Consider the following 56,544-nt stretch of genomic DNA (forward strand, 5'->3'; position numbering starts at 1 on the left):
CTCGTTGATCGCGACATGGCATCGTCTGGTGTCATAGGCACCGTCGGCCGTGACCGAACCGATCTCAGCATCCTCGGGGATCTGCGCCAGAAGGGCTGGAAATGAGGAGGGTCAGGAAACGATCCGGGGGATCGTTTCCCCGACGAATGGGCTGTCGCCTTGCCGACTGGACGTGAACTCGACGGCCCGGACGTCTCCGGTCTGAGCATCCACGCCGATATGGACCTTGCGCCGCACGTCATGGTTTCTCGAACCAGTGGCGAAACATGGCGCGCCCTGCGGCGCGACGCACCATGCTTGCGTGCCTGCCATTCTCCATCGCCGCGGAACTTGATGCCGGTGCTATCAACAAGCAGGGCCACAGGGCCGTCCGGGCGGCGATAGGGGATCCGCACGGCAAGCCGGGCCTGACGCCGACAAAGCGTAGAATAGTCCGGAACGGGCCAGTCCAGCCCCGCCATGTCGATCAGGCTCGCGACCAAACCGACCGTTTGCCGGAGCGGCAGGCCAAACAACACCTTCAGCGTCAGGCAGGTTTGGATTNAAGCGTAGAATAGTCCGGAACGGGCCAGTCCAGCCCCGCCATGTCGATCAGGCTCGCGACCAAACCGACCGTTTGCCGGAGCGGCAGGCCAAACAACACCTTCAGCGTCAGGCAGGTTTGGATTGCGGCTTCAGAGAAGGTCTCGGGATGACCGCGCTTGCCCGTCTTGACCGCATGCCAAATCATCGTCGGGTCGAACCAGATCGAGAGTGACCCACGGCGGCGCAGAGCAGCATTATAGTCGGACCAGTTCGTCGTGCGATAGCGAGGGGAAGAGGGCTTCGGCATGGCCCGAAGCTAACAGTCAGGATTCACGACGTGAATCCGCCTCACCGATAAGTGCAACAACGCCCATCCGGGGCAAGCATTCTGCGCTGAAGAGCACTCTCCCGCGGGCGCGCTTGTCGATGAGGCCCGTTCCGGCACCGATGACATCGGCGCGGGCACATCACCCGCGTGGCCATCGCTCTCGCGTCGACCTAGTCGACCGTCAAACGAGAAATCAGCTCGAGCGTGGCACGCACGCGGACTTCGTTCGGAAAGTTGCGATTGGCCAGCACGACAACGCCCAGGTCCTCGCTCGGCACCATGGCGACATAGGCCCCGAAGCCATTCGTGGATCCGGTCTTGTTCAGGAACACCTCCCCACCGGCGGGCTGCTCGGAAGCCTCCATTGGCTGGGGCTTCAGGATGAAATCATAGCCGTTCCCCGCGACCAGTCGCTCGGGGTCGGCAGGCCAAGGATAGGCTTCCCAGATCATGCTCTGGGTGAAGAGCCGCGTCTGGAACTGCGGCTCTTGCGTCCTCGACACGGCCTTGGCGACATCGGGGGCGACCGGGGCCTCGCCGAGTTCGACATCGAGAAGGGTCAGCATGTCACGCGCCGTCGACTTCACGCCATAGGCCTCGTCATCGAGCACGCCTGGCGTGACCCGGATCGGCTCATCGGTCTTTCGATCGTGGCCATAGGCATAGCGGTTAGCCGCTGCGGGCGGGACCTCGACCCAGCTGTCCTTCAGGCCGAGCGCCGGAAAAAGAACCCCTTCTGCCGCATCAGCGTAGCTCATGCCCATAACTTGGGCCATGACATGGCCCAGAAGACCGATGCTGATGTTGGAATAGCTGCGCGCCCCGGGCTCGGGCGGCGTCCATGCCTGCAGCCAGTCGACGAGCTGATCGACAGTCTTCGCATCGTCCGGCACCTGAAGCGGCAGCCCGCCCGAATGATGCGTCGCCAGATCCAGCAGGCTCAACTGGCCCGCGGGCACACCCTGCAGGCGGGGCAGCCAGGTCGAGACGGGGGCGTCGAGCGAGAGTTGCCCGCGTTCCTCCGCCAGTGCCGCGAGCGTCACGTTGAAGATCTTGCTGATCGATCCGAGCTCGAAGATCGTGTCTGGCGTGACCGGACGGGTGTCTTCGCGCGACGCGAGGCCGGTCGCGTAGAAGCGGTGCTCGCCACCTTTCGTCACGCCGACGATCAGCCCGGGGATGTTGTGGTCCGCGATGGCCTGGCCGAAGGCGGCCGCCGCATCGGCCTCGAACCGCTCTTGGGCGTCCTCGGCAAACGCAGGCGAGAATGGGGCTGCAAGCAGCAGGATCGAGAGGGGGAGCGCGCGGGTCATGTCTGGTCCTTCGTGGTGTTGGGCAGTGACCTATCCGGTGGTGCTGGCACAGGGCAGACGACAAAGGGTTGGACTTCGCATAAGCTCAGCTCATGCCTGATCGCCCCGACATCCCGCTGAATGCGCTCCGCAGCTTCGAAGTCGCGGCCCGTCAGGGCAGCTTCACCCGCGCCGCGATCGAGCTGCGCGTGACCCAGGCCGCGGTCAGTCACCAGATCGCGCGGCTCGAGGGCCTCTTGGGCCTCACGCTCTTCCACCGCACACCCGCCGGCCTCGTGCTCACCGATGCCGGGCAATCGCTGTTTCCGGTGCTGGAACGCGGGCTGGACGACATCGCACGGATGATCGAGCGCATCTCGGGCGGGCAGCCGACCGAGGTGGTGAACCTCGGCGCCGTGACGACCTTCGCCACCGGCTGGCTCATCCCGCGGCTCGAGGCCTTCGAACGGGCGCATCCGGGCGTCACCGTCCGGCTTTCGACCAACAACAACCGGGTGGAGATCGCGCGCGAAGGGCTCGACGCCGCCATTCGTTTCGGGTCCGGACACTGGCCGGGTCTCGAAGCACACCACATCATGGACGCGCCGATGGCGCCGCTCTGCGCGCCGGGGCTGGAGCTGCGCCGCCCGGGCGACCTGCCCCGGCATCGGCTGTTGCGCAGCTACCGGGCCGAGGAATGGCCGGCCTGGTTCCGCGCTGCGGGCGAGAGCTGTCCACCGCTCGCCGGTCCGGTGCTGGACAGCTCGAATGGCCTCGCGGAGTTGGTGGCAGAGGGCTTCGGCATCGCGCTGCTGCCGCTGCCGATGTTCGATCGCCAGATCCGCTCCGGCAGATTGAGGCGTCCGTTCGAGCCCGTGGTCACGCTGGGAAGCTACTGGCTGACCGTGCCGAAGGATCGCCGGGTGACGGAGCCGACCTGCCGACTGCTGGACTGGATGCGGGAGACGGTTTTCGCAAGCTAGCCGCAGTCCCTGACCCTGCCTTCAGGGCACTAGCCTCGGCGTCACCGCCCCTCTGCCCGGTCAGGTGCCGAATGCTTCTCTCGCGCCACGAAGCCGACCACGAAGCCGAAGGGTTTGCAGATCTTCTCGAGCGTCTCGAGCGTCGGATTGGCCCTGCCGCGCTCCAACGCGATCAGCTGGATCCTTGTCAGGCCGAAACGGTCGGCGAACTCCGCTTGGGTCAGGCCCAGGCAATTACGCATCTGCCGAATGGCCTGCGGCAACCTCAGCTGCCCGCGGCGGGCGAGGTTGGCGAACTCCAGGCGAAGCGCTAGCTTCTCTTCGCGGCTCAACTGGCGCTTTTTCGGCATCTTTGCTCGTCCGTTGTGTGGATCCCGGATCTTGGGCTACGGGCGTCGAGCACGAGCGCGCGCACCGCTCTCTCCCCACGGAGGGAGATGCGAAATGTATCGTCGCAAGGATACATGACATGCCGAACCGGCTAGAATGAGTATCTCTATGAAGATACTTTTGGTGGGTCTCTCGGTGACGAACGCCCTGATCGCAGGGAGACAGGTTGGCCTCGCGGCTGGCGGCACCAGCGGGATGATCAAGATGTCTTCCCCTCTGCGGCGAGCTGACGAAATCGCCTCGCATGCTCCGCCAGCATTGCCTCCAGAACTTCGGGATCCGTGACCGGCCTGTATCCGGGGCAGTCGAAGCGGCGGATGCGGATTGAGCCGAGTTTGACCTGAAGATCTTCTTCCCATGCCGGGTCCCAACGAGCGCCGGACGCCTCGGCGAACGCGCGGATGGTTCCCGAGGCGAGGCGCGGGTCGCGCCTGCGTGCCGCCCGACGGATGATCTTCGTCCAGGGTCGCCGAGGCTCGTCGATCCGCAGCAGAGTGCCGAAGGCGTCGAAAGCCACGACGCGGACGTCTGCAAGCACGTCCCGAGACAGCGGCAGGAGATCTGGCTGCGGTGCCCGGGCAATGAAGCGATCGACAGCCTCGAGATCCGGTTCCGGGTCCCGCATCCGACGGATCGAAAGGATGCAGACGGCGCTGACCGCAATCCCGAAGGCCAGGGCAGCGGTCGAGAGGGCGATTTCAAGAGGGTTCACGCCGGAGCCTTCAGTGCAGAAGCGGCCGCGCGGCCATCATGACCGCGTTGTCCAGGAGGCGCAGCGCGGTCCGCAGGTTGGGTCGTCTCTCCTGCCCGAAGCACCGGGTCATGGCCTCGATGCTCAGCTCGATCATGTCGTCCGAAAGCCCGCGCTTGCGCCCCGCACGGCGCGTGAAGGCCGCGAGTTGGTCGATGGACGGCGGCGGCAGTTCGATGATCCGGCAGCGCGACAGGAACGGCGCGCTCAGCCCCTGCAGGCCGTTGGCGGTCATCACCCAGTTGATCCAACTCATGTCCATCGGCAGTCGGACATAGGGGCAGCTCCACCGCGCCGAAGTCGCGGGTTCGAGGAACGGCAGCATCCCGTCGGTGAGGTTGTAGGTGCCCCCGGAGGTGCCCCGGGCGGGCACGGCCTTCTCGATCTCATCAACGACAATAAGGACGTTGCCCACCTGCTCGCGCAGGACCAGCTCCACGGGCCGACCGGGTCCGGCATTGCCCCAGCCACGCTGACAGCCGGCCACCGAGAACGAAGCGTTCTCGCCCGCGGCATCGATCTCCGTGCTTGGCACGCCGATCAACGTCGCCAGCCGTCGTGCCCAGTGCGACTTGCCGATGCCCGGCGCGCCGACCAGAAGAACCGGCGGCAGGCGCAGTCCGGGCTCGCCGCTGCGCCAGGACTGGCGCATCGCATGCCAGACGAACTCGTTACAGGGGCCGAGACCGGGGTAGTCTGCATGAAGTTCGGCCGCGATCTCGTCGGCGCGCGCCTCGGAGGGCAGCTGGATCAGCCTGACACCGTGCCGGGCGGGCTCGATCACCTCCGCGATCTTCGAGGGCAACTGCGACACCTCGTGTCGGCGCTCATAGCAGGCCATGTAGCGCTTGGCCCGGCGATTGACCCGGCTCAGCGCCGCCCCGGTGACCGACACCTCGTCGAGCAGGCTCAGGTAGGCCTGTTGATCCCGCGTGCCGTCGGGCCGCAACGGCGGCTCGAGCCCTTCGCGCCGGATATGCGCCCTGCACCATGCCTCGCGCAGGCGGTTGCGGATGGAGAACTCCGAGACGGTGGGGTCGGGATAACGGGCGAGGACGAAGGGGTAGCGTGCGGTCATGGCATCCATCAAGGCGCAGAAGGTCAGGCCCGCCTGAGCGAGGCGGGTGCGGCGTGGTTCGGGTTGAGCGTTCGATGTGCCCTTAATGATGCATGATTCGAGCCGGCCTACAAGATGCGCCGTCATATTTTATTGCATAATTACATATGCTTAGATGAATTTTCCGATTTTCGCGAGGGGCGCTAAGCGGCACGCGACCGACCTCGCGTGAACCGTGGTGAAGCTTCTCGCAGGCATGCGTCGCACCTGCGTTTGCGGCAGCCTCAACGGGGATTGCTCGCTCTGGGCCTTGTCCGACGGGCAAGAGGTGCCTCCCCGCGGAGCGGCGCACCTAGTCGGCGGCGATCCCTCCGGCGGGTTTTCGTCTGGCTACAACGCCACCCGCAAACGATGGCTCGGCGCGAGAACGGGCACCCGCGGACATGCTGGAACCTTCCATGCGCCAGTGTCGGCAATGGGGCGCACGCACGATCAGGGTGGGAATGAACAGCTGCTCCCCGCGCTACGATGGGAGACCGGAGGTGCATCCAGGGGTCTGCCGACGCCTGCAACGAGAAGGAGGAGTTGCGGGGATCCCAGGGAGGAGGAGGGGATCCCCGCAGATTTCCGAGGCTCAGGGAGGAGGAGGAGCCTCTGGAAAGTCATCGACGACTTGCGTCGGCGTTGCCCATTTCCTCGCATCTTCGGCCCAGCGTCACCAGTGCGAAGATCGGGATGCCGACATGCCGTCAGTGCATCGAGACGTCAGAGCCGGCGAAGTGCATCGGCCCATCTCCCGTGCGAAAGTCACCGAAGCCAAGGTGCCGCGTGCCCGCCGTTCGAACCGAAACCTCTTCAAGCCAGCTCGTGGCCCGTCGCGCCCAACAGGCCGGCCTTGTCCTTCCTTCTTTCAGTCATGGGGGCGGATGCATTCGGAGCTGGTGCGAACTAGAGGGCGTTTGAACGACAGAAGACAAGGCAGCGGAGGTCCGCTCTTGAGGGGCATCTAGGTGCAGCGACACTTTATTTTTCGGACGTCTGTCTTAGAGTTTGATTCAGGCAAGCCTGCATCGGGGGGGAGCGGGTCATAACCGAACCAGATAGTGTGCTTGACCGAGATGCCCGCGTTGTTCGCGAAAGCCTCAGTTCTCCAGAATGGCAGGCAAGGCTTGAGGCTGCGCGGGCGCAACGGCTGCGGGTGCTGGCCTCCCGCGAAAGACAGGCTCAGTCGCGGAGGGACGAGGCGACCGGCGGCGAACCCGCCGCATCGCCTGTCATCCGCAATCGTCTCTCGATGTCGGCTGCAAGCCTTGGTGTTCTCGCTCTGGTGCTGGGGTCAGGTGTAGAGATCCTGCGGTCGCCGCCGGAGCCGCCGACCCCGCAACCACGTCCCATCACCGCCCAAATCGAAGCGCCGCAGTTTGTTTCCGGCGTAGATCTGCCCGCTTCTCCGAGATCAGTCGGGGCGGTCGAGACACCGGTGATTTCGGGCGCTCCAGCACCCCGCTTCGCGTTGCAGCCCGCCGACCCGGCACCGCGCATAGATCAGACGCCTTTCTCGTTGGCCGGTATTCGGGAGGCCAAATTGATGCGACTTGCGGCTGCGGTGCCCCCGGGAACCCGCGTGAGTGTTCCATCTGGGCCCGACTGGGTCTTCAATATTCCGGGGCTGCGGATCGCGGCCTCGATCCTTGCTGAACCGGAGGAGGTCGTCCGCTACTTCCATCCGGAGGATCGGGCGCTGGCCGAGGCGGCTGCGCAAACGATCAATGCCCGAGTCGACGACTTCACCTTTTACGCCCCAGCACCGCCAGAGGGCACCGTGCAGGTTTGGCTCTCGGACGCGGACTGAGGCTTGGCGTCAGCGCAATGCGTCTTCGCCCGGCAATTTCAGCAGCAGTTGACCAGGTCGCGAGGGAGTCGCGTCTTCTATGGCTGCAAATGCATCGACCGTGCCCGGCAAGAAGCTCGCGATCCTTTCGGCAGTCGCTCGGTCCTCGTGGAAGCGATAGGTCAGGCGGGCCTCGCTGATCCCCTGCGTCGAAGGTTGCAGGTCGGACCGGATTCCCGCCCGCCCGAGGATGGCGGCTAGGTGCCGCGCGAAAGTTTCCCCCCTGTCGCTGCCAGCTGAATATTCGATCGACACCTGGATGTCGGGGGCATCGGATCTCTGGCCGTCCATTCCCTGCCAGGGAGTTGCAGCGTAATGGGTGCCACCGGCATCCATGCGGCTGACGCGCCAGATCGGGTCGCCCGTGCCTTCGGGGATCGGCGCGATGGCTGCGGACGCTTCCGTCTCGGCGACATAGACCGCTTCGGCCCTGTCTTCCCCGGCAGGGGCGCGCGCCAGCTCGACCAAAAACCGGCTCCCCTCGGGGCCTGTCGAAGCCGCCCAGGCCAGTTCCGCCGTGCGACTGTCTATGACGATTGCCCCGAGAGCCGCTGGGGGCGTCAGGGCTGGCTGAGCATCGGTAGTAGGGACCTGATCGCCGTCCATCCTGTCCAGTCGTTCCTGCGCCGCCGAAAGGTCTTCCGCCGCTGCGGTGAGCCAGTAGCGGGCCAGTTGATCGTTCCGCGGGATGCCGGCCCCCTCCGCGTAAATCAGGCCGAGATTGTAACGTGCCCGCGCATGACCCTTCACCGCGGCCAGCGCATACCACTTCGCGGCCAAGACGGGACGGCGCACGGTGCCGATCCCGGCATCGTAAAGGACGCCGACATTGAACTGGGCATCGGTCAGGCCAAGTTCCGCCGCCTGCAGATACCATTCAAGCGCGGTGTCCGGGTTTCGGGGCTGGCCGAGGCCAAGGTCGGAGAGCAGGCCGAGCCCGAACATCGCGGCTGCGGAGCCCTCGCGGGCCTCGGCGCTCCAGATCCCGGCCGCAGCGGCGTAGTCACGCCGCTGGAAGGCGTCTTCGCCGGGCCCGGCTGTCGCCGCCTCTCCGGTCATCAGAACGATCAGACTGCATCCTGCGGCCAGTCCCCGCCAGCCTTTCATGGCAGGGTCACCGCCAGGAAATCTCGACCACGCGGTTCTGCGCGTTGTCGACATTGGTGTCCGTCGTCACCGCCAGATCGCTTTGCCCGCGCCCGAGAACCTGCAGGCGTTCCACCGGAATGCCCCGCGCAACCAGACCGTCGGCCACCTTCTGCGCGCGGCGTATCGACAGCTCAAGATTGCTGCGCGGATCTCCGATCGTGTCGGCCCCGCCCGCGACGATCATGACGATCGGATCCCCGGCGCGGAACAGGCGCGCGGCTTCGTCGAGCACCAACGTGCCTTCGGTCGAGATGCTGCTGCTTCCGGTCCCGAAATAGATCGACAGCGGTTCGACCTCCTGCGCCTCCGCAGGGGCGGGCGTGGCGGGCAACGGGGCCTGCTGCGCACCGGCCGTCAGCGACGCTGACACGACCAGAAGTCCTGCGAACATGATCGGGGTGATGGACGGTTTCATGGACTCTCCTCGTCAATGAAAATTCAATCTTGGCTTTCGAAGTCGCGCACGAGAGCACCGGACGGGTGCCGCGCATAGTCATTGATTGTGGGCCAGCCTCAGGGACGAGCCGTGGGGGGCGTCACCCCGGTTGCTGGCCGGTCCCGACCCCGATGATCGGCCCAGTCGGGCGTCCTGTAGGCGATCCTCCCCGTTGTTCGAGCGTGACCTCGTAAAGTTGGCCTTCGATCGGGGCCGGAAGGTCCGTGTCGAGCGACACCGATCCGGTCGCGTCGAGAACCCCCAGCGAAACCGGCCCGACCTCTTCGCTCCATTTCGTCCAGACCTGCAGGCTGGCCGTCTGGGGAAGGTCGGGTGGGGCAAGGCTGGTCAGGTCGACCCGGTTGCCACCGAAATCCTCGACGATGAACCGCACGGTGCCTTCCGGATCGGCAAGGAGCGCGATCATGTCGGGAGTAGGCGCGGGCCTGAGGACGAGTGCCAGACCGGCGAGCGCGGCGGCGACAGCCAGAAGCGCGGCGAAGACCATCGGTTTGCCGCTGCGCCGCAGGGCGGGCGCTGCGTCGAGGGCGGTTTCGGTGCGCTGCGCCTGCAGACTGCTCTGCAAGCTCGCCTCGATCCGCGACCAAAGGGCCGGGTCCGTCGCCGCAGGATCGCTCGTTCGATCTATCGCCGCGAACTGCTCTCGCAACGCGGCCACTCTGCGGCAAAGGGCTTCGTCCTCCCGAATGGCGTCCTCTAGCCGCAGGACCTCCTCAGGATCGAGAAGGCCAAGGACATATTCCTGCAGGCTGGCATCAAGCTCGGACGGGATCATGACATGCACCCCCGCAGAGTTTCCAGGCTGCGGCGGATCCACGCCTTCGCTGTGCCCAAAGGCACGCGCATTCGACCGGCGATCTCGCCGTGTGAAAGCCCGAGGACATAAGAGGCGAGCACGGCCCGGCGACGGTCCTCCGGGAGACTGGCGAGGCAGCTTTTCAGCATTGTCCCTTCCTCCAGCCGCTCCCAAGCCTGACTGACCAGCAGCCGCTCCTCGTCAGCCGCCTCCTCCGCATCCATTGGGACCGCGCCATCGCTTTCCTCACGCTGTCGCAGCAAAGAAAGGCTCCGATCACGCAAAGCCGCGATCATCCAGCTTTCGGCCCGGTCGATCGCAGGATTGAACTGGTCGGCAGTCTGCCAAATCCGCACGAAGGTGTCGTGGAGCGCATCCTCGGCAAGATCGTGTTTGCGTAGCAGGCGCAGGGCGATGCCCATCAACTGGTCTGCGTGCCGCTCATACAGCCGTCGAACCGCGTCGCGGTTCCCCGCCGCGCAGGCCAGCAACAAGGTCGCGTCGTCCTGCATCCCACCTTCCGAAAGCCGATAAGCCATTGTTCGATATGCGCCGAGACGGCGCATATCTGTCTTACGCGTCAGGCTTGGTCATGGATCAGATCCTCAGTCCAAGTGACGTGAGGTTCGATTCTGCGCCTGCCATCAAGCGAGGCTCTTGCGGCGACGTGCGAAAAAGCCAGCGCCCGCGAGCGCAGACCCGAGCAACACCACGCCGGCCGGGAGCGGGACAGGGGCTGGCGACGCCACGGCGAAGCCGTCCAGTGCGCCGAATTCTGCCCCGGCATAGCCGATAAGCGACGCGTTCACGTAGCCCATGCCGTTCGCGAAGAGATCGAGTTCATAGAGGCCGGTGCTGAATCCGGTCGACAGAAGGGCCAGCGCCTGGTTCGAGCCTTCCATGATGGAAAGAATGTCGAAGCCGCCGACCTCGGTGAAGTCGAGCACGGAACCGTTGAACCAGATCTGACCGATCGTAGTCAGCAGACCGGTGTTGTTTGCCAACGTGGCCAGAGTGTCGAGTTCGCTATCCAAGACGAACTGAATATTGGTGGTCGGATTGGCGACCGCATTCGTATAGGCATTTGCAAAGATCGACGGATCCGCGCCGAAATTCACGTCACCCTCGGCATAAGCCAACGGCATGATCATATTCGCTTCGCCCGCAATTGTCGGGGGCGAATTGTTCGGGAAGAAGACCCTGTTTTCGTCGGCGGTCGTGACGATGCGTGCCGCATCCAGCACGTTGTTGAAATCGAACCCAAGCGCCTCGACGCTGGTGCGGTTTTCTGCTGCGGCGGTCACTACAGCCGTAGCGATGCCGGTCATGGGGTTCACGAGGTAGACGGTGTCGGTGCTGTCACTGTAGCCGTAGAGTTCGCGAGTTTTCGGGCGAAACGCCAGCGAACTCATCTTCATCGTCACGCCGGCATCGCTTTTGATTGTCATGCCGCTGGCAGAGCCGGGCATGTTCAGATTTGTCATGGTGACCAGAGTCTGGCCGTTGTTACCGAGAGCGTAACCGGTCGCGCCCATCGGGACCGCCGGGACGGTTGCGGCGCTGATCGCACCGGCGCTAACCAGCAGCGCGACAGCTGATCCGATCACGGGAAATGTCATTGGCATCATATTTCTCGTCTCCCACATTGAACATGTGCCGATGCGAAACCTCGGCCGAAGACGAGACTATGGCAATTGAAAGGCATGGGAACGCCGCGAGCCTCAAGTATATTTTTTTCTTCGATGCATCCAAATTGGATGACTGATTTTAATGGGTAAATTCATTCATCGCGAGAACGTGATGGTTTCGAGGATTATGGGTGCATCCAAAGCCAGTGACCCGCGAAAATTCGACTGCTCAACCCGTGCCCGCCAGCCTTGCCGACACCTGCCAGAGACGTTCTGCTGCCGCCTGATCCAATGCCATGTCTGGTATCTTTGCCTGCCCAGGCGTTCCACAGGTCTCGAAAAATCCCGATGGCCCGAAGTATCGATCGGACGTCGCCATCGGCGCTGTGGCGGCAAACAGAAGTGGAAGCGCGGCCTGTTCCACGGGCTGAAACAGGAACCACAGCACCGAACGCACCAGCGATGTGGGGCTGCGGCGGCCGGGGGCGCTGTGGAACAGGTCGGTCCGCGCGATCCCGGGGTGGGCGCAGAAGCTCGCGATGCCCCAGCCTTCCGCATCGCTCCGCCGTTGCAGCTCGAGCGCGAACATCAGGCAGGCAAGCTTCGACTGCGCATAGGCGCCAAAGGCGCTGTAGCGCGACTCCGCATTCAGATCGGCGAAGTCCAATCTCCCCCTCCGAGCGGCGAGGCTCGACAGGCTGACGACCCGTGGCGCTGACGCTAGGCGGAGCATCGGAAGCAGCCGCATCGTCAGGGCGAAATGGCCGAGGTAGTTCGTGGCGAACTGCAGTTCGAATCCATCGGCGCTCAGCTGCCGCACCGGCGGGGTCATGACGGCGGCGTTGTTGATCAGAATGTCGACGGATTTTCTGTGAGCCTGAATCCGTTCTGCGAAAGCGGCAACGGAAGCAAGGCTTGCGAGATCCAGCATCTCGAACGTTACGCTGGCTTGCGGATGCGCGGCGCGGATCAGGCGCAACGCCTCTGCTCCCTTCGCCGCGTTGCGCCCGGCAATCGTCACCTCGGCGCCAGCCCCGGCCAGCGCCTTTGCAGCTTCCAACCCGATGCCACCCGTGCCGGTGACGATCGCGCCGCGTTCGTGCAGCGCCGGCATGTCTTCAGCGGCCCATCCCGTCATCGGGTCGAATTCCGCGTGATCGTCTGGGCCAGGGTTCGTCCGATCACGGCTGATCCCGCGGCCGACGGATGGGTATTGTCTGGGCCAAGGAGATTTTGGTCGCCGGGATCGAAGAAATCCTCGGCATCCACGAAGAAGACGCTATCGCGGGCGCCCGCATATGTCGCGATGCGGCGCTCGATCTCAACAAGTCCGGGACGGCAGCCCTTGAACGAGGTCGAGTGCGGAGCCTGATAATACCCCATCCAAAGAACCTTCGCCCCTCCGGCGCGGGCGTTTTCGATGAGCCGGGGAATGTCGCCCCCCGTGCCGTCCGGAGAGATCAGGGCGTCGATCTCGCCGTCACATTGCGTGCAGCCGCAGGAAAACCCGAGATCATTCGCCCCGCCGTTCATCACGACCCAGTTCCAGCGCCCTGACGACAGCTGATCGGGGATGTTCAGCCCGACAAGAGACCCGAGAGGCCCAACGCGGACTTGCGCCCCTAGGGCGGCGCGACTGACGACTCGTCGGTGCGTTACCTTTGCGATGATGTGTCCCACATCGGCCTGGTCAGAGCGGTTCCAGGCCATGACCGAGTCGCCTATGACCAGAATGTCGCCGTCCTGCTGCTTCGGCACCAGACCGCAGGCTGCGACGAGGAGCGAAAGGACCAAAGCGGCTGCGAGCTTCATAGGGGCGAACACCCTTCAAGGTTCAGAGGAAGGATTACATAGGCTGGACACTTCCGTCGCCCAACTGGCGGGCTCGACGCGCCCGAGTCTGCCGACTTCATCGAACGTCCGGTCGCGCCATGAGCGTGATCCATCGGCAGCCGAAGCCTTCTAGGCATCCGGCCCGTCAGATCACGGCCATCGCAACAGCCGCCGCGATCATGGCGCCAAGCAGCACGATCAGGAAGGCCGCCAAAAGTGGCGAGCGATCGGTGTCGGTCGTCGCCAAGGCCTCAACCCGTGTCGCGGCTCGCCGTCCCGATCTGGATATGCCGCAGCCGAGGCCGTCCGAAGTCTTCCGCATCGGAGCCTCTTTCGTATCTCTCATGGGCGGTGTTGCTCATCGGACAGTGGCATTCGCAATCCAAGTGATTTCATCAACGTCGCTAACGAAGGGCGCACCGGATCGTTTCGGATATCCGCCAGAATCTTCGCTTGCTGATGGGATACGAGGGCTGGCCGCTTCGCGTTGCAGAAGGCTGCAAATAAATCAGAGATCCGCGATGGACGCGGTGGCCAGAACCGGTCCTGTCGGCAGTCCGGTCGGAGAACCGCCCGAAGGTTCAAGACTGACGGCCAGCACATCACCCCGCTCAAGGCGCTGGGTGACCGTCGTCTCCGCCCCTGTCAGCAGCCCGAGCGAGTGGGGTTGCCCGGCCCGTATGACCCAGAGCTGATAGGACTGCGCATTCGGCGCCGGACCAGAGGTGCTGCTGAACGTCAGGCCCTCGGCATCCGCCAGGACCGAGATGGCGAGGTCAGGGGCCGACAGTTCGGCAATGGGGCGCAAATCCTGTCCGGGCCAGAACCACACCGCCGTCAGGACCGCCAGCGCAGCAGCCGTCAGGCCCGCACCAAAACTCCAGCGCTGCCACCAAACGCCTCCGGTCCGCGGTGCCGGCCCGAAGATCCGCTCCTCCGTGCGCCCTAGCAGATGTGCAGGCGGCTCGACAGCGACGAATTCCGCGTCCAATCCCGAAAGGCGCTGCTGCCAAACTTGGACCTGCCGCGCGAAATCCCCGTTGCGCTGCAGCAGATCCTCGGCGCGCGCCCGGTCCTCGGCCGAGGCAAGGCCCAGCACATAGTCCGCTGCCAAATCATGCTCGTCGGCGCCCGTCACTTCTTCACGCACTCCCTCAAGCTGCGCAACCCGCGGTGCAGCCAGCTGCGCAGCGTGTTGAGCGGAATTCAGATGGCTTCGGCGATGCCCTCACAGGTCTCGCCATCCAGATAAGCGCTGCGGACCGCCCGCGCCCGATCGGGATCGAGCGTGGCGAGGCAGTCGAGGATGTGCCGCGCCTCCCCCTGACGGATCAGCACCGTCTCTGCGTCGGGTCGCTTGTCCACGCCCGTCGCGGCCAGATCCCCATCCTCCGTCACCCGCGTGGGTCGTGCCCGCAGCCGGTCGAGGCAATGGTGCGGGCGATGACGATCGACCAGCTCATCGCCAGACCCCGAGAGGGGTCGAACCGGTGGGACTGTGTCCAGAGGCGGGTCATCATCTCCTGCAGCGCATCCTCGGCCTCGCTCCGATCCCTGAGCATACGGAGGCGGACCCCGAAAAGTTTCGGACACGCTTCGGTATATAGTGATCGCAGCGCGGCCCGCTCTCCGCGCGCCATGCGGGCGAATGTCTCCGCCAGCAGATCGTCTGTCATGCCTTCCCCCAAGGTCGACGACAGGACGCCCGCAACCCGAGCCGGTATCGAGCGAAAGCGCCGGAGACGCCTTCGATGCGGCTGCGGGGAAAAAATCCACCTTCTGCGCAACTTCTCTGAAGCGCGGTCCGTATCGCCTTTGTCCGGGTCGACGTGACCCAGCATCTCAGGAGGAACCGGTATGAAGACGCTCAATCTGTTGCTTGTCTCTGCAGCCCTCAGCTTCGGGGCAACCGCCACCTTTGCGGCCAACCCGATGGTTGGCGGCGCCCCGATGTATGAAAACAAGAACATCGTCGAAAACGCGGTCAATTCCGCCGACCACACGACGCTGGTCGCGGCGGTGAAGGCGGCGGGACTGGTCGACACGCTGGCCGGTCCGGGGCCGTTCACCGTCTTCGCGCCGACCAACGCCGCCTTCGAGATGCTGCCCGCAGGCACCGTCGACACGCTGCTGAAGCCCGAAAACAAGGCGATGCTCACCAAGGTTCTGACCGCACATGTGCTGGCGGGTGACTGGACCGCCGAAAAGATCATGGCCGAGATCAAGAAGAGCAAGAACCGCATGGCGAACTTCACCACGGTGTCCGGCGATGCCCTGTCGGCGCGGATGAAGAACGGTGCGCTCTGGATCTATGACGAAAGCGGCGATGTGGCGAAGGTCACGATTGCCGATGTCGACCAGTCGAACGGCGTGATCCATGTCGTCGATCATGTGCTGGTGCCGAAGTAAGGGCGCGACCGCCGAACTGCCGATGTGATGGAGCCACGGCGGCGCCCAAAGGGTGCCGCCGATGCTGTTTGTCGGCTCCAATCGCGCGACGCGGTGCTTCGGGTCATTTTCGGGCCGCGTTGACAAGGACGAGTTGCACCCGACGGCGAAGGGCGCCTTCATCGCGACTTTGTTTGAACGTTGCGGGATGACGATGCAGGGTGAGGCTGGCTCAACCTTGTGGCGCCCGATCGCACCGCCTGGCAAGCCCGCCTGAAAGCCTTCCCAAAGCCAGCACAATCGGGTGACCGATCCGGCTTCATCGCGACGTCGTGTCGCGCGTGGCGTCGGACCCTGACGGACGGAAAGAAGAAGACAGAACCCGGTGTTGGTCGAGACGCATCCTCGCCGCCCTGACCTTGTTCAGCCACCGTTCCGGCGCCGCCTGATCTGGCGTCGCATGCGCAAGTTCCGAGATGTCCATGATCCCCCCAGATCGCCGGTGGCCCGGTCGACAGGCACCCTACCGTGGATGCTGCCGAGCGAACCCGCCGGGACGCGGTTGGTTCCTGACCACCTGTCCGAGGCATGTTCGGATCAAGACCGCGCCGCGACCTCTCGGGCCTGTTCCTCCTCCAGGGCGAGCATGTCGCGCCCGCTCGTCAGAAGGGCCGAACCCGACGCGTCCCGGTAACGGATCGCAAAGGTTCCGCCCTGGACGTCGCCGTCGATCTCGACCTGCTCGGGTCGGGCATGGCCAACATAGCGGAATTGCTTTCCGTAGAAGCCTGTCCAGAAGAACGGCGCCGCCCGGAATGGAGTCGCAGTCCCGGCAAGGAAGTCTTGCGCGAGATGTTCGCCCATGCGCTGCGCATGAACCCAGTGCTCGATCCGTTGCCGCTTCCCGGACAGGGGGGCGGGCACGGCGGCGATGTCGCCGATTGCCCAGATCGCCGGATCCGAACTCTGCAGCGTCGCGTCGACCGCGACGCCGCCCTCGGCCATATCCAGCCCGGCCGCCTCTGCCAGACCGATCCGCGGCGCGACACCGGTGCCCAGCACCAGAAGATCCGTGGGGATCCGCGCACCTGCGTCGGTGACGACCGTGCCGTCTTCGAAGGAGGCGACCGTCTCGCCCATCCGGAAGCGGACGCCCTTGTCGATGTGCAGGTTCATGATGTGGCGCCCCGCCTCATCGCCGAGGATCCGGGCCAATGGCAGCGTGCCCTGTGCGACCACTGTCACCTCGATGCCGCAGGCACGCAGCGCAGCGGCCACCTCGAGCCCGATGAAACTTGCCCCAAGGACGAGCGCCGTGCGCGCGGTCTTCGCAGCGTCGATGAGGGCATCCGCATCGGCAAGGCTGCGCAGAAGGTGACCCTGTTCCGCGCCCGGGAAGTCGGGTCGTTTCGGCGAGGCGCCGGTGGCCAGCACCAGCCGGTCATAGCCGATGCGCTCCCCCTGCGCGGTCTCGAGCTCACGGCTTTGAACATCGACTCCCGTGATCTCGGTGCCGGTCCGGATTTTCACCTGGTCCAGCCCTTCCGCGGGCAGGAAACATTCGTCGCGGCTCTTACCGCCTTGAAGATATTGCTTCGAGCAGAAGGTCCGGTCATAGGGGGCGTCCGGTTCTGCACCGATGAGCGTCACGTCGGCGCCGCGGCCAGCGCGGCCGAGTGCAGCGGCAAGTGCATGTCCGCCGGCTCCGGTGCCCACGATGACGATCCGTTCTGCGTTGGCTTTGGACTTTGGCGAAGGCGCGGCCTTCTTGCCAAGCACGCGGATCAGACCATCGGTCTCCTCGACCCGGAAACACGACAGCGACTGGATTGCAGGTCCACCTTCGGCAGTCCCGTCCGCCAGCGAAAAGCGCGCATGGTGCCATGGGCACCTGACCTGCCCTTCCACGACGAGCCCCTTGTCGAGGGAGGCTCCGAGATGGGTGCACTTCGCGGAGAGTGCCGAGAGCTCTCGCCCGTGACGGACCAGGATCACCTCCTGCCCTTCATAAAGCCCAATCATCGGGCTTGCCTCACGCAGATCTTCGGCCTTCACACCTTTTGCCAGATCGGGCTTGTCATCGGGCATGGCTGGGCTCCTTCGATGGGGATCGGTCGCGCCTTTCTCAACAAAGGCTCCGCGCTGCGCTTCCGTAGACAGCGCAGAGCGTGCTGGCGCAGTTCCGTCGAGTTCTCGTGATCAGGGCGACGGCCGTCGAGGACCCGCTTCCGGCTTGCGGCGCGGGATGCCAGATCGCCGCCATGACCGATGAATTCGTGGTTCTCCTCGCGCCTTCGGGTCTCGGCTACGGCCTCGGCAGCAACGGCGGCTCGAGCCCTTCGCGCCGGATATGCGCCCTGCACCATGCCTCGCACATGCGGTTGCGGATGGCGAACTCAGAGACGGTGGTGCCGCGTGCCCGCGGTTCGAACCGAAACCTCTTCAAACCGGCGCATGGCGCCGTCGCGCCCAGCAGGCCGGCCTTGTCCTTTATCCTTCCAGTCATTGAGGGCGAATGCATTCGGAGCAGGTGCGAACTAAAGGGGTGCCACCTCGAGATGTCCGGCAGCATGGAGCCCTTAGCGGACCTTCCGGAAAGGAGCTTGGCGGCAGGACGATCAGCGCCGTTCCTCATGGGTAGTCAATCCACGCGACTGGCTGCCATGACAATTGCGCGGGGTTCTCCTTTCATCCGGCAGGGCTCCTGCCCGCCGGCTCAGCCACCGCCCACCGCGGCGCGATGGACCAGCGCCGCCATCATGTCCGTCCGTGTCACGATGCCGATGATCCTGCCGCGCTCGAGCACCGGCACGGCGTCGACCTCTTGCTCTGCCATCAGCCCCAAGAGGACGCTGGCAGGTGTTCCCGCCACCGCGCGCGGACCGGCGACCGACATCAGATCGGCCGCGGTCGCACCCGCGCCCGTGGATGGGCTTAGAAGCCTACGGAAGGCGGCAAGCAGGCTCCGCTCGAGGCGCAAGGCGTCCTCGCGCGCGCGCTCGATGAGATGGATCTGGAAGATCACCCCGTAGAAGCGCGCTCCGGGCCCGACCACGGGCAGCGAGGTGAACCGGTGGCGGCGGAAGAGGTCGGCGACGTCGGCCATGCCCGTTTCCGGCCCTACCGTGATCAGGTCGCTCGACATGATGCCCCCGGCTGTCAGGGGGCCGGACTGCTTGTCCAGCACCTGCCGTTCGGCAGCACCGATCAGGCGCGCCAGATCGGCAGCCCCGATATTGAACGACTGCCGATACCTCTCGAGGATCGCGGTCAACTCCGGCTCGGACAGGCTCAGGCGGGCTTCGGACGCCGCCGCGCGATCGGGCAGAGCCTGAGGAGGCACCTGCCGCGCAGGGTAATGACGTCCGGTCAACCGCGCATAGAGCGATGCCAGCGCGACGAGGGCAAGGGTGCCACTGGCGATCGGGGTCAGGGCGAACCAGAAGCCCAGACGGTCGATCGCCTCGGGCGACATGGCTGCGGTCATCGCGACGGCCCCCGCGGGCGGGTGAACCGCGCGGCAGAGCATCGTGGCGGTGATCGCCAGCCCCACCGCCAGCGCGATGCGCAGGACGGGATCGGCAACGCAGAGGCAGACCGCGACCGCGACCAGTGCCGCGACCGTATTGCCGACGACGGCGGACCAGGGCTGGGCCAGCGGGCTGTTCGGCACGGCGAAGAGCAGCACCGAGGTCGCCCCGAAGGGCGCGACGAGGTAGAGGCCGGTCGCCAGGTCGACGCCGGGCGATAGCAGCAAGAGCCCGACCAGCCCGAGGCCGCAGAGTGCCCCAGCGCCGGCCCGTGCCGCCTCGGCCAGCGGCGCACGAGCGACCACGGGGCCGAGGGACCGCATTAACGGTTTCAGCATGACGGCATCACTCCCTGGCGGCCGGCGCGGCGGCCAGCATCCGGCGCAGCGCGTCGAGCGGGCGCGACGCCTGCGCCTTTCGCCAGACCAGATGGGTCCGCACCCGCCCGATCTCGGCGGGAAGTTCCAGAACCTGAACCTGCGCCTCTGCCCCGAGAGCCGTCAGCACCGCGCGCGGCAGGATCCCGACCCCGGAACCGGCCACAACGCAGGCGAAGATCGCGTGATAGGAGGCAAGCTCCATCACCCCGTCCGGCACCACGGAGGCGGTGGCAAGCCAGGTCTCGAAGATCCGCCGGTAGGAACAGCCGGTCTCGAAGGCGATCATCGTGCGCCCGCGCAGGTCGTCCGGGCCCTGGATTGCCGGCAGCGAGAGCGGCGCGATGAGGGCAAGCTGCTCGGTGAAGACCGGCAGGGTTTCAAGCTCGTGCGGATCGAAGGGCTCGGAGACGAAGGCCGCCTCGATCTCGAACTGCCGGACGCGGCGCAAAAGGCTTGCGGTGTCGCCGGTGGACAGGTCGATCCGCACCTCGGGCTGGGCGGCATGGAAGGCGGACAGCACCGGCGGCAGCCGGGCGGCGGTCGTGCTTTCCAGCGCGCCGAGCCGAAGCGTGCCGCGAAGCGTGTCAGGGCTCAGCGCAAGCTCGGCCTCGTCGGCAAGCTGCAGCAGCCGCTCGGCATAGGTCAGCAGGCGGGCGCCATCCTCGGACAGGATCAGCCGGTTGCGCTCGCGCCGGAAGAGCTTCGTTCCCAGCCGCTCTTCAAGGGTCTTGATCCGCGTCGTGACATTCGACTGGACCCGACCCAGCCGCTGGGCGGCGCCGGTGATCCCGTCCGCCTCGACGACGGCCCGGAAGATCCGCAGGGTTTCCAGATCAAGTCTTCTCATCTTGAGAACGTCCATTCTCAATTATTCATTTTTCAGAATGATCGCGGATACGTATAGGCGGTGTCAAGCAACCACGGATCATCCGATGCACCGCAAACCGCTGCTCATTCAGACAGGCACACCGCCGGACCCGATCCGGTCGGCGCTTGGCGATCTGCCGGACTGGTTCGCCGCGGCGCTCGGCCTGCCCATGGACGGGCTGGAGGTCGTGCGTGCCTTCGAGGGCGAGATGCCGCCGGAACCAGCGCAGGGAAGACCCGCCATCCTCACCGGTTCGTGGTCCATGGTCACGGATCGCGCGCCGTGGAGCGAAAGCCTCGCGGCCTGGATCCGCGCCGCGATGGCGGTGGAGATGCCGCTGTTCGGGGTCTGCTACGGGCATCAGCTGATTGCCCACGCGCTTGGCGGCACGGTCGGCTATCACCCGGACGGTCGCGAAATCGGCAGTCAGGCGATCCGCCTGACCCCGGCGGGCCTAGACGATCCGGCGCTGGAGCCGGCAGGCACAGAGTTCACCGCGCAGCTCACGCATCTGCAGACGGTGCTGACCCCGCCCCCGGGGGCAGCGGTTCTCGCCGGGTCGGATCACGATCCGCACCAGGTCCTGCGCTATGGGCCGAACGCCCTGTCGACGCAGTTTCACCCGGAGTTCACACCCGCGATCATGGCCGGCATCATCGACGCCCGGGCCGAGGCGCTGGCGCAAGAGGGGCGCGACCCTGGCGCCCTGCGCGATGCGGTCTCTCCGGCTCCCTTCCCCCAGAACATGCTGCGCGATTTCGTCGCCCGGCACAGCCAGAGGTCCTGACAAATGCGCAAGATCGGCCTGATCGGCGGCATGAGCTTCGAAGGCTCGGCCATCTACTACCGCCAGATCAACGAAGCGGTGCGGGCGCGGCTGGGCGAGCTGCACTCGGCCGAGATGATGCTCTGGTCCGTCGATTTCCAGAAGATCGTCGACATGCAGAAGGCGAGCGATTGGCAGGGCGCCGGGGATTATCTTGCCGATGTGGGCCGGCGGCTGGAGGTGGCCGGGGCCGAGGCGGTGCTGATCTGCGCCGTCACCATGCATCTGGTCGCCCCGCAGGTCGAGACGGCGCTGAGCGTGCCCTTCCTGCACATCGTCGATGCCACGGCGGCGCGGCTGAAGGCGGCAGGTCACCGCCGCCCGCTGCTGCTGGCCACGCGCTACACGATGGAGAACGGCTTCTACCCGGCCCGGATGGCGCAGCACGGGATCGAGGTGATGGTGCCGGATGTAGAGGGGCGGACGCTCACGCATGACATCATCTTCAACGAGCTTTGCGCGGGCAAGGTGCTGGAGACATCGCGCGCGGCCCTGATCGCGCTGGTCGATCAGGCCCGGCAGCAGGGGGCCGACAGCGTGATCTTCGGCTGCACCGAGATCTGCCTAATCCTCGAGGTGGACAAGCTGCCCCTGCCCGGCTTCGACTCGACGGCAATCCATGTCGACGCGGCGGTGGATTTCCTGCTGGAAGGTTGACCTGCTGGCGTGCTGCAAGCGAGCGGCCGGATGTTTCGACGTGAACGGGCGGCTTGCCGGAATTGGAAACTGCAAGCGGCAGCTTGGTCCGCAATGCTGCCCGTTGCAGCCGAGGCGATGCTGCTCACCGGGGCGGGCGGCAGTGTCCGGGCTGCGGCTGCGCAGAGACGGCCACTTCCAGTCGGGAGCTTTGAGCCGCCCCTCCTTTTGCGGCCTGTGCGTCTGGCACGGAGGGCTGCATAGACTGGCAGAAGCGCCAGATCGGTATGGCCTGCGCCTCTCCGCCCGGTTTGCTGGGGTGACGTGAAGGGCAGGCTCCATTATCTCACAGAAGGCCATCAAGGCCCTGACCCGCCACGCGGGATGGCGCATCGTCGGCGTCAGACAGCACGAAGGTTCTCTATGGCCGTTCCACCCAAGCTGCATCCCCGCAATCAGCACCAGCAAGGGTATGACTTCGAGCGCCTGCTGACCGGATCCCCGGAGCTGGCCGCCTTCACGACTCGAAACCCGCGCGGTCGGGTCACGATCGATTTCTCGGACCCGGAGGCGGTCCGCGTGCTGAACCGTGCGCTTTTGCGGACGCATTACGACGTGGGTTTCTGGGACCTTCCGGACGGTCACCTGTGCCCTCCGATCCCCGGCCGCGTCGATTACATCCACCACCTTGCGGATCTGCTGGCCGAGGCGGATGAGGGGCGCGTCCCGCATGGCCCCCAGATCAAGGCGCTGGACATCGGGACCGGCGCCAGCCTCGTCTACCCGCTGACCGGGCGGCACGAATACGACTGGGATTTCACCGGTGTCGACATCGACCCGGTGTCGATCCGGTCGGGACGGCGCATCGTCGAGGAGAACGGGCTCGACATCACGCTCAGGCGCCAGAGCGATCCGAAGGACATCTTCCACGGCGTGATCGGGCGCGATGACCTCTTCCATGTCACCCTCTGCAACCCGCCGTTCCATGCCTCGCCCGAGAAGGCGGATGCGGGTAGCCGGCGCAAGTGGCGCAACCTCGGGAAAGGCGACTCGGGCCTGCTGAATTTCGGCGGCCGGAATGCCGAGCTGTGGTGCCCGGGCGGCGAGATCGGCTTCATCGCCCGGATGATCGAGCAGAGCGTCGACTTCGCGGACCAGTGCCTCTGGTTCACCTCCCTGGTGTCCAGGAAAGACAGCCTCAGGCCCCTCACGCGGATGTTGAGCAGGGCGCGGGCCGCAGAATTCCGGGTCGTGGAAATGGCCCAGGGTCAGAAGGAAAGTCGGTTCCTGGCGTGGACCTATTACGCCAAGGAAGAGCGCTCCCTGTAGCCGGGTGTCGTTTGGCCGCGCGAGGACGCGTTGCGCGGCCGAACGGGAGATCCGGTGGGATCCCGGTCAGAAGCTTTCCAGCACGATCTTGCCCTTCGCCCGATTGCTTTCGATCAGCGCATGGGCCCGGCGCAGGTTGGCCGCGTTGATCGGCGAAAGCGTCTCGGTCAGCGTCGTGCGGATCCGGCCTTCGTCGACCAGCCGCGCGACCTCGGCCAGCAGCTTGCCCTGCTCGGCCAGATCCGGCGTGCCGAAGATCGGGCGGGTGAACATCAGCTCCCAATGGATCGAGACCGCCTTGCGCTTGAAGCCCAGGACGTCGAGCGTCGCCGGATCGTCGATCAGCCCGAACCGTCCCTGCGGCGCGATCAGCTGCTGAACCTCGGCCAGGTGGCTGTCGGTATGGGTGGTGGAGAAGACGAAGCCCGGCGCGCCGATCTTCAGCGCCGCCACCTGCTCGGCGAGCGGCTTCGAATGATCGAGCACATGATGGGCGCCAAGCTCTCTCACCCAGGCTTGCGTCTCGGGGCGCGAGGCGGTGGCGATCACCATCAGGTCGGTCAGGGCCCGGACAAGCTGGATCGCGATCGAGCCCACGCCGCCCGCGCCGCCGATGATCAGGATGGCCGGGGCCGCGCCGGGGACGGGGCGGCGGATGTCCAGTCGGTCGAAGAGCATCTCCCAGGCGGTGATCGCGGTCAGCGGCAGCGCTGCGGCTTCGGCAGTGCCGAGCGTCGCGGGCTTCTTCGCGGCGATGCGCGCATCGACGAGGTGATACTCGCTGTTGGCGCCGTCGCGGGTGATCGAGCCTGCATAGTAGACCTCGTCGCCGGGGGCGAAGCCCTGCACCTCGGGGCCGGTCTCGATCACGCGCCCGACGGCGTCCCAGCCGAGCACCTTCCATCCGCCCTCTGGCGCGGCCGCGCTCTTGCGGACCTTTGTGTCGACTGGGTTGACCGAGACCGCGGCAACCTCGACCAGCAGGTCGTGGCCGGTCGCGACGGGGCGGGGCAGCTCGATGTCCTCGAGCGCATCCGGGCGATCGATCGGGCCGGGGATGCGGTAGCCGATGGCTTTCATGGGGTGTCTCCTTCGTCAGTCCCGCGCGGCGTCGCGCAGCGTCGTTGATCGGACCTGAAACTGGGGGTAGCCTCGATGAACGGCAATACGCACAACCGATGCACATAGTGTCGAAAAGGATACTGTCATGGCCAAGGCCCGCCACTCGCGGTTCGACTGCACGCCGGGTTGCTCGGTCGAAGCGGCGATCGCGCTGATCGACGGCAAGTGGAAGTCGATCATCCTGTGGCATCTGCTGTCGGGCACGCTGCGCTTCAACGAGATCCGCCGACATGTCGAGAACTGCACCCCCAGGATGCTCACCAACCAGCTGCGCGAGATGGAGGAGGACGGGCTGATCACCCGCAAGGTCTATGCGCAGGTGCCGCCGAAGGTGGAATATGCGCTGTCCGACCTCGGGCGCACGATGGAGCCGATCCTGCGGGCGCTGAAGGACTGGGGCGATGCCAACATCGGTCTCTACGGCAAGCCGAACGGCCACGATCCGCGTGACGCTGCCTGAGGGCGCACCTGAACGTCAGATATTCAATGGTCACCGGGCGCGCGGTCGCAGCGTCCGGCATGGTGCCGACAGCCCTTGCCTATGCGAAATGCAAAGCCTGATCTCGTTCCTCATCCCGCCAGCCGGACGCTGGAGTGACCACGGGCGGTGCGTCGTCCGCTTGTCGAGTGCTTGGCGTTGACGAAGAGCATGCGCTTCCAGGCCCTGTCTGCATTGATCCTCATGAAGGTGGTCGCGTGGTTGCACGCCGAAACATGGCCACGATGCAGCTTTGCGAAAAATCATCCCCGTGACTGATGCTCTGCTGCCAACAGCCGTGCGAAAATATAACTGAGCTATTTCAGTGGCTTGCGTGAGTTCGTCGACTTGCGTCACTCGCCCGCATGTGGTGAACCTCTAGCCTCGTTGCCACGGTGATCTCTCAACGATTCGATACCCTTGAACCCATAATCGGCCGGGCGCTGGCGTCCCGGTAGCGGACGAACTGCACCTATCGATATGACGCCTTCCCTTCGTTCTGGCCCCCTTCCAAGGTCGCTGACATGACAGCCGGGTCACCGAAAGCCGGGCGCTGTGCCGACCGCGTCCTCATCTGGCGACAAACGTCTGCTCGGGACCCTCCGGACGGAAAGTCGGCAAGAACTACGACGGGCTCGGCGAGCTTTTCGGCCCGGGGGGCGCGTCGCTTCAGGGGCCGGGCGGCGTCGGTAACTGATTGTTCCATATGGTTTTTCGCAGACTCGACTCGGCAGGATGTCGATCCAGAGAATCTTTGCGGACCGCGGAAATTTCCGGGTTTCGATTTTCGGGTCGCGGCAGAATCATTCGGGGCATCGAGCAGCCATCCGGAGAAACTTCCGAAGAGATCATCCCTGAGCAAGAAAAAGCCCGGCACGAGGCCGGGCGCAAGGTGTCGGGCGAACCCGTAGAATCGACCTGAAAGGTAAGCTCTCGACAGAAGAGCGCAAGCGGTTCTCCCGACTTTCGACAGCAAGGCCTGCGCCGGCACCGCCGCGCAGGAACGGCATCGCTTTGCCGAACGGAGACCTATCGAATGAAGCATCTCGCTTCGGTCAACTTCCTGCCTGACCCGGCCAAGAGCCGCGCCAAGCGCCCGATCCCCAAGGCCTCGCAGGGCCACTTCGTCGGAGAGTTCGTCTTCGGCTTCGACAAGCCGCAGCGCGTCGGCTTCGCGAGCCTCCTCGAATACAACGCGGCTCTCTGCGCGGTTTACCGTCCGGGCTTCGTGGATCTGGAGGAGCAGCTCGAGCGGGTGGTGTTCCGCAAGCTGAATGGCAAGCCCGGCGACCACTACCTCGACTACCGCGTTACCTACCACAATGGTCTGCGCATCGGCATGGCGGTGAAGCCCGCGGCGATCGCTGCGAAGCCCGAGTTCCAGGCGACGATGCGTGCCGTCGCACGCGCAGCAGTATCACGCGTCGTCGATAAGGTCGTCGTCGTCACAGAGCGCCACATCCATCCGGTCGAGCTGCACAATGCGGAGCTCTTCCACGCCGCGCGTCGACCGGTCGCGGATGAAGACAGGGTGATCGGCGAGCTCTGCGCCCGGCTACGCACACCGAACACGGTGGAGGCTATGCTGGACCAGGGCCGCCACGACGGTGTGACGCTGTTTGGCGTGGCGCGCGCCATTCACGGCCGTGGTCTGCGCCTCGTGCGCAACGAGCGGATCGACCACTCTGCTCTCGTCGCGGCGAATGACGTGAGGCAGGCGGCATGATCGGGGCAAACCGCAAGCTCGCGCTCTCGGTGCAGAGCCCCCTCGAGGAGGGGGCCGCCTTCGAACTGAACAAGCGGCGTGGAACGGTTGTCCAGCTGCGCCCGACGTCCTGCCTTGTCTTGTGGGACGAGTTCGTCGATGCGGAGACCGGCGAGATCTTCCCGCCGGTCTCCGAAGTCATCCCGCACGAGGAGATCAGCCGAAACGACATGAACGGTCGCCTGCGGATCCTCTCGCGGCCGTCCGTGCTTGCGGCCGCGGAGGTGCGCGGGCGTGTCGATCGCAACAAGAAGGAGATCGCGCGCATGAACTGGCGCCTCTGCTTCGTCAAGGCGGCGCAGACGATGATCGACGAGGGCCGACTGCAGGAAAGCCGGGCGTCCTTCGTGGAACAGGATGTGCATCTGCTCAGCCTCGGCTCGGTCTACTACAATCGTTACCTCCTCGATCAGGCCGGCGCATCGCGCAAGCGTGGCGGCGCGCAGGTGAACCTCGGCCCGCAGTCGAAACCGTCGACCTCCCCGGCGCAGATCTTCAAGTGGTTCCTGAAGCACCAGAGGGGCGGTGAAAACGCGCTCTTCGACAGTTACGGAGCGTCGGGAAACCGTCGCGGACGCTACAGCGAAGCCGAACAGGAGCTGATGCGGTCGGTCATCGACAGTCGGCTTGACGGGGAGCGCTGCTCCATCGCATCGCTCCACTCCAGCGTCGATGCGGTTTTCAGGGCCTACAACGAGCAGGCGGCGCGTCAGCAGCCTCCGGGGCCCGTGTTCAACATTCCCGGCTACGATTACGTTCGCTCCGTGATCGACGACATGGCTCCACTGGATCACATGATCCGGACGCGGGGCCTGAAGCATGCCCATCAGAGCCTTCACCCGCTCGGCGTCGGCGTGAAGACGAGCCGCGCGCTCGAGCGTGTGGAGGTCGACGAATACACGACCGACCTGATGGTCATCCTGAGAGACCTCGGGATCTGGGATTGGCTGCAGCCCGAAGAGAGGCTGATGATCGGGCTCGACGGGGCGACGCGTCGCGTCGCACTGTCGATCGCCATCGATGTCCATACCCGTTGCATCGTCGGCATGCAGATCTCGGCCAGCGAGACCACCTCGCTCTTCCGTGAGACGCTCGAGATGATCTTCATGGACAAGACGCCGAACTCGGATGCCGTCGGCGCGCACGAACCGTGGAAAATGCACGGCCGCCCCGAGAGGATCGTCCTCGACCGCGGGCCGAACTACGTCCCGGATACCGTCTATGACCTGATCGCGAGCCTCGGCTTCACCAACATGGGGGCACCGGCGAAGAAGCCGTGGCTGCGGCCCTATGTCGAGAGGTTCTTCCGGACCCTGCACAACGGGCTTCTTCAGCGCTTTACCGGTCGGACGTTCAGCAATGTCGTCCAGCGTGGCGAGAACGACGCCGCCGAGCGGGCCTCGATGTCGATCGACGAGTTCCTGCACTGGCTGGTGCGGTGGATCGTCGAGATCTACCACCTGACCCCGCAGGAAGGCCTGAATGGCCTGACGCCGGCAGAGGCTTGGGATCATTCCCAGACCGTCTCGCGTCTGCAGGCCGTGTCACGCTCGGAGCTGCGCAAGGTCTTCGGGATCCGCCGCATTCGCAAACTCGGCCCTGCCGGCATCGACATGATGCACATCAACTACCAGACGAAGGATCTGGCGAGGATCTTCCTCGGGCCGGGTGGCAAGCGAAAGACCTTCGAGGTTGCCTGGTGGCCCCATGACATCGGCGCGATCGAGGTCAAGGTCGCCCCGGATCACTGGATGACCGTGACCGCGACAGATCCGATGTGGATCGGCAAGTCGTTCGATGATCTTGCTGCGATCCGCCGCCGGCTCGCCGCTGAGCGCGATCGGTCCGACGCGGTCAAGGCGCGTGCGCTGGCGGACCTGGACGCCGCAGCTTACCGGGCCAAGGCACTGCGCGGCATTCTCCCCACCACCCTCACGGATGCGACCTACGATCGGACGGAGGACGAATACCTGCGCTTCATGAAGACGGCAGAGACCGAGTTCGATGCGCCGGATTTCGAGGGCCTCTTCGACGGTGTCGTCGATCTGTCGGCAGACCTGCAGGAGGGCGAGGTCGCTGCCGATGACGCACCCGGGCATCCCGCACCTGCACAACCCGTTCCCAAGACGTCCTTCGAGGACGATGACGACCTGATGGAGTGACGCTGATGACCGCCCATGCTTCCGAGACCACGACCGTCAGCGCCGTGCCCTCCGTCTCCGAACCGCCGCCGGCAACGGACCTGCCGGGGCGTGCAGACTGGCTGACGGCGCGTTACCTGAAGAACGCCCGCGACGACGACTTTCTGGACTACCTGCGCGAGATCCTGCAGGTCGGCGCAGGCGGCGAGCTGCTGCCTGCGGCGGTGCGCGACCCGCTGAATGGAGAAACCCTCGGGCTGCAGGTCATTGGCGAGTCCGGCGACGGAAAGTCCGTGATGATCGAACGCAATCTCGCGGCGATCCCGGGGCTCGAGCGGATGAAGGACGGCAACCCCGGCCACTACATCCGTATCACCGTCGCACCGGAGGCGACGATCAAGAGCCTCGCCTCCGACATCCTTCATGAAACCGGATATGCGCGCCTCGCCCCGCGTGCCAAGGCACATGAGGCCTGGGCGGTCGTGCGCCACCGGCTGAAGGCGCTCGGGGTCGCGATGCTCTGGATCGACGAGGGCCACCACCTCTTGCGCGGCGGCGCGGGGCGCGACGTCGCAGGCGCGCTCCAGACCCTGAAGAACCTCCTGCAGGGGGAGGGGGCCGTCGCGGTGATCCTCTCCGGCGTGCCGCAGCTCGAGGATCGGATCTCGTCCGACCCCGAGACCTTCCGCCGCTATCGCCTGCGCCAGCGTCTGCAGCCGCTCACCGCCGGCAGTAGCGACATGCAACGCTTCCGGCGTTTCCTCGAGGCTTGCTGTCGGAAACTGGACCTCCAGGTGCCGGACGATCCCACCTTTGCGGAGCGGATCGCTTTTTCGCAGAGGGGCGGACTGGGCCGGTCGATCGCCTTCGCCAAGGCCACGATCCGTCGCGCGCTGATCAACCGCTCGACCGCCATCACCTTCGCAGATGCGCGCAGGTCATGGGTGCTTTCCGGTGGTGTCGACGGCGAAGCCTCGCCCTTCGACGCCGGCGACTGGTCCGATCTGCGCAAGCTTCTGGAAAGCCGGGGGTGGTGAAGCCGATGCTGTCGCCCTTCGTCCCCTACGATCCGATCGAGACGGTCCAGTCCTACGCGGGCCGCCTTTCGCTGCTCCACACCGGCCAGCGCGCGGCACGGCTTCTCGAGGATTGCGGGGTGAAACTGCAGCGCTTCGCCTCGGGCCATTCCGAGGACGTGTCCCGCTTCGCCGAGGCTGTTGGCGAGGATTCTGCGCGTCTGCTGGCCGGCACGATCCGCTCGCTCAGCCGCTACAACCAGTTCCGGGGCGAGGACTTCTCGCGACAGGTGCTGACACCGCGGATCCGGCAATTCTGCCCGCATTGTCTGCGCGAGGATGGGGCGCCCGTCGAATGGCGGCATCGGCTTGAATGGTGCTTCTGGCCTGTGACCGTCTGTCCGGTGCACCGATCGGCATTGGTCGAGGTCGACGTCGAAGGCATTGATGACATCCGCGATGCCGTAGAGGCGGCAGGTGGTCTCGAAGCCGCGGAGGCCGCAACGCCCCATGCCGAGGGCGGTCGCTGCCTCGCCTGGCTAAGCGACCGGCTCGTTGTGAAGGACGGCACGGATTGGCTGGCGGACCAGACCATCGAGCAGATCCTGAATGCCTCCGAAATGCTGGGCACGGTTCTCGAGCATGGTCAGGACGTCCGCCCGGCGCGCCTCTCGCGGCGCGAGCGCGGTGCTGCACTGGAAGCGGGATTTCGCATCTACGAGCAGGGGGCGGAGGCTGTCTATGCGGCGCTGGGCGATATCCGCGGGCGGGCGGCGGCCACAGCCGTCCATGCCGGACCGCTCGCCATGTATGGGCCGCTCTACGACTGGCTGGACCGTCGCTCGCAGCTGATCGCGCCCGGCCCGATCCGGACCATCTTGCGCGAGCACATCCTCGATCACGACGCCTACATGCGCGGCGAGAAGCTCCTCGGCGAGGTGGTCACCGAGCGCCGCCTTCACTCCGTGAAAAGCTTGGCACTCACCCTGAAGGTTGACCGACGCCGCATGTCCCGCCTTCTCCAGAAGCTCGGCCTGGTGCCCGAAGGCGCCAGCGATGCCGAAAGCGGACGCCTTGTCTGGCCTGTGCAGGAGGTCGAACAGCTGGTCACGGATTACGAGGCCGCGATCCCGCTCGCGGAAGTCCCCGAATATATCGGCGGCACCCAGAACCAGACGCTGGCGCTATATCGTTCAGGGATCCTCCCCGCGGTCATCCCGGCAGACGCGCCGGGGGCGGTGCGCGGGGTGATTTTCGCAAGGCGCGTCCTCGACGAGTTGCTGGCGCGGATCGAGGCCATGCCCTTGCTGGAAGACGACGGTCGTGCCGCAGTCCTGTCGGTGGGCGACGCCTGCCAGCGCCACTGGGGAAAGACGGATGATCTGTTCCGAAACGTGTTTTCCGGCGAAGTCACCGCTGTCCGTATGGCTGGAGAGCCGCGACTCCATGCGATCCGGGTCATGGTTGCCGACCTGGCTTCGGCCCGGACGAAGAAGGCCGTCACGTCGCAGCGTCGATCCGGCAGCCTATCCAAGGGGACTGCCGGCCAAGGGTGCTGAGCGAGCGGCGGATTCTTGGGGGCGACCGTGGCGCTCGGTTGGGATTGACGCCTGCGACGGAGCCGCACGTTGTGTTGGCGCGACCCCTGCACGGGTCACCGCTGCGGTCTCGAAACCACGGGCACGAACGTGTTCGGGCAGCAGCGGGGCGACGGTCACACTCTCTATTTCGGCGTGGTCTGTGAGCTTCTACAACTAGCGTGCAAGCGTGCCACGCTGGCCGTTAGAGATCCCGAGTTTCGGAATAGGTTGTTGCAGGCGGGGAGGGTCGCCTGCGATTCCCTGCACGGCGCGACCCCGTCAGAATTCGCTCCGATCAGCAAGGCGCCCACCGCGTTCCGTGTGACAAGACCAAACCGCCCGGCCCCCTTTGAGGGGCCGGGCGAACGGAGCCGCGCCACTGCCACTGGCCCTAGGCTGCGACGGGCACCCGAAGGCCGGGAATTTCAAGCGCGTGGATCTCGGTCAGCCGCTTCTGGACATCTTCGTCGGAGATCGGCAGTCGCGGCGGACGGAGGTGCCCGCCGTCCAGATCCATAGCATTAAGGATCGGTTTGACCGAGCGCACTGCCTTGCCGCCGTTGCGCTGAAGAATTTCGGCGAGGCGCATCAGCTTACCATAGGACAGCCGCAGGCCTTCGTAATCCTTGGCCTGCCAGGCGTCTATGACCGACCGCACCAGTTCCGGGGCGACATTCCCCTCGGTGCCCATGAAGCCGTTTCCGCCAAGGGCGAGCGTGTTCACCGCAATTGCGGGTCCGGCGTTGTGGATTTCTAGTCGATCACCAAGCCGCGCGATCAGTTCTGCAAGATAGCTCATGTCGAGGCCGCCGTAGGCGATGCCGGTGATTTGCGCATAGCGGTCGCAGAGCCGTTCGATCATCGGGATCGGCAGCGCGAATCCGATCGAGCGGGGGTGACAGGACAGGTGGATCTTGAGCGGGGTCTGGTCGATGATCGTGCGGTAGTAGAGCTCCATTTCGGCCTCGCTTGGGCGAGTGCCGTGGCCGATGTCGAGGGAGAAGATCTGCGCGGTGCCGATCCGCGCCCGCTCCACGTGCTTCATGAAGGTCACAAGCTCCGAAGCCTGCCGCGGCTCGAACCCCATGGCGCGGTAGGTGGTCTTTCCGTCCAGCTCCTCGCGCGAGATCTGCAGAACGAGATCCAGATCCTCAGGCGTGAGCGTGAAGGCCTCGCTGCTGGAGCTGCCAGCGACGTAGACTGAGCAGCGTGCCTTCACGAGCCTGCGCAGGTGGCGCCGATAGGCGGCTTCGTCAACCTGTCCCTGTGCATCGAAGGGAATGATGCTGATGACGACGACGCTGAGTTCCTTGGTCATATCTCACCTTGAGGTTGGGGGCCGGTCGGGCTGTCTGGGACAAAGATGTCACCCGAAAATATCTTGCGGGCGGTCCGGATCGTTGCTGCCGTGGTGACGGCACCATCTTCTGCTGCCACCTCGATCAGCATCGTCCCCGATGGGTGCTCGATGCGGCAGATGGCCTGGCCCCGCGCAGCGATCTCATACGCTACAGTTCCGGCCGTTACGCAGGCCGTGGCGAGGCAGATGCCGCCGGTCACGGCAAAGGAGCGGTGGCAGGCATGGGGCATGAAATAGCGCCCCGTCACGGTGCCGCCATTGCGCGGCGAGGACACCATGATCACTTTTGGCAGCACACTGCCGCTGACGTCGCCAAGTCCCATCCGCCGCCCTGCTTCCAGCCGCAGCGTCTCGATCCGGGCAAAGAACGCGCGATCGGGGTCGAGTTCTTCGGCACCCTCGAGACCCGTCCTCCCGAGGCTTTCGGCGTTCAGCATCATCACCGGAACGCTCATGTCGATCAGCGTGACCGGCACGCCATCGATAACTTCCTGCGTCTTGCTGGTAGGAAACAGGCTGCCGGTCTTCGATCCCTGTCCGCCGCGGAACACGATCTTCACCGGCGCGGATTCGCCCGGCACGCCGTCGATGGCGGTGGTGCCCGCGTAGTTCACCTGCCCGCCAGGCGTCTGGACGACGGCATCGACTAGGGTGTTGGTGTTGATGTTGCGGATGCGGACCGTGGTTTCGGGGTCGCTCGCTTGCACCAGACCAGCTTCGATCGCGAAGGGTCCGACCGCGACCAGCATGTTGCCGCAATTCGGACCGGTATCGACGAAGCGCTCGCGCACGCCGACCTGTGCGAACAGATAGTCGACATCTGCGCCTCCGCTCTCGGATCGGTCCACCATCGCCACCTTGCTCGACAATGGATGACCGCCGCCGACTCCGTCGATTTCCAGATCATGGCCCGACCCGACGATAGCCAGCAGGACGCGGTCGCGGTCCTCCGGTGCCGAGGGCAGATCACGTGTGCGCAGGAACGGTCCTTTCGATGTGCCGCCGCGCATCAGCATGCAGGGAATGGATCGCATCAACTCCTCCTCGAGTCCGATGCCCATGGCCTGACATTGACCGTTGCATATGTTAAATGCATTTGTCGGATGAACTATTGCGTCACATGCATGGAGTTGCGTGGTGGATATTTCGACGGCCGATTTGCGAAGCTTCATCACCGTTGTGGATATGGGCAGTTTCAGCGAGGCCGCCTTTGCCTTGAACATCTCGCAGCCCGCGCTCACACGGCGGATCCAGAAACTCGAAGAACAGCTCGGCGTTCACCTGCTGGACCGCAACACACGACAGGTGTCCCTGTCGGTGGTGGGTCGCGACTTCATTCCCCGCGCACGCTACCTGATCGAAGAGCTGGACAGCTCGCTCCTGTCAGTGCGTGAAATCGCCGAACGCATCTCGGGGCAGGTCACGATCGCCTGCATTCCGACGGCGGCTTTCTTCTTCCTGCCCGAGGTGATCCGGGAGTTCGCGAGTGAGTTTCCCCGCATCAGAGTGCGCATCATCGATGAAGGTGCCAATCTGGTGCTCCGTAGCGTGCTGCAGGGCGAGGCGGATCTGGGCATCAACCTGATCGGTCACGAAGAACCTGAGATCGAGTTCGAACCATTGCTGCGCGAGCCTTTTGTGCTGGCCTGCCTGCCTGACCATCCGCTGGCCGAAAAGCGTCAAGTGCGGTGGGAGGAGTTGCGACCCTATCGACTGATCACTGCCGCCAGGACCAGCGGTAACCGGCTGCTGATCGACCAGAAGCTCGCCGGCTTGGCCGAACGACCACGCAGCGTCTATGAGGTTCAGCACCTGACCACTTCGCTCGGCATGGTGCAGTCCGGCCTTGGCGTGGCGGCGCTGCCGTCGATGGCCCTGCCTCGGGCGCGGTCCTCGCCGCTGACCAGCCGTCCGCTGATTGATCCTGTCATTGAACGCACGGTCGGCATCACACGTCGGCGCAACGGCACGCTGTCACCTGCCGCGGCCGAGTTTCATCGCATCCTGAAATCGCGCTGGCGCACCGTCTCCGACTGACCTGATGATTTATAACCATTGTGCATTTCTGAATGAAACATTGTCATTGGACGCATGTCGTGCTCGGCGAGTAGGCAAGACGCATCTTGCTGTGGTCGCCAACATATTTCGCCTATCTCGTGGCGCGCTCGCTCTGCTTCCTCGGGATGCAGACCATGCTACTCGTGCTGGCGCTGACGCTCTACGATCTCACCGAGAACGCGTTCTATCTCGGGGCAGCGGGACTGATGATCTTTGTGCCGGCTCTGGCACTTATCGCGGTCAGTGGGCTTGCTGCAGATCGTCTGAGTCGTCGTTTGATCGTCATCACCTGTTTTGCCATCATGGCGCTCGACATGGGGGCAATCTGTCTGCTGGCCCTGCACGGCAAGCTTACGGTGTTAACGATCTTTCTGGCGCTTGGGGTGATCGGCATTGCCCGAGCCTTCGTCAATCCGACGCTGAAGGCCTTGCTGATCAATATTGTGCCCCGCGGAGCCGTTCCTCGGGCAATCGCGCTGAACACGCTGACCAGCAAGGCGATGACCATCATCGGCCCGGTGATGGGCGGGCTAATTTATGCTGCCGCGCCGATCTACGCCTATGCCTTCTGCGCCGCTGCGCTGACGATCGGCACCCTCGCGGCCCTTGGCATCCGGCGGGTGGCTCAGGAGCGCACCTCACGACCAGCTCGGCTGAGCGACCTGTCGCAGGGTTTCCACACCATTCTCGGTGATCGGGTTCTGTTCGCCGCAATGACGCTAGACCTGACGGCGGTGCTGCTGGGCGGTGCTACGGCGCTGTTGCCGGTTTATGCCGCGACGATCCTGTTCGTGGGACCTGCCGAGGTCGGCATGCTGCGTGCGGCGCCTGCGGCCGGGACGTTGCTTTCTGCGGCGTTGCTCGTCTGGCGCCCGCTGGAACGGCGCAGCGGAGCGATCATGCTGCTCAGCATCGCAGGCTATGGCGCGGCAATCACAACCTTCGGGCTGTCGCATCTGTTCTGGCTCTCGCTCGTGGCCCTCGCTGTCGCCGGGGCCTTCGATATGGTCAGCATTTATGTTCGCGAAAACCTGATCCAACTCCGCACCCCAGATGCGATGCGCGGTCGGGTCAGCGCGATCAATAACGTCTTCAACAGTGGCGCCAACGAGTTGGGCGACTTCCGTGCCGGAACCTGGGCGGTGCTGATCGGGGCGATGCCCGCCGTGGTCTTCGGCGGCCTGTGTTCGATTGCGGTTGCCGCGATCTGGAGTGGTCGCTACCGCGAATTGATGCGCCTCGACCGTTACTGACATCGCAGCTTTTTGTTGCGGCTGGGTCAATTATTCTGCCTCATCCCAAGATCAGCCAGCGCCTGGGGAGGAGCGATGCGGATCAGGTTCGAGCTTTCGGACATGGAAGCCTTTCGGGTGCTTTCCGAGCACCTGAGCTACGTTAAAGCCGCCGATGAATTGGGCATGTCCGCCTCTGCGCTCACCCGGCGCATCCAGCGGCTGGAAGAGTCACTGGGCAGCGAGCTGCTGCGCCGCTCCACCCGCAAGGTTCAGCTGACTCTGTCTGGGGAACGGGTCCGCGACCGGGCAGTCAACCTTCTGGGCGACATGGAAGAGCTGTTCCTCGCAGTCCGGGGCGAAGAGCTGCGCGCGCCGCCGGTGGTGACCATCGCCAGCGTTCTCTCTGCAACCCGGCGCTTACTCCCACCGGGATTGAGCGCCTTCCGGCAGCGCCACCCCAACACGATCGTCCGGGTGATGGATTGCACGGCGAGCGAGATCATCGACGCGGTCCGCTCGGGCGAGGCCGATTTCGGGGTGCATTACCTAGGGACCGACGACCCGGAGCTGGAGTTCCATCCGGTCATCACCGATCATTTCGTCCTGGCCTGCCCACTAGATCACGTTCTGGCGCAGCGCGGTTCCATCACCTGGCGGGAGCTTGCAGATGAGCCGCTCATCACCGTCTGGAAGGGATCGGGCATCCGGATGATGATGGATTTTGAGCTGGCGAAGTTCGATCTGAGCATCCGCACCGGGTTCGAGGTTCGTCACGCTCAGACTGCGGCGGAGCTTGCGGCGGCGGGCCTTGGCGTTGCTGCGCTGCCCGGCCTCACGGCGGCGCTTTATCCGAACCTCAGAATGGTGCCGCTGAATGAACCGCGCATTACCCGTGTGCTCGGAACCTTGCGCCATGCTCGGCGCAAGCTCAGCCGCGGCGCGGCAGAATTGCTGAGCCTCATCGACCAGACCAATCTCTGATTGCTGCGTCTGGTGCAGTAATCGACCCAAGCTTCGTGCTAACGCGCTCGGTCGTGCTGCCGCTACAACAGCGGAGCAGGCTGATCACATCCGAGGTCCCTGCGGGCGAGTGGGAGCTCGCCGTGAGGAGAGGATCTACAAAATGACCATGACCGCAGAGAGTGCGGTCCCGCTGACGCTTGAGAGCTTTGTCGCGCCGAAGACGACCGCTCTGGTGATGTGGGACATGCAGAATGGCCTCGCTGGCCGCGCGAACAATATCGAGACAGTCAAACCCGCGGCGCGTCGCCTGCTGGAAGCTGCGGACCGAGCTGGCGTCCTGGTGATCTGGAGCCGCCATATCCTTCCGCCGCTCGACCTGCTGAGCGGGCCCATGCAGCTTTTCATGATGCGCAAGCAGAAAGTCGACCACCCGTCCAAGCTGAAGCCGTTCATGAACCGCGGCATGCCGGAGACCGACTTTATCGACGGGTTCGAACCCGCGCCGCATCATGTTGTTCTGGAAAAGGGCGTCCCCTCGCTCTTCGTTGATACACCGCTCGACTCACGGCTGAAGGTGCGCGGTATCAGGACGCTGGTCCTTGCCGGTGTCGCGACCGAGATTGGGATTGAGTTTACGGCCCGCCACGCCTCCGCGCTCGGCTATTTCTCGGTCGCGGTCGAGGATGCGACCGGCTCCTACGCGACCGAACCGCACCTGCAGAGCCTCGACTACCTCCGGAAATGGGCCAATGTCGCCAATTCCGAAGAGATAGCGGCTATTTGGTCGGAGGCGGGCCGGTGACCTTGCTAAAGGGACAGCAGATGAAGAAGACCTGCAGCGTCAAGGTGATCAGCATCACCCCCTTCACGAAAACGGGCGATCTGGACGAACAGGCCTACCGCCTGCACCTGCGCCGCCTCGCCGACGCCGGCGTGACGGTCTGGGTTGCAGGCAGCGGCACCAGCGAAGGCTACACGCTGAGCGCCGAGGAGCGCGATCGCGTTCTGGCGATCTCGGTTGAGGAGCTGAAGGGCAAAGTCCCGGTTCATGCAATGGGATGCGAGCCGCGGCTGACCTCTGAAATGGTCGATTTCCTGGCGGCGGCGGAGCGGTCCGGCGTCGATGCCGCTCAAATCTTCTCGCTGCAGATCGGGCATACGACGAAGGTCACCCCGCGGGAGATGCGGCTTTACTATGAAACTGCGCTGTCCGCGACCGACATGCCGCTTTACCTGTCTAGCCATTCGGCTTCCGGCTACTTCATCCCGATCGACATGATCGAGGCGCTGGCGGACAAATATCCGAACCTCGCCGGGGTGGCCTATGGCGGCAGCGACATCCAGCATTTCGCCGAACTCATCGGCCGCCTGAAGGACCGGATGGAAGTCCATTGCGCAGGCCCGGCCAACGCGCTGACTTGTCTTGGACTTGGCGGGCACGGTTTCATGGGCGGCGAGGGCAATTTTTCGCCGCGGATGGTGCAGAACGTCATCGATGCTTGGCATGCCGAAGATCGTGGCGCGCTACGCGATGCCTTCGCAACGCTGATGGCCTTCGCGTCGGTCTATGCACGTATCGGCGGCGGTTCGGCCGCGCGCGGCCTGAAGCCACTGATGAACGCTTATGGCCTGCCGGGGGGTGAGCTGCGCCTGCCACGTCTGCCGATCGAGGAGACAGAGCTGCAGCAACTGATCGCGCTCGTCCGTCGCATCCCGATCCCGGGAGTCCCAGAACCTCAAGAGCTGGCCAAGACGGCCTAATATTTTTCATAATTGCTTTGGGAGGAGCATGAAAATGAAAGCAAGATTGACCCTCACCTGTGCCGTCCTCGCCCTCGCTGTTCCTGCTTGGGCACAGGATGTCGCCCCCGAACATGCCGACGCTTGGGCCTTCATGCAGGAAGCGATGCCCGGCGTGCCCTATGACCTTCTGGCTGCGGCCTGCAAGGAGGGAACGGTGATGATCTACAACGGCACTTGGGGAGACGCGCAGAAAAACCAGATCGCGGCCTTCTCCAAGCGGTTCCCATGCGTGAATGTCACCAATTTCGAGCTGCCGACCAGTGAGAGGCGCGAGCGCTTCGTGATCGAGTCCAAGGCAGGTCGTCATACCGCCGATATTGTGCAGGACACCGATCCAGGCGTGCTCGACGCCCAGTCGGACGAAGGGCTAATCCTTGAATACAAGATCAGCTCCGACGCGCAGTTCGCGGACAGCCTCAAGAAATCGGGCTACTGGTATCCCGTGCGTATCGCTCTGGCGGCCAATGCATGGAACCTCGACAACGTCACGGATGAAGAGATCGAGCTGCTCTCGACCTGGCAAGGGATGACTGATCCGCGCTTCAAGGGGCGTGTCGGCATCGCCATGAGCCCGAGCGGCGGTGGCGGGGTGACGCTCTATCCCTACTACGCGCTCTACAAGACCTACGGCGAGGACTTCATGAAAGCCTTCGCTGCGCTGGAGCCTCGCAACTTCAGCGGCGCGAACACCCTGGCTGGGGCGCTCGCGTCCGGGGATATCGATGTGGCGCTTGCGGTCAGCGAGACGGGGATCATTCCTTTGCAGGGGCAAGGCGCACCGATCGAATGGAGCCTGCCGGAGCCCGGGATGGGGCTGGCAACCGGACAGGGCATCAGCGCCAACGCGCCGCATCCGAACGCTGCCCGACTCTATCAGGAATACGCCTTCTCGGATGAAGGTTACGCTGCCTTTAACCTTTATGGCGGCGCGCCGGCGAAGACTGGCTTCGCGGACACTCGACCGGTCGCGAAGGAGGAATGGTATGAGTATCCCAAGACCTTCTCCGACGTCGATCCCCGTCTGATGATCACCGAGAAGACGGAATTTCTCGCGCTGAACAACGCTTGGTTCGGGCTGAAATAAGCCGAACGACACTAGCGGTGGATCGGTCCGGGCCAACGTGCCCGGACCAGGGAGGATAAGAAATGGTCATGCAAACTGCGATGCCCCTTAAGGCAGAGGCACGCGAACCGGGTCAGCCCCGGATCACGCCGCTGCGTATGACGACCTGGGCGATGTTTGGTTCGACCCTGCTCATGGTCGCGCTGCCAATGTTTTACCTGCTCTACGGCTCTTTCGTGCAGGATGGCGGCGAACACGCGTTCACACTTGGCAATTACGCCGAAGTCTATGGTGGCGAGGTTTTCCTAAGCCGGTTCTGGAACACGGTCGTCCTGTCGGCCACTGTGGCAGTGCTCGCGATTCTGCTCGGCTCTCTTCTGGCTTGGGTCGTCGCGCGCACCAACGCGCCGGGGGTGCGCAAAGCCGCACCGCTGCTGATTGTGCCGATCATGATGTCGAACCTGGTCACCTGTCTGGCTTGGATCGCACTTGCCGCCCCGAATGCAGGTCTGCTGAACGTGTTGATCTTCAACCTGACCGGAATTCGGCGGGTGCTCGATATCTACAGCTTCACGGGCATGGTGTGGGTGCTCGTTCTGAATTACGCGGCATTCGCCTTCGTGTCCGTCCTTGGCGCTTTGCGCTCGATCGACGCGGATCTGGAGGAAGCGTCCTATCTGCTCGGCGTAAACCCTGTGAAGACCGCGTTCAGCATGACCCTGCCGCTGGTCTTCCCCACGCTCGCCTCGACCTTCCTTCTCGTTTTCGTCTTCGTCGCCGAGAATTTCGCGGTGCCGCTCGTTCTGGGCACGCCCAGCGGATACGAGACGCTGATGTCGCAGATCTACTACGCGGTTGCCGACACGCCCGCGAAGCCGGGTCTCGCGGCGGCGGCGGGCACCATGCTCCTACTCATCGCTCTGGTAGGCACGCTCTGGCAGCGGCGCATCATGGCCAATGCCAAGCGCTATGTAACGATGGGCGGCAAAGGTGGGCGTCGGAAGACGACGGATCTGGGACGGTGGCGCTATCTCGCTTCGGCGGTGGTCTTCGGCTACCTCTTCTTCTCAGTGGTCCTGCCTTACTGCGCGCTGGTCACCGCCTCTCTGATGCGTTTTGTCACCTCGCGCCTGACATGGGAGCTTTGGACGCTCGACAACTACCGCAAGCTCTCCGACGGCACCTTCCTGCACCTCTTGACCAATTCGTTCCTCGTGGCTGTGGTCGGCGGGGTCGTCGCGGTCGCCTTCTACTTCGTGCTGTCGTATCTGCTCAGCACCTCGCAGACTCGGTTCGCAAGGCTCACTGAATACGCGGCGATCATGCCGACGGTGACCCCTTCAATTCTGCTCGCCATCGGCTTCCTCTGGGCGTTTGTTGCCCTGCCGCTGCCACTTTACGGCACGCTGGGCCTGATCTTCATCGCGCTCGTGGTCCGCTCGCTTGGGCTGGGCGTCCGGCAATCGCGTTCGGCTCTATTGCAGGTCTCCACCGACCTTGTCGATGCGGCGCGGATCGGCGGGGCCGGGCCGCTCAAGGCCTTCCGCGACATCGTCGCCCCGGCGCTCAAGGCCCCACTTATGTCGATCTGGACGCTGATCTTCGTGCAGTTCTTCCTCGATGTCGGCCTGAGCGTCGTCCTCTATTCGCCGAACAGCATGACGATCCCGGTCTATCTCTGGACGAAGATGAACGGCGGCGAGGTGACCGGGGCCTTCGCGATCGCGGTTCTCGAATGCACCATCATCTTCGCGGTTCTTTTTGTCGCGGAGCGTCTTTTCGGCACCGTCCGTGCCTCTCTTAATCGCTGAAAGGGCCAGCACCATGAGCGAGATCCTTGTCAGAAACCTGGTCAAGACCTTCGGTGAGACCAATGTGATCGACGATGTGACCTTCACCGTGCCGCGGGGCGAGATCCTTGTGATCCTCGGCGCCAGCGGCTGCGGTAAGACCACGACGTTGCGCTGCCTGGCCGGGCTGGAGAAACCGACGAGCGGCGAGATCGTGATCGACGGGAAGCCGATGTTCGGACGCAATATCGACGTGCCGCCGGAAAACCGCGGTCTGGGGATGGTGTTCCAGTCTTACGCGCTTTGGCCGCACAAGACCGTCTTCGGCAATGTCAGCTACGGCCTGGGCAACCTTTCGACCGAAGAGAAGCGCAGCAAGGTCCGCGACGCGCTTGCGCTGGTTGGGCTTTCAGGGACCGAGGACCGCTTCCCCTCGACGCTCAGTGGCGGTCAGCAACAGCGCATCGCTCTGGCACGCAGTGCAGCGGCACGTCCGAAGGTTATGCTGCTAGATGAGCCGCTCAGCAACCTCGACGCCAAGCTGCGCGAGACGATGCGAAGTGAACTGCGCACGCTGATCAACGAGCTGGGGATGACCGCGATCTACATCACCCACGATCAATCCGAGGCGATGGCGCTGGCTGATCAGGTCATCTTCATGCGCAACGGTAAGATTGAGCAGAAGGCGTCGCCGCGCGAGATCTACAACCGCCCCCGCACTCGTGCCGTCGCGGAGTTCATCGGCAGCGCGACCTTCCTCGACGGGCGACTTTTGTCCTCGAACGGCGTGGGGTCTGAAGTCGATCTGGGCGGCTTCACCCTGCGTTCTACCTCGACTTTGGAACGCGCCGCAGAACGTGCGGTTGTCGCGATCCGACCCGAGCGGGTGAAACTGTCGCAGGATGCCTCGGGCGGCGGGATCATCGGCAAGGTGCGCAGCCAAGTCTTTTTGGGCGAGGCCACGGAATACGAGATCGAGGTGCATGGCATTCAGCTGGTTTCCAAGTCCCGGGTCGAGCTTTCTGCGGGCCAACCCGTCGGTGTCTCGATTGCGCCCGATGACGTCATCCTGCTGCCCGCGTGACCGGAGGCCCTTACCCATGCTCAAGCTGAGAATGGCGCTCCACGCCAATGACCACCATCGGAACGTGTTGTCGCAGGACTGGCAGATCCCCGGTGCCGCGATCACTCCGGTGCCCCTAGCGCCCGGAGAGATGTATTCGCGCGTGTTCGACGCCGAGGACCTCGACATCGTCGAGATGTCCATCGCCCGTTATGCTCGGCTGCGGAGCGAGGGTAAGGGGCGGCTGATTGCGGCACCCTACTATTTCTCTCGGGTCTTTCCGCACAAATATTTCTACGTGCGAACGGACTTTCCTGGCCGTGACCTGTCGGCAATCAAGGGCATGCGGGTTGGCCTCTCGGAGTATGACCACACGGGTCACACTTGGGCGCGGATCCTCCTCGAAGACGGATACGCGATCTCGCCGGCTGATGTGAGTTGGATCTGCGCACGGAGGGAAACGAGCAAACCGCCGCTGAAACATGACTTTGTTCCGCCGGCCGGCGTCTCGCTCACCTACGCCCCGGCGGAGAAGACGTTGTCACAAATGTTGCTCGACGGCGAGATCGACGTTCTCTTGAACCCGAATTCGCCATCTTGCTTCGCTGAGCAGCCCGAGCGCGTCCGCCGGCTCCTTGATGATCCGCGGCAAAGCGAGGTCGCGTATCTCAGAGCCGGGGGCCTTTGCCCGATCCAGCACGTGCTCGGGATACGTCGGGAACTCGCTAGCGCCCATCCTAATCTGATTGCCGACATCATCGCGCTGCTCGAGGCACAGGTCGGTCGGTCGCGCTCGCTTTGGGCGGGGGCGGCGAACGAGGACAACGCGAAAGTCGCGCTGAGCGGCCTTGCGGCTGGAGAGCGGCGACCCCTTCAAGAGTTTCTTACGCAGCATCATCGGCAAGGCATGTCGAAAAAATTACTGAGCCTTGAAGATTTTTTTGGGGAACGCGTCTGAGCTCAAACCGTCGGGCGCACTGAAGCGTTAAGGTATAGAGGCGACACACCGTTGCGACCGCGATCGTTCCACGCGGAAAGCTGTCCCCCCTGTCGATGCCCAATTTTGATAGGTTAATGACCCCGGCACCACTCGCGGGATCGTGAAGTATGCCCTTTCTTGCAGATGGCGGGCGCGCAGACAGTCCCTTCCGTGTTCGACGCCTGCCAGGGCTACGCTGGGAAGGCGGATGACTCGTTCCGAAGGGTGTTTTCTGGCGAAGTCACTGCCGTCTGGATGGCTGGATAGCCACGACGTCATGCGATCCGGGTCATTGCCGCGGACTGGGTTTCAGCCCGGGCGAGGAAGACCGTCGACGTGCCGTAGGTAGCGATCGTTGGGCGTATGGATGGCTTAATGGCATGAGGTCCACGAGAGCGGGCCCTTGTTTCTTTTTCGCAGCTTTCACGGCGGGGGGCAGAACTTTTCCCCCAGGTGGCGAGAACTATGGTCCGAGGTTGGAAATGACTATTGTTTTTATTTGATAAAATTTGGATTCCGGCACTAACTTTGCCCCGAGTTTCAAGGCTGTAGTTCGGGGCAGGGCGGCTGCCGGTTGGCGCGTCGCTTTGCCCGGTGGGACAGGGTCCAAGAAAGCCGGTGATGGTCTGATGGCAGCCTTCGGGCTGCCTTTTCATTTGCCGCATCGGGTTGTTGCCGCGACGAACGGGGCTTGATTGGGGGATGCGGCTGCGTCGCTTTCGAATGCCTCTCTCCGCTGCCGGGGCCGTCGGTCCTGCGGGACTCTGGCCGGCGCCCCGCGGACGACCGCGAAGCGCGGTCGCGCGACGTCTGGCCAAAACGCCCGCATAATCGGACATCGGGATGGTGCGGACCGTCCTCGAAGGCCGGTCGTTTGCCCATGTTTCGATCACTTGGCGGCCCCAGCGGGGCCGTTGCGGGCCCCGACCGCCGTGCCGGACAGAAAAATATTGACTGCTTGGTAAAAATCTACGGTCCTGAGGGGGAGAAACCGGGAGTGCGCCATGTCCGTCGACCTCGCTACCAGATTCACCGGCCTTGATTTCGTGAATCCGTTCGTGCTGGCCTCGGCGCCGCCGACCGAGAGCAAGCGCAAGATCCTGAAGGCCTTCGAGGCCGGCTGGGGCGGCGTCGTCACCAAGACCATCGGCCTGCACCCGGTCGAGAACGTCGCCGGGCCGAAGACCATCTTCCAGCGCGCCAGCGAGCAGAAGCCCTATGTCTCGCGCAACAAGCGCCCCGACACCGTCTCGCATTCCTCGTGGAACTGGGAGCTGATCTCGGACCAGCCGCTGGCGCAGTGGCTTCCCGATCTGGAAGAGATCAAGACCACCTATCCCGACCGCATGCTGATCGGCTCGATCATGGCTGGCGCGGGCGGCGAGGCCGAGATGGAGAACTGGCGCAAGCTGGCGCGGGCCTGCGTCGGTGCAGGCTGCGATGCGCTCGAGCTGAACATGTCCTGCCCGCACATGGACCGCAAGGACATGGGCGCGCATATCGCCAATGACGAGGCGATCATCGCGTCTGTGCTGAAAGCGGTCAAAAGCGCGGTCGACGTGCCGATCTGGGTCAAGCTGACGCCCTCGTCCTCGTCGCTGGTGGACGGGGCGCGGGCGGCCTATGCGGCGGGGGCGGCCTCGATCTCGCTGTGCAACACCTTCCCCTCGCTGCCGCTCATGGACCCCGAGACGCTGAAGTTCGAGGTTGAGGTCGACGGCTACGTCACCTCGGGCGGGCTTGGCGGGCTGGCGATCCTGCATCAGGCGCTGCAGCGCGTTTCGGACATCTCGCGCGCCTTCCCGGACAAGGCGATCTCGGGCATCGGCGGCATCCGCGGCTTCCGCGAGGCCTTCAACTTCATCGCCCACGGCGCCGGCAACCTGCAGATCTGCACGGCGGCGATGGAAGAGAAGGGCAGCGGCGGGATCGGCGTCAACCTGATCCAGGAGCTGACCGGAGACCTTGCCGATTACCTCGAGCGCACGGGCCATCGCTCGATCGAGGCGTTCCGCGGAATCGCCCGCGACCGGATCGTCGAGCATTCGAGGATCCGCCGGAAGAGCGAGGATTACAACGGCGGCTACGCGCAAAGCGCCTGAGGCCGCCGCAAATCCGGATGGCGCGTGCAGAGCGGGCGGTTCAGTCGTCGCTGTCGCCGAGGATCCGCCGCACCAGCCGCGCGCCCAGCGTCGCGGTGCCGGTGCCGATGCCCTGACCCGCGCGGCTGACCTCGGCCCGCAGGTCGCGCCGCGCCGCCTGCAGGCGCACGCGGTTGCGCTGCACCATCAGCGCCTCTCCCAGCCGGGCTGAAAGCTGCTGGCGCAGCGCGTCGAGGTTCCACTCCGGCGCGGCGGCCGAGACCGCGACCGGCGGCGCCGGCAGCCCGAGGTCGCCCGCCACCGCGCGCACCGCCGCGGCGACACGGTCCAGCGCGGGGCGGGGCAGGCGGTTCTCGGGGAAGGGCCAGCCGGGCAGAAGCTGGTCGGCCCCGGTCGCCACGGCCAGCACCTGCGGGATCCGGCGGTCGGGCAGCGCCGCGAAGCGGGCGGCGAAGGCCGCAAGCGCGCGGCGGTCGATCTCGCGCGCCGGGCGCGTCAGCCGCGACACCCACAGGATCAGGTCCGCGGCCTCCATCTCGGCAAGGGTCGCGGCATCGGCCGGGGCGCTGCCGTCGAGGCCCGGCAGGTCGATCAGCACGCAGTCGATCCCGTCCAGCACCAGCGCATGGGCCGTGGCGCGGTCGGTGGTGGGCGGCTGGTCGGTCTCGGCCGCGTCATGGCCGATCAGCGCGTTGACGAGGCTGGATTTCCCGGCGCTGACCTGACCCGCGACGACGATGCGCAGCGGCGCGTCGGGGCGCGCGGCCCGGGCGCGGTCGCGGTCCGAGGCGGCCAGCTCCAGCTCGAGCAGTTCCGCATCCGAGAACCGAAGGCGGCCGGAATAAAGGTCGATCGCCGCCTTCGCGGCCTCTTCCAGCAGCAGGCCCTGCAGCACCGCCACCGCCTGCGCGCTGAGATAGCCGGAATTGCCGCCGGCGATCGCACCCTCGATCTCGCGCAGGATGCCGGCGGGCGGGTTCTTCAGGATCCGGATCACGCGCCAGGCCTTCTGGCCCGCATCGAGCGTGGTCGCGGCCCAGCCCTTCTGCCGCCACAGCCAGAGGAGCGTGCCGACGGTCACGGTGTCGGCGAAGGGCACCATCCGGCGCAGGTCGCCGCGGAAGCGCACGAGCACGTTGTCGGCCAGCAGCAGCGCCTCTGGCACCGTGAAGTCGAGAAGGTCGCGCCCCTGCGCGCCGCTGCCGGCCGCCACGCTGCGGATCACCTCTTCGAACAGGGCGGGCAGGGCCGCGACCGGCACCGGCTCGGCGGTGCGGCTTCGGATCAGCCGGCGCGCGGCCTCGAAGGCGGCGGCCTCGCGCGGGGTCCATTCGGGATCGGCGCCGGCTTCCAGCACGAGGTCGGGCGCGGCGGCGGGGTGCCGGCTGCGCCACCAGCGCAGCCCGAGCCGCAGCGCCGCCGCCAGCGCGCCAAGGCCCAGCGAGGCGACGATGTAGCCCATCAGCAGGCCCTGCTCGGCCAGCCAGATCCAGCCCAGCGGGATCGCGATCAGGAAGGGCAGGGCCAGCAGCAGCGCCAGCGCGATCCGGTCCAGCCGCAGGAAGACCGCGAAGAAGCGGCGCGGGTCAATCATCGCCACGCTCCCCGGGCGCCGGGGCGGGGGACGGACGGGCCGGGCCCTTGCCGCCGGCGTCGCCCCCGCCATCCGCGGCGCGCGCGAAGGCGCGGCGGAAGGTCTCGCGCAGTTCGGCCTCGTCGGCGGGCTTTCCCTGCGACTGGCGGTACAGGAAATAGCTCGCCGCGCGGCCCAGCGCGTAGGTCGCGCCGAAGCTGATGCTGCCCGACACGGCGGCGCCGAGGGTCTGCCCGTAGACCGGGATCAACTTCGCCGCCTGCCGCAGCCCGAAGCTCGCACTGTAGCGCAGCAGGATGCCGGCCCCGAGCGCGCCGAGGAAGGCGCGCACCGTCTCGGTCGTCCAGCCGACGCCGTGCTCGGCGGCAAGGTCGCGCAGCATCGCGGCCTGCAGGCCGGGGACCGAGACCGCGCCCACCACCGGCAGCGCATCCGACGAACCCGCCAGCCCCGCGTAGAACAGCACGCGGTTGCGCAGCCGGTCGAAGGCCGCCTGTTCGCCCTCGCCGGTCGCCCGCCGCTCGAGCAGCAGCGCGGCGGAGGGCAGCAGCTCGACAAGCAGGTCGATCACCGCCTGTCGTGCGGCCGCTCCGGGCGGGGCACTTTCGGGCAGGTCGGTTTCTGGCAGGGCGACCTCGACCGCGGGCAGGTCGCGGCCGATGGCGCGCTTGAGCTGGGCGGCGATGGCGCTGCGGGCGCGGCGGCGGGCCTCGGGGTCGGGGATCAGGTCGGCGCCGGTATAGACGATGCCGGCGGCATGGCTGCCCTGCCGCAGCACCGCGCCCGCCGCCGCGGCCAGTTCGCCCTGCACCGGGTCGTCGAGCCGGCAGACCAGCAGCAGCGCGTGGCTGTGCCCGGCGCAGCTGGCCAGATCCTCGGCCGGGTCATAGCGCGCCTCGCCAAGGCCGCGGGTGTCGAGAAAGCGCAGCAGCGGCGCGCCGGGCGGGAAGTCGAAACGCCGGGCGCTGCGGGTGCAGGGGGTGAAGCCGTTGCCGATCTCGACCGCGTCGAGTGCGGTCAGCAGCCGGATCAGCGAGCTTTTCCCCGCCGCGGTCTTGCCGAGCATCCACAGGATCGGCAGCGCCTGTTCGGCCTGTTCGACCGGGGGTTCGTCGCCGGATTTCGGCGCGGACGAGAAGTAATCGAGAAGCGATCCGAACATGCCCTTGCCCGGGTTTGGGGACTTCGGGGCAGGCTATCCGTCGGGCGCGTCTGGGTAAATGCCGAACCGTCCGCCGCGCCGCCCCCGGGGGGAGGGGACGGCGCGGCGGGGTGGCGCTCAGCTCTTCGCAAAGGCCAGCAGGTCGGCGTTCAGCACATCGGCATTGATCGTCAGCATGCCGTGGCCATAGCCCGGGTAGGTCTTCAGCTTGCCGTTCCGCAGCAGCCCGATCGCCTTCAGCGCCGCATCGGCGATGGGCACGATCTGATCGTCCTCGCCATGCAGCACCAGCGTGGGCACGCTGATCGCCTTCAGATCCTCGGTCTGGTCGGTTTCGGAGAAGGCCTTGATGCCGTCGTGATGGGCCTTGGCAGAGCCCATCATCCCCTGCCGCCACCAGTTCTGGATCACGCCCTCCTGCACCGTCGCGCCGGGGCGGTTGAAGCCGTAGAACGGGCCTGCCGGCACGTCGCGGAAGAATTGCGCCCGGTTCGCGGCCAGCGCTGCGCGGAAGCCGTCGAAGACCTCGATCGGCAGGCCCTCGGGGTTGGAGGCGGTCTTCACCATCAGCGGCGGCACCGCTGCGACCAGCACCGCCTTGGCGACGCGCCCCTCGGGCTCGCCGAAGCGGGCGACATAGCGCGCGACCTCGCCGCCGCCGGTGGAATGGCCGATGTGAATCGCGTCGCGCAGATCCAGCGCCCGGGCCAGCGTCGCGACATCGGCGGCGTAATGGTCCATGTCGTGGCCCTCGTACACCTGGGCCGACCGGCCGTGGCCGCGCCGGTCATGGGCGATGACCCGGTAGCCCTGCGACAGGAAGGCCAGCATCTGCCCGTCCCAGTCGTCCGAGGACAGCGGCCAGCCGTGGTGGAAGACCACGGGCTGTGCGTCGCGCGGGCCCCAGTCCTTGTAGAAGATCTCGACGCCGTCGTCGGTGGTGATCGTGGACATGATGATGTCTCCTTGCGGTTCGGTTGACGTGGCGAGGGCGGGGCGGGGCAGGGGGCCGATCACGGCGGCGGCGGCCGCTGTCGTCAGCATCGCGCGCCGGGTCAGGTCGGGGTGCATCGCGTGGCCTCTCGGTTTCGGTATGGACAAAGCTAGCGATCCGGCGTCCCTGAGAGGCGTGGCGGAACTGACAAGGATCGAGGCAGAACCGACAATGAACCGCACCGAAGCACCAAGTGCGCCCTTCGGCGCGGCCGGGACCGCCCCGGTGGCCGAGATCGGGCTGGTGATCTATCCCGATTGCCAGCTGTCGGCGGTCCATGGGCTGACCGACCTGTTCCGGATCGCGGGCGAATGGTCCGGTCGGCCCGCGCGGGAGATCCGCGTCTCGCACTGGCGGGTCGCGGGGGACGGTCTGCAGCCCGAGTGGGACAGCCACACCGGCGCCGGTGCCCATCGTCTGAGTCACGTCATCCTGCCGCCCAGCCTGGTGATGCCCGGGCGGATGGCGGCGCAGCCCGGCACCGCGCAATGGCTGCGCGACCGCCATGCCGAGGGGGCGACGCTCTGTTCGGTCTGCGCGGGAGCCTTCGTGCTGGCCGAGACCGGGCTGATGGAGGGCCGGCGCGCGACCACGCACTGGGCCTTCGCGGAGGCGCTGGCCCGCCGCCATCCCGGCATCCGGCTGGCCGAAGAGCACATGGTGCTGGACGATGGCGACATCGTCACCGCGGGGGGCATCCTCGCCTGGACCGATCTGGGGCTGACGCTGGTCGAGCGGCTGCTGGGCCCCTCGACGATGCTGGCGACCGCGCGATTCCTGCTGATCGAGCCACCGCGGTCAAGCCAGCGCCCCTTCGCGCCCTTCGTGCCGCGCTTCGATCACGGCGACGAGCCGGTCCGGCGCGCGCAGCACCACCTGCACGCCCGCTCGGCCGAGCCGCTGTCGGTGGGCGAGCTGCAGGCGGTCGCGGGGCTGACCGAGCGCACCTTCCTGCGCCGCTTCACCGCGGCGACGGGGCACCGGCCGAACGACTACCTGCAGCAGGTGCGCATCGCCCGCGCCCGCGAGGCGCTGGAAAGCAGCCACAGCCCGGTCGACCGGATCGCGTGGGACGTGGGCTATGGCGATGTCGCGGCGTTCCGAAAGAGCTTCCAGAAGCTGACCGGGATGGCGCCGGGGCTGTACCGCCAGACCTTCGGGATCGGTCCGACCCGACGCGCCGAAGACGTCTGACGCGGCGCCGCGGGCGCGGATGGGCGGGGCGGCGGGCAGCCGTGCAAACGAAAAGACCCCGACCGTGCGGCGGGGTGCGTCATCGTCTTGATCTTCTGGAAAATCAGGTGATTGGTGGAGGTTTGGGGAGCCAGATCGAACACTTTGCTCGAAGAATTCGAAGGCTTTTGCGCTATGGTTTCGAACATTAAGCTGAGCAACTAGGTCTTGGTCAAGCGCAGCGGCTTACACGCTTAGTCTTCGTTTGCCAGAGGTGCCCTATGAGGCATCATGCTTGAGTCAGGTAATGGCTTTCGGCAGGAGGCGACGCCTCATTGTTCTGCCAAGTCAAGTAACCGTGTGTCCAATCGGGGTCGCTCGCGCGGCCACGTCAATGAGCGCTGCGGGGTCGAGGCCAAGGGCCCGCGCCACAACAACGAGTTCGATTGGGTCTAGCCGGCGTTCGCCGCATTCAACCTTTGATACCCACGAACGGACACACTGGAGCCGCGCTGCTAGATCACGCTGAGTCCATCCATGAGCCTTGCGAGCTTGGATCAGCGCCTCGAGCAGCGCCACGTAACCTGGACTTCGTAGTGTCTGCGACAAATGGAATACTCGGCTGCTTGACAGCCGATATCTGATCTGCGATCTGCACCCAAATTGGGTGCAGGCTCTGTTCCGTAGGGATCTCATAGACATGGTTGCCGCAACCGATCTGCGAAAAATAGATGGCTTGGCTTTGGTGATGAAACGACAGTTGGCGCTGGAGTGTGAGTGAAGTGGCGAAAATGGCCCCAATCCGCCCAGAGATCTTCCTCGACGCGTGGCTACCTGTGCATTTGATCGGGTCCAGCCTAGTGCGGTTGGTTGGCTTGACGTCTGATAGCACCGGCCGAAGCAGACCCTTCATCTCTAGGCGTCTTTCCCGGTTCGACCCGATAGCAGGCCATGCGGCTTCTGGGAGAGAGGAGATCAAACTGCTACGCGACCTGGCGACATATCATCGAGAAGCACCAATCTCGGCGGAACTTGTTCGAAAATTGAAATGCTATGTTGAGTTGGACGTTGATATTGCTAAAGAAATGGTCCGCAAGCGCCATGCGGCTATCATGAGATTCATCGAGAAAAGAGAATCGGAATGAGCAGAGAGTGTTCTGCCAGCGCTGCGAAGAACAACGCTAACGCCGGGCGTGGACGTGATCTGGATCTCAATGAGGCCTACGCTCACGAGCTCGATCAAGGCATGCCAACGGGGACTGGATTCCGGCTGCTACGTGCGGCCGCAGAGATCTACATCAACGAAATCTCGTCGATTCCTGATGCCGATCTCCTGCTTGAGTATGAATTGGCTGACGTCGAGACAATTCATCTGCAGTTGGGCGAAGTGAGGTTCTCTGCGTCTGCTCTGAAGCCTCGTCTATCGCTCCAGCTCTACGTCGAGACAGTCATGCAAGACTTCGCGGGCAACCTTTGGCTGGAGCACCTTGTGCGAAAAACGCTCGGATACCTCGCTTGCGATCGCGGGGAAGGTTGCTACGCCACGGAAGGCACGCTTCGCTACGTCTGCGAAAATCACGACATTGAACTTCTGCGTCTTCTTGTCGATCCGCGCACACGGCGAGCTTATTTCGACTTAAGCGGCCCTGACCTGAATACGGTTGAAGCCGAACTTCTCAGAATTTCTTTGACCTCTGGGGCGCGCCAACGCGGGGCTAGGTCACTTGTCCCCTGGGATAGGTTTCCGCATCGTCATAGATTCCCGGTCGTGCGAGTTCGTCCGGCGGAGGAGGCGAACTCGTCGCTGCTGACACAGGCTGAGCGATGGGCGCGGCGGCTCGAGGACAAGTTTCCGGGTATGCACCCCTATCTTCCCCGCCACATTGATAACTACCTGAGAGAAATCTGCGGAATTCCACGTGATGACAGCCGGATTCCGTGGGGCAATCCTGCGCAAGAAAGATTGCCGCTCTACGCAGATGGCAAGGTTAGAGGTTAATATGGCCGATGATCTTATGGATGATAATCACCTAGCACGTTGGAAATTGGTTTGACCCGCGTTCCTTTTGTGCTCGCGCGCTTTCCTGATCCCCAGCTTACAAAGCTAAAGATCGTTGAACGACTTGAGCGATTCTGGGTGAAATACCATGCGGCGACGATTGGCTATGAGTATAAGGCAAATCTTGCAGAGGATGGCCGGATTGACTTTGAGGACTGGGAAAGGAGGTCCAAGGAGCTTGAGATCCCCGAGGACATCAAGCAGCGGATCCGACGAAGAGCAGCTATCTTGGCGGAACGTAATACTACCGGCACCCCACTTTCTGACGTTCCAGAAAAGGACGTAAGGCGTCTGGAGCCAGTTAAGAATGGTGTCGACCTTATTCGTATACCTTCAGAGCACCGAGCGGATGAAATTGCAGCTGCGGTTCATGCGGAATTTCCTTGGTTTGGGCCGGTGACCGAATGGGCTTGGCACTGCATGCGCCGTTCGGTTCGGACAGGCGAGAAGGGTTTCTGTCTGCCGCCCCTTCTACTGAACGGTCCGGCTGGAATCGGGAAAAGTAGCTGGGCGCGGTTGATCTCGGAACAACTCGGGTTGCCTAGTGTAGCGCTCGACGCAACAACTGAGAGCGCCGGATTTGGAGTAGTTGGGCTGCAAGCCGGATGGGGTAGTTCCAGAACCGGTCGTCCGGTAAATGTAATCCTGCAGAGGAAAGTTGGAAACCCCCTCGTTGTCATCGACGAAATTGATAAGGTCTCCACCGCTCATTCCGAGAAGGGAACGGCCCATAGTTTGACCGACTCACTCCTCCCTTTGCTCGAGCCAGCCACCGCGCGCGGATGGGATGATCCGTATTTTCGGGTGCCGCTGGATATGTCGTGGATTTCCTGGGTTCTGACGTCCAACTACTTAGCTATGATACCGGAGCCTCTGAAGAGCCGTTGTCAGATATTCGAGCTCAGACCGCTGACGGGGGTGGAGCTCGCCGATTTCGTTTGTCGTGATGGTAAGAGACGGGGGCTGCCGAGGGACATGATCCAAGCGATTGCGGAGGCATTCCGGTGTAGCCGATCGCGACAGCTCGCGCCGAGCCTGAGAACTGCGGTCCGCATGCTGAATGCCGCGGAGCGTGCTCTTGATCACCCGGTGCTGCATTGAACTAGAGGTGGGGAGCTTGTGTGCATCTTACCTCATCCAGATTGACGCACGCGTGTCATCCAGATTGTCGCACTATATCCTGATGTCACGAAAGAAAGCAGCGCCCAGTGGGGCGCTGCCGGTCACTCAATGGCAATGATACGTGCCGTTGCTGGTCTGATTATGACACCCTTGGGAGTTCAGGCCGCCGCCGTGGGCAAGGGCTGCGGTCGAGACGAGGGTCGCCAGGGTGGTAATCGCAACGTAGAGTTTCACGATAGTCTCCAGATGTTTGAATAGGCAGTGCCGACTAGAAATCTCCGGACAAAGTCCGCGCCATGGCGGTCGCGCGAAACGGGAAGGCTTGTTTGGGCCTTCTCTTAGGCGGCGATGGGATAAGCCACGCCGGGGCAGACCAGCCCGCGAATTGTTTTACCGCGGTGTCCATTGACCTGCACCGAGTCATGTCTGAACCCCGCGACCAACAAGCAACCGCCGCACGGCTGCATAGCAAACCGCTAGGGACCAGGCTGGTCGCGTTCTACGCGAAGGGCACGGCTCGTCTATCGACGCCTCGTTCTCACGCGGGCGCGCACTGCTACACAGGGTCCAGCACTTCGCGCAGCTTCGTCGCAAGTTGTTCCAATGCAAAGGGTTTCGAAAGGAAGTTGGTCCCAGCGTCGATCACGCCATCGTTCCCCATGGCATTGCGGGTATACCCGGAGGTGAAAATGACCCGTAGATCAGGCCGCAATTGGAGCGCTCGGTCAGCCAGCTGGCGACCGGTCATCTCGGGCATGATGACATCGGTGAAGAGCAGGGTTATCTGAGGTTCGCGCTCGATGATCGCCAGGGCCTCCGGTCCGCTGGCGGCTTCGAGCGTTATGTAGCCCAACTCCCGCATCGCCTCGATCGTGAAGTGGCGGACGCGTTCTTCATCCTCCACCACCAGCACTGTTTCTTGGTCGCGGGCGCGCAGCGGCGGTGCTTCGGCGTGCCTTCGGGTCGGCATCACACCCTCATCCAAGGTTCGCGGCAGGTAGAGCTTGATCGTGGTGCCATGACCGGGCTCGGAGTAGATCTTCACATGGCCGCCGGATTGACGGGCGAAGCCGAACACCTGGCTCAGGCCTAAGCCGGTGCCCTTGCCTACTCCCTTGGTGGTAAAGAATGGTTCGAAGGCTCGGCGAACCACTTCAGGCGACATGCCGGTCCCAGTGTCGGACACGCTGACCAGAACATATTGCCCAGCCTGGATGTCCGCATCGCGCGCATAGGACGCATCGACATGGACGTTGGCGGTTTCGATCGTCACCTTGCCGCCATCCACCATCGCGTCACGCGCGTTCACGGCCAAGTTCACGATCGCATGCTCGAGCTGGTTAGGGTCGACTTTGGTCGTCCAGAGATCGGGGCCGGCTACCGTCTCCAGCGACACCTCGTCGCCGAGCGACCGAATGAGCATGTCGCTCAAGTCCTTCACGAGACGATTGACGTCAAGAACCTCGGAAGCCAGCGGCTGCCTTCGGGCGAACGCCAGAAGGCGTTGCGTCAGGAGCATGGCGCGCTTGGCACCGTCCATCGCTCCATCGATGAAGTCTCCAACTTCGGTATCGCCGCGGGCGAGGCGGCGCTGAGTGAGGTTCAGGCCTCCCATGATCACCGCCAGCATATTGTTGAAGTCATGAGCGATGCCCCCGGTCAGCTGTCCGACGGCCTCCATTTTCTGCAACTGACGAAGTGCATCCTCCGCCTCTGCCCGGCGTCGGCTTTCTTCTTGAAGCTCCAGCGTGCGCTGCGTCAGTGTGAGGTTCTGCCGATCAATGCGCTGGGTCCGACGCAGCTCCGCCTCGGCTCGCTCGATCGCGAGCCAAGTCAGAAGAACGAGTTCCGATGCCAACGCAACTTCTGGAGGAGACCAGTGGCGCGCGGATGCTTGATGCAGATAAATCCCAGCCGCCCATCGCCCGTCACTCATCAGCGGAACGCAGATCCCGGCCATCACGTCTGCTTCGCTGTATGGGGTGAGTTTGCCATCGGCATCCACGCGCGCATCGCTGAATACCAAGGTGCGCCCGGCCCGTCGTTCGCTCTCGGCGTAAGGTCCGAACCCGCTGGCCGGTTGCTCACCGATCAGCGGCGACAGAGTGCTGTCTGCCCAGCCTCCAGAGTGGAGAACCCGATCGTTGCCGAGAATTCGGTAGAAGCCGACGCGGTCGACCTTCAGACGCCGCCCCAGAACCTCTGACGAGTAGCGCAGGATGGCTTCAGGGTCGCGCAGTGACCGCTGGTGGCCAATGACATTGATGACGAACTCGCGCTCTTCCTTGGCGGCGCGGAGTTCGCCCTCAAGCCGCTTCTGCGCTGTGACGTCGAAGGACACACCGGGGAGCCGCGCACAACTTCCGTCAGCCCCCGGCACACAGTGTCCTTGGGCCGATACCCAACGCACCGACCCGTCAGCGCGCAGGAGACGGTATTCTGATGTGAATGCGCCGACTTCGACGACGGCGTTCGTAACCTCCGACTGCACTCGGTCGCGATCGTCCGGATGGATGCCTTTGAAAAACGAGGCGATCGGCGCTCCGGCTTCCGCCACTGCGGGATCGACTCCGTAGAGATGGGCAAAGCGCGCGTCCGCTGTCACCCTGTCTGCCGGAACATCCCAGTCCCAGGTGCCGATGCCCTTGCCGGCGGACATGGCCAAGCGCAACCGTTCGTCGGCCTCGTCACGGCGGCGCTCGGCGAGCACCCGGTCTGTCGTCTCACCCGTCACGCAGAATAGTCCTGCGATCCGGCCCTCGTCGTCAAACGCAGGCGAATAACTGAAGGTCCAGTAGCTTTCTTCCGGCACTTGCTCCCGGCTGATGTCGAGGCGCATGTCCGTCAGCTTTCGGCTCTCGCCTGCGAGCGTTGCATCGACCAGC

51 protein-coding genes and 2 pseudogenes (1 of these 53 only partly in view) are annotated in these 56,544 nt (G+C 64.7%); 25 read left to right on the forward strand and 28 right to left on the reverse strand.

What is annotated here, in order from left to right:
* From V8J36_RS20505 to ampC, 3 genes and pseudogenes are all read right to left on the reverse strand, one after another.
* A pseudogene (locus V8J36_RS20505) lies at window positions 1–548 on the reverse strand (IS5 family transposase); the annotation flags it as partial.
* 3 nt (window positions 549–551) lie between these two features.
* A pseudogene (locus V8J36_RS20510) lies at window positions 552–832 on the reverse strand (transposase); the annotation flags it as partial.
* Between the two features lie 191 nt (window positions 833–1,023).
* Window positions 1,024–2,166, reverse strand: coding sequence for a class C beta-lactamase (gene ampC, locus V8J36_RS20515; RefSeq protein WP_336469190.1), 1,143 nt, complete (start codon window positions 2,164–2,166; stop codon window positions 1,024–1,026).
* Window positions 2,167–2,258: 92 nt separating this feature from the next.
* On the opposite strand from ampC, the gene V8J36_RS20520 reads away from it, so the two are divergent.
* On the forward strand, window positions 2,259–3,128 hold the full coding sequence (locus V8J36_RS20520; protein ID WP_336469191.1) for a LysR family transcriptional regulator: 870 nt from the start codon (window positions 2,259–2,261) through the stop codon (window positions 3,126–3,128).
* Between the two features lie 41 nt (window positions 3,129–3,169).
* On the opposite strand, the gene V8J36_RS20525 is transcribed toward V8J36_RS20520, so the two are convergent.
* The 3 genes from V8J36_RS20525 to V8J36_RS20535 form a co-directional block, all read right to left on the reverse strand.
* Window positions 3,170–3,478: a helix-turn-helix transcriptional regulator gene (locus tag V8J36_RS20525; protein WP_336469192.1), complete on the reverse strand. Its 309-nt coding sequence runs from the start codon at window positions 3,476–3,478 to the stop codon at window positions 3,170–3,172.
* Between the two features lie 239 nt (window positions 3,479–3,717).
* The gene (locus V8J36_RS20530) at window positions 3,718–4,230 is read right to left on the reverse strand and encodes a hypothetical protein (RefSeq protein ID WP_336469193.1); all 513 of its coding nucleotides are present in this window, start codon (window positions 4,228–4,230) and stop codon (window positions 3,718–3,720) included.
* A gap of 10 nt (window positions 4,231–4,240) precedes the next feature.
* Complete coding sequence (locus tag V8J36_RS20535) at window positions 4,241–5,347, reverse strand: AAA family ATPase (protein ID WP_336469194.1); 1,107 nt, start codon at window positions 5,345–5,347, stop codon at window positions 4,241–4,243.
* A gap of 1,273 nt (window positions 5,348–6,620) precedes the next feature.
* Here V8J36_RS20535 and V8J36_RS20540 point away from each other — a divergent pair.
* Window positions 6,621–7,178 carry a hypothetical protein gene (locus tag V8J36_RS20540; RefSeq protein WP_336469195.1) on the forward strand — a complete coding sequence of 186 codons (558 nt, stop codon included), beginning with the start codon at window positions 6,621–6,623 and terminating at the stop codon, window positions 7,176–7,178.
* A gap of 9 nt (window positions 7,179–7,187) precedes the next feature.
* On the opposite strand, the gene V8J36_RS20545 is transcribed toward V8J36_RS20540, so the two are convergent.
* The 10 genes from V8J36_RS20545 to V8J36_RS20590 all read right to left on the reverse strand — a co-directional run bounded on the left by V8J36_RS20545 (window position 7,188) and on the right by V8J36_RS20590 (window position 14,756).
* The gene (locus V8J36_RS20545) at window positions 7,188–8,324 is read right to left on the reverse strand and encodes a tetratricopeptide repeat protein (RefSeq protein WP_336469196.1); all 1,137 of its coding nucleotides are present in this window, start codon (window positions 8,322–8,324) and stop codon (window positions 7,188–7,190) included.
* A 7-nt stretch (window positions 8,325–8,331) separates the two neighbouring features.
* Window positions 8,332–8,781, reverse strand: coding sequence for an OmpA family protein (locus V8J36_RS20550; RefSeq protein WP_336469197.1), 450 nt, complete (start codon window positions 8,779–8,781; stop codon window positions 8,332–8,334).
* 121 nt (window positions 8,782–8,902) lie between these two features.
* Window positions 8,903–9,598 carry an anti-sigma factor gene (locus V8J36_RS20555; RefSeq protein WP_336469198.1) on the reverse strand — a complete coding sequence of 232 codons (696 nt, stop codon included), beginning with the start codon at window positions 9,596–9,598 and terminating at the stop codon, window positions 8,903–8,905.
* Window positions 9,595–10,131 (reverse strand): sigma-70 family RNA polymerase sigma factor, encoded by a 537-nt coding sequence (locus V8J36_RS20560; protein WP_336469199.1) that lies wholly within the window; start codon window positions 10,129–10,131, stop codon window positions 9,595–9,597. The genes V8J36_RS20555 and V8J36_RS20560 overlap by 4 nt, the downstream gene beginning before the upstream one ends.
* Before the next feature lie 132 nt (window positions 10,132–10,263).
* Window positions 10,264–11,238, reverse strand: a complete 975-nt coding sequence (locus V8J36_RS20565; RefSeq protein ID WP_336469200.1) for a DUF4394 domain-containing protein — start codon at window positions 11,236–11,238, stop codon at window positions 10,264–10,266.
* Between the two features lie 238 nt (window positions 11,239–11,476).
* Complete coding sequence (locus V8J36_RS20570; RefSeq protein WP_336469201.1) at window positions 11,477–12,385, reverse strand: SDR family oxidoreductase; 909 nt, start codon at window positions 12,383–12,385, stop codon at window positions 11,477–11,479.
* Window positions 12,382–13,059 carry an SGNH/GDSL hydrolase family protein gene (locus V8J36_RS20575; RefSeq protein ID WP_336469202.1) on the reverse strand — a complete coding sequence of 226 codons (678 nt, stop codon included), beginning with the start codon at window positions 13,057–13,059 and terminating at the stop codon, window positions 12,382–12,384. Before V8J36_RS20575 ends, V8J36_RS20570 begins: the two co-directional genes overlap by 4 nt.
* A gap of 529 nt (window positions 13,060–13,588) precedes the next feature.
* Window positions 13,589–14,218, reverse strand: coding sequence for an anti-sigma factor (locus V8J36_RS20580; protein WP_336469203.1), 630 nt, complete (start codon window positions 14,216–14,218; stop codon window positions 13,589–13,591).
* Between the two features lie 68 nt (window positions 14,219–14,286).
* Entirely contained in the window at window positions 14,287–14,478 is a 192-nt protein-coding gene (locus tag V8J36_RS20585; RefSeq protein ID WP_336469204.1) for a hypothetical protein, read from the reverse strand.
* Window positions 14,475–14,756, reverse strand: a complete 282-nt coding sequence (locus tag V8J36_RS20590; RefSeq protein WP_336469205.1) for a sigma factor — start codon at window positions 14,754–14,756, stop codon at window positions 14,475–14,477. Before V8J36_RS20590 ends, V8J36_RS20585 begins: the two co-directional genes overlap by 4 nt.
* A 181-nt stretch (window positions 14,757–14,937) precedes the next feature.
* Between V8J36_RS20590 and V8J36_RS20595 the strand changes: the two genes are divergently transcribed.
* Entirely contained in the window at window positions 14,938–15,489 is a 552-nt protein-coding gene (locus V8J36_RS20595) for a fasciclin domain-containing protein (protein WP_336469206.1), read from the forward strand.
* Window positions 15,490–15,550: 61 nt separating this feature from the next.
* The gene (locus tag V8J36_RS20600; protein ID WP_336469207.1) at window positions 15,551–15,745 is read left to right on the forward strand and encodes a hypothetical protein; all 195 of its coding nucleotides are present in this window, start codon (window positions 15,551–15,553) and stop codon (window positions 15,743–15,745) included.
* A gap of 320 nt (window positions 15,746–16,065) precedes the next feature.
* Here V8J36_RS20600 and V8J36_RS20605 read toward each other — a convergent pair whose 3' ends face one another.
* From V8J36_RS20605 to V8J36_RS20615, 3 genes are all read right to left on the reverse strand, one after another.
* Window positions 16,066–17,556, reverse strand: a complete 1,491-nt coding sequence (locus tag V8J36_RS20605) for an FAD-dependent oxidoreductase (protein ID WP_336469208.1) — start codon at window positions 17,554–17,556, stop codon at window positions 16,066–16,068.
* A gap of 628 nt (window positions 17,557–18,184) precedes the next feature.
* Window positions 18,185–19,336 (reverse strand): HPP family protein, encoded by a 1,152-nt coding sequence (locus V8J36_RS20610; protein ID WP_336469209.1) that lies wholly within the window; start codon window positions 19,334–19,336, stop codon window positions 18,185–18,187.
* A 7-nt stretch (window positions 19,337–19,343) separates the two neighbouring features.
* Window positions 19,344–20,225 (reverse strand): LysR family transcriptional regulator, encoded by an 882-nt coding sequence (locus V8J36_RS20615; RefSeq protein ID WP_336469210.1) that lies wholly within the window; start codon window positions 20,223–20,225, stop codon window positions 19,344–19,346.
* 85 nt (window positions 20,226–20,310) lie between these two features.
* On the opposite strand from V8J36_RS20615, the gene V8J36_RS20620 reads away from it, so the two are divergent.
* From V8J36_RS20620 to rlmF, 3 genes are all read left to right on the forward strand, one after another.
* Window positions 20,311–21,033, forward strand: a complete 723-nt coding sequence (locus V8J36_RS20620) for a glutamine amidotransferase (protein WP_336469211.1) — start codon at window positions 20,311–20,313, stop codon at window positions 21,031–21,033.
* A gap of 3 nt (window positions 21,034–21,036) precedes the next feature.
* Window positions 21,037–21,729, forward strand: a complete 693-nt coding sequence (locus V8J36_RS20625; protein ID WP_336469212.1) for an aspartate/glutamate racemase family protein — start codon at window positions 21,037–21,039, stop codon at window positions 21,727–21,729.
* Window positions 21,730–22,131: 402 nt separating this feature from the next.
* Window positions 22,132–23,037, forward strand: coding sequence for a 23S rRNA (adenine(1618)-N(6))-methyltransferase RlmF (gene rlmF, locus V8J36_RS20630; RefSeq protein WP_336469213.1), 906 nt, complete (start codon window positions 22,132–22,134; stop codon window positions 23,035–23,037).
* Between the two features lie 66 nt (window positions 23,038–23,103).
* On the opposite strand, the gene V8J36_RS20635 is transcribed toward rlmF, so the two are convergent.
* Window positions 23,104–24,117, reverse strand: a complete 1,014-nt coding sequence (locus V8J36_RS20635; protein ID WP_336469214.1) for a zinc-binding alcohol dehydrogenase family protein — start codon at window positions 24,115–24,117, stop codon at window positions 23,104–23,106.
* Window positions 24,118–24,244: 127 nt separating this feature from the next.
* On the opposite strand from V8J36_RS20635, the gene V8J36_RS20640 reads away from it, so the two are divergent.
* The 5 genes from V8J36_RS20640 (at window position 24,245) to V8J36_RS20660 (ending at window position 31,118) form a co-directional block, all read left to right on the forward strand.
* Window positions 24,245–24,619, forward strand: a complete 375-nt coding sequence (locus V8J36_RS20640; RefSeq protein ID WP_336469215.1) for a winged helix-turn-helix transcriptional regulator — start codon at window positions 24,245–24,247, stop codon at window positions 24,617–24,619.
* Between the two features lie 1,054 nt (window positions 24,620–25,673).
* Window positions 25,674–26,363: a hypothetical protein gene (locus V8J36_RS20645; RefSeq protein ID WP_336469216.1), complete on the forward strand. Its 690-nt coding sequence runs from the start codon at window positions 25,674–25,676 to the stop codon at window positions 26,361–26,363.
* Window positions 26,360–28,564 (forward strand): hypothetical protein, encoded by a 2,205-nt coding sequence (locus V8J36_RS20650; protein WP_336469217.1) that lies wholly within the window; start codon window positions 26,360–26,362, stop codon window positions 28,562–28,564. Before V8J36_RS20645 ends, V8J36_RS20650 begins: the two co-directional genes overlap by 4 nt.
* Window positions 28,565–28,569: 5 nt before the next feature.
* Window positions 28,570–29,580, forward strand: coding sequence for a TniB family NTP-binding protein (locus tag V8J36_RS20655; protein ID WP_336469218.1), 1,011 nt, complete (start codon window positions 28,570–28,572; stop codon window positions 29,578–29,580).
* Window positions 29,581–29,585: 5 nt separating this feature from the next.
* Window positions 29,586–31,118 carry a TniQ family protein gene (locus tag V8J36_RS20660; RefSeq protein WP_336469219.1) on the forward strand — a complete coding sequence of 511 codons (1,533 nt, stop codon included), beginning with the start codon at window positions 29,586–29,588 and terminating at the stop codon, window positions 31,116–31,118.
* Window positions 31,119–31,530: 412 nt separating this feature from the next.
* Here V8J36_RS20660 and V8J36_RS20665 read toward each other — a convergent pair whose 3' ends face one another.
* Together V8J36_RS20665 and V8J36_RS20670 are read right to left on the reverse strand one after the other, a co-directional pair.
* Complete coding sequence (locus tag V8J36_RS20665; RefSeq protein ID WP_336469220.1) at window positions 31,531–32,457, reverse strand: dihydrodipicolinate synthase family protein; 927 nt, start codon at window positions 32,455–32,457, stop codon at window positions 31,531–31,533.
* Window positions 32,454–33,560, reverse strand: coding sequence for a 4-oxalomesaconate tautomerase (locus V8J36_RS20670; RefSeq protein ID WP_336469221.1), 1,107 nt, complete (start codon window positions 33,558–33,560; stop codon window positions 32,454–32,456). The genes V8J36_RS20665 and V8J36_RS20670 overlap by 4 nt, the downstream gene beginning before the upstream one ends.
* 76 nt (window positions 33,561–33,636) lie before the next feature.
* Between V8J36_RS20670 and V8J36_RS20675 the strand changes: the two genes are divergently transcribed.
* From V8J36_RS20675 to V8J36_RS20720, 10 genes are all read left to right on the forward strand, one after another.
* Window positions 33,637–34,536 carry a LysR family transcriptional regulator gene (locus tag V8J36_RS20675; protein ID WP_336469222.1) on the forward strand — a complete coding sequence of 300 codons (900 nt, stop codon included), beginning with the start codon at window positions 33,637–33,639 and terminating at the stop codon, window positions 34,534–34,536.
* 119 nt (window positions 34,537–34,655) lie between these two features.
* On the forward strand, window positions 34,656–35,810 hold the full coding sequence (locus V8J36_RS20680) for an MFS transporter (protein ID WP_336469255.1): 1,155 nt from the start codon (window positions 34,656–34,658) through the stop codon (window positions 35,808–35,810).
* A 75-nt stretch (window positions 35,811–35,885) separates the two neighbouring features.
* Window positions 35,886–36,773: a LysR family transcriptional regulator gene (locus V8J36_RS20685; RefSeq protein WP_336469223.1), complete on the forward strand. Its 888-nt coding sequence runs from the start codon at window positions 35,886–35,888 to the stop codon at window positions 36,771–36,773.
* A 142-nt stretch (window positions 36,774–36,915) separates the two neighbouring features.
* Window positions 36,916–37,557 carry an isochorismatase family cysteine hydrolase gene (locus tag V8J36_RS20690; RefSeq protein WP_336469224.1) on the forward strand — a complete coding sequence of 214 codons (642 nt, stop codon included), beginning with the start codon at window positions 36,916–36,918 and terminating at the stop codon, window positions 37,555–37,557.
* 20 nt (window positions 37,558–37,577) lie between these two features.
* Entirely contained in the window at window positions 37,578–38,516 is a 939-nt protein-coding gene (locus V8J36_RS20695) for a dihydrodipicolinate synthase family protein (protein ID WP_336469225.1), read from the forward strand.
* A gap of 34 nt (window positions 38,517–38,550) precedes the next feature.
* Window positions 38,551–39,642: an ABC transporter substrate-binding protein gene (locus V8J36_RS20700; protein ID WP_336469226.1), complete on the forward strand. Its 1,092-nt coding sequence runs from the start codon at window positions 38,551–38,553 to the stop codon at window positions 39,640–39,642.
* 62 nt (window positions 39,643–39,704) lie between these two features.
* Window positions 39,705–41,432: an ABC transporter permease gene (locus V8J36_RS20705; RefSeq protein WP_336469227.1), complete on the forward strand. Its 1,728-nt coding sequence runs from the start codon at window positions 39,705–39,707 to the stop codon at window positions 41,430–41,432.
* A 13-nt stretch (window positions 41,433–41,445) separates the two neighbouring features.
* Window positions 41,446–42,495, forward strand: coding sequence for an ABC transporter ATP-binding protein (locus tag V8J36_RS20710; protein WP_336469228.1), 1,050 nt, complete (start codon window positions 41,446–41,448; stop codon window positions 42,493–42,495).
* Window positions 42,496–42,511: 16 nt separating this feature from the next.
* Window positions 42,512–43,432, forward strand: a complete 921-nt coding sequence (locus V8J36_RS20715; protein ID WP_336469229.1) for a hypothetical protein — start codon at window positions 42,512–42,514, stop codon at window positions 43,430–43,432.
* A 1,025-nt stretch (window positions 43,433–44,457) separates the two neighbouring features.
* A complete protein-coding gene (locus V8J36_RS20720; protein WP_336469230.1) occupies window positions 44,458–45,555 on the forward strand; it encodes a tRNA-dihydrouridine synthase in 1,098 nt (365 codons plus the stop codon).
* Between the two features lie 40 nt (window positions 45,556–45,595).
* Here V8J36_RS20720 and V8J36_RS20725 read toward each other — a convergent pair whose 3' ends face one another.
* The 3 genes from V8J36_RS20725 to V8J36_RS20735 form a co-directional block, all read right to left on the reverse strand.
* The gene (locus V8J36_RS20725; RefSeq protein WP_336469231.1) at window positions 45,596–47,149 is read right to left on the reverse strand and encodes a GTPase; all 1,554 of its coding nucleotides are present in this window, start codon (window positions 47,147–47,149) and stop codon (window positions 45,596–45,598) included.
* Window positions 47,142–48,311, reverse strand: coding sequence for a YcjF family protein (locus V8J36_RS20730; RefSeq protein WP_336469232.1), 1,170 nt, complete (start codon window positions 48,309–48,311; stop codon window positions 47,142–47,144). The genes V8J36_RS20725 and V8J36_RS20730 overlap by 8 nt, the downstream gene beginning before the upstream one ends.
* Before the next feature lie 117 nt (window positions 48,312–48,428).
* Window positions 48,429–49,265 (reverse strand): alpha/beta fold hydrolase, encoded by an 837-nt coding sequence (locus tag V8J36_RS20735; RefSeq protein ID WP_336469233.1) that lies wholly within the window; start codon window positions 49,263–49,265, stop codon window positions 48,429–48,431.
* Between the two features lie 211 nt (window positions 49,266–49,476).
* Between V8J36_RS20735 and V8J36_RS20740 the strand changes: the two genes are divergently transcribed.
* On the forward strand, window positions 49,477–50,499 hold the full coding sequence (locus tag V8J36_RS20740) for a GlxA family transcriptional regulator (protein ID WP_336469234.1): 1,023 nt from the start codon (window positions 49,477–49,479) through the stop codon (window positions 50,497–50,499).
* Window positions 50,500–50,826: 327 nt separating this feature from the next.
* Here the strand turns inward: V8J36_RS20740 and V8J36_RS20745 are convergent, their stop codons facing one another.
* Window positions 50,827–51,180, reverse strand: coding sequence for a helix-turn-helix domain-containing protein (locus V8J36_RS20745; RefSeq protein ID WP_336469235.1), 354 nt, complete (start codon window positions 51,178–51,180; stop codon window positions 50,827–50,829).
* A 439-nt stretch (window positions 51,181–51,619) separates the two neighbouring features.
* Between V8J36_RS20745 and V8J36_RS20750 the strand changes: the two genes are divergently transcribed.
* Window positions 51,620–52,477 carry a hypothetical protein gene (locus V8J36_RS20750; protein ID WP_336469236.1) on the forward strand — a complete coding sequence of 286 codons (858 nt, stop codon included), beginning with the start codon at window positions 51,620–51,622 and terminating at the stop codon, window positions 52,475–52,477.
* 51 nt (window positions 52,478–52,528) lie between these two features.
* On the forward strand, window positions 52,529–53,638 hold the full coding sequence (locus tag V8J36_RS20755; RefSeq protein WP_336469237.1) for an AAA family ATPase: 1,110 nt from the start codon (window positions 52,529–52,531) through the stop codon (window positions 53,636–53,638).
* A gap of 126 nt (window positions 53,639–53,764) precedes the next feature.
* On the opposite strand, the gene V8J36_RS20760 is transcribed toward V8J36_RS20755, so the two are convergent.
* Both V8J36_RS20760 and V8J36_RS20765 read right to left on the reverse strand, forming a co-directional pair.
* Window positions 53,765–53,893 carry a YHYH domain-containing protein gene (locus V8J36_RS20760; RefSeq protein WP_336469238.1) on the reverse strand — a complete coding sequence of 43 codons (129 nt, stop codon included), beginning with the start codon at window positions 53,891–53,893 and terminating at the stop codon, window positions 53,765–53,767.
* Between the two features lie 322 nt (window positions 53,894–54,215).
* On the reverse strand, window positions 54,216–56,544 hold the 3' portion of the coding sequence (locus V8J36_RS20765; RefSeq protein WP_336469239.1) for an ATP-binding protein. The gene runs 302 nt beyond the window's last position; the window shows 2,329 of its 2,631 coding nt (coding positions 303–2,631); its start codon lies off the right edge, out of view; its stop codon occupies window positions 54,216–54,218.

This window comes from Frigidibacter sp. MR17.14, from assembly GCF_037095735.1.
Lineage (GTDB): Bacteria > Pseudomonadota > Alphaproteobacteria > Rhodobacterales > Rhodobacteraceae > Frigidibacter.

Excerpts from the sequence above, each read along its gene's own strand:
- ampC (WP_336469190.1), bottom strand. The coding sequence starts at position 2,166 with ATGACCCGCGCGCTCCCCCTCTCGATCCTGCTGCTTGCAGCCCCATTC.
- V8J36_RS20520 (WP_336469191.1), top strand. The coding sequence starts at position 2,259 with ATGCCTGATCGCCCCGACATCCCGCTGAATGCGCTCCGCAGCTTCGAA.
- V8J36_RS20525 (WP_336469192.1), bottom strand. The coding sequence starts at position 3,478 with ATGCCGAAAAAGCGCCAGTTGAGCCGCGAAGAGAAGCTAGCGCTTCGC.
- V8J36_RS20535 (WP_336469194.1), bottom strand. The coding sequence starts at position 5,347 with ATGACCGCACGCTACCCCTTCGTCCTCGCCCGTTATCCCGACCCCACC.
- V8J36_RS20540 (WP_336469195.1), top strand. The coding sequence starts at position 6,621 with ATGTCGGCTGCAAGCCTTGGTGTTCTCGCTCTGGTGCTGGGGTCAGGT.
- V8J36_RS20545 (WP_336469196.1), bottom strand. The coding sequence starts at position 8,324 with ATGAAAGGCTGGCGGGGACTGGCCGCAGGATGCAGTCTGATCGTTCTG.
- V8J36_RS20550 (WP_336469197.1), bottom strand. The coding sequence starts at position 8,781 with ATGAAACCGTCCATCACCCCGATCATGTTCGCAGGACTTCTGGTCGTG.
- V8J36_RS20555 (WP_336469198.1), bottom strand. The coding sequence starts at position 9,598 with ATGATCCCGTCCGAGCTTGATGCCAGCCTGCAGGAATATGTCCTTGGC.
- V8J36_RS20560 (WP_336469199.1), bottom strand. The coding sequence starts at position 10,131 with ATGCAGGACGACGCGACCTTGTTGCTGGCCTGCGCGGCGGGGAACCGC.
- V8J36_RS20565 (WP_336469200.1), bottom strand. The coding sequence starts at position 11,238 with ATGACATTTCCCGTGATCGGATCAGCTGTCGCGCTGCTGGTTAGCGCC.
- V8J36_RS20570 (WP_336469201.1), bottom strand. The coding sequence starts at position 12,385 with ATGACGGGATGGGCCGCTGAAGACATGCCGGCGCTGCACGAACGCGGC.
- V8J36_RS20575 (WP_336469202.1), bottom strand. The coding sequence starts at position 13,059 with ATGAAGCTCGCAGCCGCTTTGGTCCTTTCGCTCCTCGTCGCAGCCTGC.
- V8J36_RS20590 (WP_336469205.1), bottom strand. The coding sequence starts at position 14,756 with ATGACAGACGATCTGCTGGCGGAGACATTCGCCCGCATGGCGCGCGGA.
- V8J36_RS20595 (WP_336469206.1), top strand. The coding sequence starts at position 14,938 with ATGAAGACGCTCAATCTGTTGCTTGTCTCTGCAGCCCTCAGCTTCGGG.
- V8J36_RS20600 (WP_336469207.1), top strand. The coding sequence starts at position 15,551 with ATGCTGTTTGTCGGCTCCAATCGCGCGACGCGGTGCTTCGGGTCATTT.
- V8J36_RS20605 (WP_336469208.1), bottom strand. The coding sequence starts at position 17,556 with ATGCCCGATGACAAGCCCGATCTGGCAAAAGGTGTGAAGGCCGAAGAT.
- V8J36_RS20610 (WP_336469209.1), bottom strand. The coding sequence starts at position 19,336 with ATGCTGAAACCGTTAATGCGGTCCCTCGGCCCCGTGGTCGCTCGTGCG.
- V8J36_RS20615 (WP_336469210.1), bottom strand. The coding sequence starts at position 20,225 with ATGAGAAGACTTGATCTGGAAACCCTGCGGATCTTCCGGGCCGTCGTC.
- V8J36_RS20620 (WP_336469211.1), top strand. The coding sequence starts at position 20,311 with ATGCACCGCAAACCGCTGCTCATTCAGACAGGCACACCGCCGGACCCG.
- V8J36_RS20625 (WP_336469212.1), top strand. The coding sequence starts at position 21,037 with ATGCGCAAGATCGGCCTGATCGGCGGCATGAGCTTCGAAGGCTCGGCC.
- rlmF (WP_336469213.1), top strand. The coding sequence starts at position 22,132 with ATGGCCGTTCCACCCAAGCTGCATCCCCGCAATCAGCACCAGCAAGGG.
- V8J36_RS20635 (WP_336469214.1), bottom strand. The coding sequence starts at position 24,117 with ATGAAAGCCATCGGCTACCGCATCCCCGGCCCGATCGATCGCCCGGAT.
- V8J36_RS20640 (WP_336469215.1), top strand. The coding sequence starts at position 24,245 with ATGGCCAAGGCCCGCCACTCGCGGTTCGACTGCACGCCGGGTTGCTCG.
- V8J36_RS20645 (WP_336469216.1), top strand. The coding sequence starts at position 25,674 with ATGAAGCATCTCGCTTCGGTCAACTTCCTGCCTGACCCGGCCAAGAGC.
- V8J36_RS20650 (WP_336469217.1), top strand. The coding sequence starts at position 26,360 with ATGATCGGGGCAAACCGCAAGCTCGCGCTCTCGGTGCAGAGCCCCCTC.
- V8J36_RS20655 (WP_336469218.1), top strand. The coding sequence starts at position 28,570 with ATGACCGCCCATGCTTCCGAGACCACGACCGTCAGCGCCGTGCCCTCC.
- V8J36_RS20660 (WP_336469219.1), top strand. The coding sequence starts at position 29,586 with ATGCTGTCGCCCTTCGTCCCCTACGATCCGATCGAGACGGTCCAGTCC.
- V8J36_RS20665 (WP_336469220.1), bottom strand. The coding sequence starts at position 32,457 with ATGACCAAGGAACTCAGCGTCGTCGTCATCAGCATCATTCCCTTCGAT.
- V8J36_RS20670 (WP_336469221.1), bottom strand. The coding sequence starts at position 33,560 with ATGGGCATCGGACTCGAGGAGGAGTTGATGCGATCCATTCCCTGCATG.
- V8J36_RS20685 (WP_336469223.1), top strand. The coding sequence starts at position 35,886 with ATGCGGATCAGGTTCGAGCTTTCGGACATGGAAGCCTTTCGGGTGCTT.
- V8J36_RS20690 (WP_336469224.1), top strand. The coding sequence starts at position 36,916 with ATGACCATGACCGCAGAGAGTGCGGTCCCGCTGACGCTTGAGAGCTTT.
- V8J36_RS20695 (WP_336469225.1), top strand. The coding sequence starts at position 37,578 with ATGAAGAAGACCTGCAGCGTCAAGGTGATCAGCATCACCCCCTTCACG.
- V8J36_RS20700 (WP_336469226.1), top strand. The coding sequence starts at position 38,551 with ATGAAAGCAAGATTGACCCTCACCTGTGCCGTCCTCGCCCTCGCTGTT.
- V8J36_RS20705 (WP_336469227.1), top strand. The coding sequence starts at position 39,705 with ATGGTCATGCAAACTGCGATGCCCCTTAAGGCAGAGGCACGCGAACCG.
- V8J36_RS20710 (WP_336469228.1), top strand. The coding sequence starts at position 41,446 with ATGAGCGAGATCCTTGTCAGAAACCTGGTCAAGACCTTCGGTGAGACC.
- V8J36_RS20715 (WP_336469229.1), top strand. The coding sequence starts at position 42,512 with ATGCTCAAGCTGAGAATGGCGCTCCACGCCAATGACCACCATCGGAAC.
- V8J36_RS20720 (WP_336469230.1), top strand. The coding sequence starts at position 44,458 with ATGTCCGTCGACCTCGCTACCAGATTCACCGGCCTTGATTTCGTGAAT.
- V8J36_RS20725 (WP_336469231.1), bottom strand. The coding sequence starts at position 47,149 with ATGATTGACCCGCGCCGCTTCTTCGCGGTCTTCCTGCGGCTGGACCGG.
- V8J36_RS20730 (WP_336469232.1), bottom strand. The coding sequence starts at position 48,311 with ATGTTCGGATCGCTTCTCGATTACTTCTCGTCCGCGCCGAAATCCGGC.
- V8J36_RS20735 (WP_336469233.1), bottom strand. The coding sequence starts at position 49,265 with ATGTCCACGATCACCACCGACGACGGCGTCGAGATCTTCTACAAGGAC.
- V8J36_RS20740 (WP_336469234.1), top strand. The coding sequence starts at position 49,477 with ATGAACCGCACCGAAGCACCAAGTGCGCCCTTCGGCGCGGCCGGGACC.
- V8J36_RS20745 (WP_336469235.1), bottom strand. The coding sequence starts at position 51,180 with ATGTCTATGAGATCCCTACGGAACAGAGCCTGCACCCAATTTGGGTGC.
- V8J36_RS20750 (WP_336469236.1), top strand. The coding sequence starts at position 51,620 with ATGAGCAGAGAGTGTTCTGCCAGCGCTGCGAAGAACAACGCTAACGCC.